General features: G+C 73.1%; 48 protein-coding genes and 2 pseudogenes (1 of these 50 running past the window's edge). 29 read left to right on the top strand and 21 right to left on the bottom strand.

The features are described 5' to 3' along the window. The 3 genes from ACFXPX_RS20880 to ACFXPX_RS20870 form a co-directional block, all read right to left on the bottom strand. A protein-coding gene (locus ACFXPX_RS20880) for a glycosyltransferase (RefSeq protein ID WP_380642707.1) crosses the window boundary here: on the bottom strand, nt 1-1,022 show its 5' portion. Its footprint begins 196 nt before the window's first position; the window shows 1,022 of its 1,218 coding nt (coding positions 1-1,022); the start codon lies at nt 1,020-1,022; its stop codon lies off the left edge, out of view. A 123-nt stretch (nt 1,023-1,145) separates the two neighbouring features. Next, nucleotides 1,146-1,958 (bottom strand): nucleotidyltransferase domain-containing protein, encoded by an 813-nt coding sequence (locus ACFXPX_RS20875; protein WP_380642705.1) that lies wholly within the window; start codon nt 1,956-1,958, stop codon nt 1,146-1,148. Between the two features lie 125 nt (nt 1,959-2,083). After that, nucleotides 2,084-3,007, bottom strand: a complete 924-nt coding sequence (locus ACFXPX_RS20870; RefSeq protein ID WP_380642703.1) for a LysR family transcriptional regulator — start codon at nt 3,005-3,007, stop codon at nt 2,084-2,086. A 182-nt stretch (nt 3,008-3,189) separates the two neighbouring features. On the opposite strand from ACFXPX_RS20870, the gene ACFXPX_RS20865 reads away from it, so the two are divergent. Further along, the gene (locus tag ACFXPX_RS20865; RefSeq protein ID WP_380642701.1) at nt 3,190-4,083 is read left to right on the top strand and encodes an NAD-dependent epimerase/dehydratase family protein; all 894 of its coding nucleotides are present in this window, start codon (nt 3,190-3,192) and stop codon (nt 4,081-4,083) included. Further along, the gene (locus ACFXPX_RS20860) at nt 4,080-4,976 is read left to right on the top strand and encodes an aldo/keto reductase (RefSeq protein ID WP_380642699.1); all 897 of its coding nucleotides are present in this window, start codon (nt 4,080-4,082) and stop codon (nt 4,974-4,976) included. Before ACFXPX_RS20865 ends, ACFXPX_RS20860 begins: the two co-directional genes overlap by 4 nt. A gap of 41 nt (nt 4,977-5,017) precedes the next feature. On the opposite strand, the gene ACFXPX_RS20855 is transcribed toward ACFXPX_RS20860, so the two are convergent. Then, nucleotides 5,018-5,407, bottom strand: a complete 390-nt coding sequence (locus tag ACFXPX_RS20855) for a VOC family protein (protein WP_375892092.1) — start codon at nt 5,405-5,407, stop codon at nt 5,018-5,020. A 108-nt stretch (nt 5,408-5,515) separates the two neighbouring features. On the opposite strand from ACFXPX_RS20855, the gene ACFXPX_RS20850 reads away from it, so the two are divergent. Continuing rightward, complete coding sequence (locus ACFXPX_RS20850) at nt 5,516-6,685, top strand: PQQ-binding-like beta-propeller repeat protein (RefSeq protein ID WP_380523109.1); 1,170 nt, start codon at nt 5,516-5,518, stop codon at nt 6,683-6,685. 8 nt (nt 6,686-6,693) lie between these two features. On the opposite strand, the gene ACFXPX_RS20845 is transcribed toward ACFXPX_RS20850, so the two are convergent. Continuing rightward, nucleotides 6,694-6,933, bottom strand: coding sequence for a hypothetical protein (locus ACFXPX_RS20845; protein ID WP_380523108.1), 240 nt, complete (start codon nt 6,931-6,933; stop codon nt 6,694-6,696). Nucleotides 6,934-7,073: 140 nt separating this feature from the next. On the opposite strand from ACFXPX_RS20845, the gene ACFXPX_RS20840 reads away from it, so the two are divergent. The 4 genes from ACFXPX_RS20840 (at nt 7,074) to ACFXPX_RS20825 (ending at nt 10,050) form a co-directional block, all read left to right on the top strand. Beyond that, nucleotides 7,074-7,772, top strand: a complete 699-nt coding sequence (locus ACFXPX_RS20840) for a glyoxalase (RefSeq protein WP_380642697.1) — start codon at nt 7,074-7,076, stop codon at nt 7,770-7,772. 123 nt (nt 7,773-7,895) lie between these two features. Beyond that, on the top strand, nt 7,896-8,585 hold the full coding sequence (locus tag ACFXPX_RS20835) for an alpha/beta fold hydrolase (RefSeq protein WP_380642695.1): 690 nt from the start codon (nt 7,896-7,898) through the stop codon (nt 8,583-8,585). Nucleotides 8,586-8,861: 276 nt separating this feature from the next. Continuing rightward, complete coding sequence (locus ACFXPX_RS20830; RefSeq protein ID WP_380587021.1) at nt 8,862-9,341, top strand: RICIN domain-containing protein; 480 nt, start codon at nt 8,862-8,864, stop codon at nt 9,339-9,341. A 229-nt stretch (nt 9,342-9,570) separates the two neighbouring features. After that, nucleotides 9,571-10,050 carry an RICIN domain-containing protein gene (locus ACFXPX_RS20825; RefSeq protein WP_380523104.1) on the top strand — a complete coding sequence of 160 codons (480 nt, stop codon included), beginning with the start codon at nt 9,571-9,573 and terminating at the stop codon, nt 10,048-10,050. Between the two features lie 55 nt (nt 10,051-10,105). On the opposite strand, the gene ACFXPX_RS20820 is transcribed toward ACFXPX_RS20825, so the two are convergent. Beyond that, nucleotides 10,106-11,098, bottom strand: a complete 993-nt coding sequence (locus ACFXPX_RS20820) for an Lrp/AsnC family transcriptional regulator (RefSeq protein WP_380642693.1) — start codon at nt 11,096-11,098, stop codon at nt 10,106-10,108. Between the two features lie 157 nt (nt 11,099-11,255). On the opposite strand from ACFXPX_RS20820, the gene ACFXPX_RS20815 reads away from it, so the two are divergent. The 3 genes from ACFXPX_RS20815 (at nt 11,256) to ACFXPX_RS20805 (ending at nt 14,643) form a co-directional block, all read left to right on the top strand. Further along, nucleotides 11,256-12,824 carry an MFS transporter gene (locus tag ACFXPX_RS20815; RefSeq protein ID WP_380642719.1) on the top strand — a complete coding sequence of 523 codons (1,569 nt, stop codon included), beginning with the start codon at nt 11,256-11,258 and terminating at the stop codon, nt 12,822-12,824. A 112-nt stretch (nt 12,825-12,936) separates the two neighbouring features. Beyond that, entirely contained in the window at nt 12,937-13,929 is a 993-nt protein-coding gene (locus tag ACFXPX_RS20810) for a HEAT repeat domain-containing protein (protein ID WP_380642691.1), read from the top strand. Between the two features lie 39 nt (nt 13,930-13,968). Beyond that, on the top strand, nt 13,969-14,643 hold the full coding sequence (locus ACFXPX_RS20805) for an O-methyltransferase (protein ID WP_380642689.1): 675 nt from the start codon (nt 13,969-13,971) through the stop codon (nt 14,641-14,643). Between the two features lie 54 nt (nt 14,644-14,697). Here ACFXPX_RS20805 and ACFXPX_RS20800 read toward each other — a convergent pair whose 3' ends face one another. From ACFXPX_RS20800 to ACFXPX_RS20780, 5 genes and pseudogenes are all read right to left on the bottom strand, one after another. Next, the gene (locus ACFXPX_RS20800) at nt 14,698-14,994 is read right to left on the bottom strand and encodes a DUF1330 domain-containing protein (RefSeq protein ID WP_375892109.1); all 297 of its coding nucleotides are present in this window, start codon (nt 14,992-14,994) and stop codon (nt 14,698-14,700) included. A 209-nt stretch (nt 14,995-15,203) separates the two neighbouring features. Continuing rightward, nucleotides 15,204-15,692: a peptidoglycan-binding protein gene (locus tag ACFXPX_RS20795; RefSeq protein WP_375892119.1), complete on the bottom strand. Its 489-nt coding sequence runs from the start codon at nt 15,690-15,692 to the stop codon at nt 15,204-15,206. 12 nt (nt 15,693-15,704) lie between these two features. After that, nucleotides 15,705-16,091, bottom strand: a pseudogene (locus ACFXPX_RS20790) (peptidoglycan-binding protein); the annotation flags it as partial. A 302-nt stretch (nt 16,092-16,393) separates the two neighbouring features. Beyond that, on the bottom strand, nt 16,394-16,903 hold the full coding sequence (locus ACFXPX_RS20785) for a YbaK/EbsC family protein (protein ID WP_380523101.1): 510 nt from the start codon (nt 16,901-16,903) through the stop codon (nt 16,394-16,396). A gap of 7 nt (nt 16,904-16,910) precedes the next feature. Further along, a complete protein-coding gene (locus ACFXPX_RS20780; RefSeq protein ID WP_380642687.1) occupies nt 16,911-18,680 on the bottom strand; it encodes a 2-isopropylmalate synthase in 1,770 nt (589 codons plus the stop codon). A gap of 290 nt (nt 18,681-18,970) precedes the next feature. Between ACFXPX_RS20780 and ACFXPX_RS20775 the strand changes: the two genes are divergently transcribed. The 7 genes from ACFXPX_RS20775 (at nt 18,971) to ACFXPX_RS20745 (ending at nt 26,426) form a co-directional block, all read left to right on the top strand. Continuing rightward, nucleotides 18,971-19,660, top strand: a complete 690-nt coding sequence (locus ACFXPX_RS20775) for a FadR/GntR family transcriptional regulator (protein WP_380523166.1) — start codon at nt 18,971-18,973, stop codon at nt 19,658-19,660. 502 nt (nt 19,661-20,162) lie between these two features. Then, complete coding sequence (locus ACFXPX_RS20770) at nt 20,163-23,060, top strand: nitrate- and nitrite sensing domain-containing protein (RefSeq protein ID WP_380642685.1); 2,898 nt, start codon at nt 20,163-20,165, stop codon at nt 23,058-23,060. Further along, nucleotides 23,060-23,506 (top strand): roadblock/LC7 domain-containing protein, encoded by a 447-nt coding sequence (locus tag ACFXPX_RS20765; protein WP_375895420.1) that lies wholly within the window; start codon nt 23,060-23,062, stop codon nt 23,504-23,506. Before ACFXPX_RS20770 ends, ACFXPX_RS20765 begins: the two co-directional genes overlap by 1 nt. Before the next feature lie 104 nt (nt 23,507-23,610). Beyond that, the gene (locus ACFXPX_RS20760) at nt 23,611-23,976 is read left to right on the top strand and encodes a DUF742 domain-containing protein (protein ID WP_375895482.1); all 366 of its coding nucleotides are present in this window, start codon (nt 23,611-23,613) and stop codon (nt 23,974-23,976) included. A 3-nt stretch (nt 23,977-23,979) separates the two neighbouring features. Further along, nucleotides 23,980-24,594 (top strand): ATP/GTP-binding protein, encoded by a 615-nt coding sequence (locus ACFXPX_RS20755; protein WP_380523097.1) that lies wholly within the window; start codon nt 23,980-23,982, stop codon nt 24,592-24,594. 47 nt (nt 24,595-24,641) lie between these two features. Next, nucleotides 24,642-25,775: an FAD-dependent monooxygenase gene (locus tag ACFXPX_RS20750; protein WP_380587038.1), complete on the top strand. Its 1,134-nt coding sequence runs from the start codon at nt 24,642-24,644 to the stop codon at nt 25,773-25,775. 231 nt (nt 25,776-26,006) lie between these two features. Further along, the gene (locus tag ACFXPX_RS20745) at nt 26,007-26,426 is read left to right on the top strand and encodes a DUF2690 domain-containing protein (RefSeq protein ID WP_380642683.1); all 420 of its coding nucleotides are present in this window, start codon (nt 26,007-26,009) and stop codon (nt 26,424-26,426) included. A 101-nt stretch (nt 26,427-26,527) separates the two neighbouring features. Here ACFXPX_RS20745 and ACFXPX_RS20740 read toward each other — a convergent pair whose 3' ends face one another. Continuing rightward, on the bottom strand, nt 26,528-27,286 hold the full coding sequence (locus ACFXPX_RS20740; RefSeq protein ID WP_380523093.1) for a serine hydrolase: 759 nt from the start codon (nt 27,284-27,286) through the stop codon (nt 26,528-26,530). A gap of 146 nt (nt 27,287-27,432) precedes the next feature. Here ACFXPX_RS20740 and ACFXPX_RS20735 point away from each other — a divergent pair, with 146 nt between their 5' ends. After that, on the top strand, nt 27,433-28,530 hold the full coding sequence (locus ACFXPX_RS20735; protein WP_380642681.1) for a trypsin-like serine peptidase: 1,098 nt from the start codon (nt 27,433-27,435) through the stop codon (nt 28,528-28,530). A gap of 72 nt (nt 28,531-28,602) precedes the next feature. Here ACFXPX_RS20735 and ACFXPX_RS20730 read toward each other — a convergent pair whose 3' ends face one another. After that, on the bottom strand, nt 28,603-29,889 hold the full coding sequence (locus tag ACFXPX_RS20730; RefSeq protein WP_380530787.1) for a thioester domain-containing protein: 1,287 nt from the start codon (nt 29,887-29,889) through the stop codon (nt 28,603-28,605). 275 nt (nt 29,890-30,164) lie between these two features. Between ACFXPX_RS20730 and ACFXPX_RS20725 the strand changes: the two genes are divergently transcribed. After that, nucleotides 30,165-31,220: a helix-turn-helix transcriptional regulator gene (locus ACFXPX_RS20725; RefSeq protein WP_380642679.1), complete on the top strand. Its 1,056-nt coding sequence runs from the start codon at nt 30,165-30,167 to the stop codon at nt 31,218-31,220. 278 nt (nt 31,221-31,498) lie between these two features. Next, on the top strand, nt 31,499-31,708 hold the full coding sequence (locus tag ACFXPX_RS20720; protein ID WP_380642717.1) for a cold-shock protein: 210 nt from the start codon (nt 31,499-31,501) through the stop codon (nt 31,706-31,708). Nucleotides 31,709-31,711: 3 nt separating this feature from the next. Here the strand turns inward: ACFXPX_RS20720 and ACFXPX_RS20715 are convergent, their stop codons facing one another. Further along, nucleotides 31,712-32,455, bottom strand: coding sequence for a helix-turn-helix domain-containing protein (locus ACFXPX_RS20715; RefSeq protein WP_380642677.1), 744 nt, complete (start codon nt 32,453-32,455; stop codon nt 31,712-31,714). A gap of 271 nt (nt 32,456-32,726) precedes the next feature. Between ACFXPX_RS20715 and ACFXPX_RS20710 the strand changes: the two genes are divergently transcribed. Next, on the top strand, nt 32,727-33,956 hold the full coding sequence (locus tag ACFXPX_RS20710) for a serine hydrolase domain-containing protein (protein WP_380642675.1): 1,230 nt from the start codon (nt 32,727-32,729) through the stop codon (nt 33,954-33,956). A gap of 84 nt (nt 33,957-34,040) precedes the next feature. On the opposite strand, the gene ACFXPX_RS20705 is transcribed toward ACFXPX_RS20710, so the two are convergent. The 3 genes from ACFXPX_RS20705 to ACFXPX_RS20695 form a co-directional block, all read right to left on the bottom strand. Then, nucleotides 34,041-35,657 carry a hypothetical protein gene (locus tag ACFXPX_RS20705; RefSeq protein ID WP_380642674.1) on the bottom strand — a complete coding sequence of 539 codons (1,617 nt, stop codon included), beginning with the start codon at nt 35,655-35,657 and terminating at the stop codon, nt 34,041-34,043. Nucleotides 35,658-35,735: 78 nt separating this feature from the next. Next, the gene (locus ACFXPX_RS20700; protein WP_380642672.1) at nt 35,736-36,575 is read right to left on the bottom strand and encodes a leucyl/phenylalanyl-tRNA--protein transferase; all 840 of its coding nucleotides are present in this window, start codon (nt 36,573-36,575) and stop codon (nt 35,736-35,738) included. Continuing rightward, complete coding sequence (locus tag ACFXPX_RS20695; RefSeq protein ID WP_380642715.1) at nt 36,572-39,796, bottom strand: amino acid adenylation domain-containing protein; 3,225 nt, start codon at nt 39,794-39,796, stop codon at nt 36,572-36,574. The genes ACFXPX_RS20700 and ACFXPX_RS20695 overlap by 4 nt, the downstream gene beginning before the upstream one ends. A gap of 255 nt (nt 39,797-40,051) precedes the next feature. Between ACFXPX_RS20695 and ACFXPX_RS20690 the strand changes: the two genes are divergently transcribed. The 6 genes from ACFXPX_RS20690 to ACFXPX_RS20665 all read left to right on the top strand — a co-directional run bounded on the left by ACFXPX_RS20690 (nt 40,052) and on the right by ACFXPX_RS20665 (nt 47,040). Further along, nucleotides 40,052-43,288, top strand: a complete 3,237-nt coding sequence (locus tag ACFXPX_RS20690) for a putative bifunctional diguanylate cyclase/phosphodiesterase (RefSeq protein ID WP_380642670.1) — start codon at nt 40,052-40,054, stop codon at nt 43,286-43,288. A gap of 312 nt (nt 43,289-43,600) precedes the next feature. Beyond that, complete coding sequence (locus ACFXPX_RS20685) at nt 43,601-44,035, top strand: hypothetical protein (RefSeq protein ID WP_380642668.1); 435 nt, start codon at nt 43,601-43,603, stop codon at nt 44,033-44,035. 80 nt (nt 44,036-44,115) lie between these two features. Next, on the top strand, nt 44,116-44,481 hold the full coding sequence (locus ACFXPX_RS20680) for a hypothetical protein (RefSeq protein ID WP_380642666.1): 366 nt from the start codon (nt 44,116-44,118) through the stop codon (nt 44,479-44,481). 1 nt (nt 44,482) lies between these two features. Beyond that, entirely contained in the window at nt 44,483-44,923 is a 441-nt protein-coding gene (locus ACFXPX_RS20675; RefSeq protein ID WP_380642664.1) for a hypothetical protein, read from the top strand. A 308-nt stretch (nt 44,924-45,231) separates the two neighbouring features. Then, nucleotides 45,232-45,594, top strand: a complete 363-nt coding sequence (locus ACFXPX_RS20670; protein ID WP_375895463.1) for a hypothetical protein — start codon at nt 45,232-45,234, stop codon at nt 45,592-45,594. A gap of 201 nt (nt 45,595-45,795) precedes the next feature. Further along, nucleotides 45,796-47,040, top strand: coding sequence for an alpha/beta hydrolase family protein (locus ACFXPX_RS20665; protein ID WP_380642662.1), 1,245 nt, complete (start codon nt 45,796-45,798; stop codon nt 47,038-47,040). Between the two features lie 88 nt (nt 47,041-47,128). On the opposite strand, the gene ACFXPX_RS20660 is transcribed toward ACFXPX_RS20665, so the two are convergent. Next, nucleotides 47,129-47,614, bottom strand: a complete 486-nt coding sequence (locus ACFXPX_RS20660; RefSeq protein ID WP_380642660.1) for a MarR family transcriptional regulator — start codon at nt 47,612-47,614, stop codon at nt 47,129-47,131. 100 nt (nt 47,615-47,714) lie between these two features. Here ACFXPX_RS20660 and ACFXPX_RS20655 point away from each other — a divergent pair, with 100 nt between their 5' ends. Next, nucleotides 47,715-48,107 (top strand): HGxxPAAW family protein, encoded by a 393-nt coding sequence (locus ACFXPX_RS20655; RefSeq protein ID WP_380642658.1) that lies wholly within the window; start codon nt 47,715-47,717, stop codon nt 48,105-48,107. 432 nt (nt 48,108-48,539) lie between these two features. On the opposite strand, the gene ACFXPX_RS20650 is transcribed toward ACFXPX_RS20655, so the two are convergent. Genes ACFXPX_RS20650 through ACFXPX_RS20640 form a run of 3 tightly spaced genes read right to left on the bottom strand, consistent with a single transcriptional unit; the run spans nt 48,540 to nt 56,787 of the window. Then, complete coding sequence (locus ACFXPX_RS20650; protein WP_380533019.1) at nt 48,540-49,004, bottom strand: hypothetical protein; 465 nt, start codon at nt 49,002-49,004, stop codon at nt 48,540-48,542. Between the two features lie 17 nt (nt 49,005-49,021). After that, the gene (locus ACFXPX_RS20645; RefSeq protein ID WP_380533022.1) at nt 49,022-49,489 is read right to left on the bottom strand and encodes a hypothetical protein; all 468 of its coding nucleotides are present in this window, start codon (nt 49,487-49,489) and stop codon (nt 49,022-49,024) included. Beyond that, entirely contained in the window at nt 49,486-56,787 is a 7,302-nt protein-coding gene (locus ACFXPX_RS20640) for a polymorphic toxin-type HINT domain-containing protein (RefSeq protein ID WP_380642656.1), read from the bottom strand. The genes ACFXPX_RS20645 and ACFXPX_RS20640 overlap by 4 nt, the downstream gene beginning before the upstream one ends. A gap of 432 nt (nt 56,788-57,219) precedes the next feature. Between ACFXPX_RS20640 and ACFXPX_RS20635 the strand changes: the two are divergent. Further along, nucleotides 57,220-57,671, top strand: a pseudogene (locus ACFXPX_RS20635) (hypothetical protein); the annotation flags it as partial.

Genomic DNA, 57,671 nt, shown 5'->3' with positions numbered 1-57,671 from the left:
TCGACCATCTGCGGGACCACCACCTGCGGGACCCCGGCCAGGGCGGCCGCGGTGGTGGTGCCCGCGCCGCCGTGGTGGACGACGGCGGCGACCCGGGGGAACAGCGCCTGCTGGTTGACCTCGCCGACGGCGAAGCAGTCGCCCCCGCCGTCGGCGAGGGCGAGCTCCGCCCAGCCCCGGGCGAGCACCGTCCGCTGCCCCAGGGCCCGCGCGGCCGTCACCGCGTCGCGCGCCGCGTCGGGCGCGCCGCGCATCGGCATGCTGCCGAAGCCCACGTACACCGGGGCCTTCCCGGCGTCCAGGAAGGCGGACAGTCCGGCGGGCAGCGGGCGGTGGTCGGGCAGCAGCCAGGCCCCCGTCTGCACGACCGTGCTCCCCGCGAACTCCGGCCACGGGCCGAGGAGTTGGTCGGTGGCCAGCCAGGGGCGGTCGGTGAGGATGTGGTCGCGCACACGGTCCACGGCGGGCAGGCCCACCGAGGCCCGGTGGGCGTTGACCGGCTCGCGGAACAGCGCGTCCATGGTGCGGATGTTCTCCTGCCACAGCTCCCGGTTGTCCGTCACCCCCGGCGGGTGCGGGTGGCCCGGGTACTCGAACGGCGGGTGGTGCGGGGAGGGCAGCATGGTCGGCTGGAGGGCGACGTACCGGAAGCGGGCGCCGACCGTCTCGGCCGCCGACCGGGCGCCGGCCACCGCCGGGAACAGCCCGGTGGCCACCACCGTGTCCCCCGGCCGGGCGGTCGCCGCGACGGCCTCGTGGAACTGCCCGACCATCGTGGCCACCCGCCGGGGGAAGTCCCCGGGAGCGGGCGGCGCCCCGTTCACGGCCGCCCGCACCGCTGCCCGCACGTCCGGTCCGACCGGGACCAGCTCGACCCCGTCGACGGCCAGCCGCCGGGCGAACTCCTCGTCCGGCGGAGCGCACACCCGCACCGGCACGCCGAGCTCCCGCAACTTCACCGCGAGTCCCGCCAGCGGCTGGACGTCACCGCGCGAACCGTAGGTGGAGAGCACCACACGCATCCTGACATTCCTCCCGTTCTCCCCAGGAACCACCCTGGAGGGGGAGATTCTGCGGCACGACCGGGGCCTTGCGGCAAGACCCCCCGTGCGCTATAGCTTGAGAGTGGCGGGAGGCGCGTGCGGTCATCCGCGCAGGACCGCCACCACCTCCCCGACCAACTGCCGCGCCCGGTCCACCGTCGTGGCCAGCGCCTCGGGCGCCTCCCCGGCGGAGCCGAGCAGTCGACGCACCCGGGCCTCGAAGTCGACGGGCACACCGTCGAGTCGACCGGCGACGGCCAGCGCGCCCTTCTCGTTCAGGCACCAGCGCCGGTCCCGCGCGTACAGCGCCTGCACCAGCACGCCGACGGCCCGGGACAGGCAGAGCGACACGTACAGCACGTCGCCCCGCCCCGCACCCTTCGCGGCCGCACCGACCAGGAACTCCGCCTCCCAGGCCCCGGCCGTCAGGGCCGCCCGCAGCGGTTCGGGATAGTCCGCGACCTGCGCCCGCAGGGTCGCCAACTCCCCTGCCGGGTCAGCGAGTACGCGACCGAGCGCGAGCTCCCCGACGTAGCAGGGCGACCAGAACCCGAGCGGGTGCCCGGCCTGCACGCCGACCTCGTAGCGGCCCGCGCGGCAGTCCGCCCACACCCGCTCGACCCGGTCGAGGTCCCGCAGGATCCAGTCCACGGCGACCCCGCCGACCCGCAGCCACGCCCCACCGTTCACCCACGGCCCCCAGCCGCCGGGCCCGGCGACCTCGACCCCGGGGCCCGCCACCTCCCCCAGGGCGGCGAGGTCCAACTCGCCCCGGTAGTAGACCCCGAGGTCCCAGTCGGACTCCGGCCGGTGTTCCCCCCGCGCCCGGCTGCCCCCGAGCATCACCCCCACCACGCCCGGAACTTCGGCCAGCCGGGCCGCCATGTGCTCGATGTGCTCGGTGATCGCCTGCATGGCGGCATTCTGGCGCGCCCACCGCCCCCGGGCCACCGCATTCCAGCCCGGCGGGCTGCGCCGTGGACGGCCCCCGCCGCCGGGAACGGCTCCCTCGGGTCGACGGGCCGCGAGGGCCCGTCGCGTCAGGACCCGCCTGATCCTCGGCCGGTCAGGTGGGCGGCCAGGTCTTCGGCCAGGCGGGCGGGGTGGCCCCGGCGGCGGCGGGCGAGGGCGAGGCCGAGGTGGCGGCGGGGGCCGGGTTCGGCGAGGGGGAGGGCGACCAGGTCGGGGTGCGGGGCGAGGCCGATCTCGGGGATGAGGGCGATGCCGATCCCGCCCCGGACGAGGGACTGGGCGAACTCGTAGTCGGTCGCGGTGCAGGAGATCCGCAGCTCGACCCCGGCCAGGGCGGCGTGGTGGGTGAGCTGGCCGGCGGACTTGCGGCAGCCCAGGATCCAGCGCTGGTCGGCGAGTTCGGCCAGGTGCGGCGGCTCGGGCCGGTCCCGGTAGCGGATCGCGGCCGGGTGCCGGACGGGCAGGACGACCCGCAGCGGGTCCGCGCCGAGCGGGGTCCAGTCCAGGCCGGAGCGGTCGCCGGGGCGGCTGGGCGGCGGCCCGTCGAGGTGGTAGGCGAGGGCGAGGTCGGCCCGGCCTTCGCGGACGGCGGGCAGGCTCTCCTCCGGCTCCGCCTCCAGGACGGTGAGTTCCACCTCGGGGTGGTCGGCGGCGAAGGCGGCGAGCGCCGCGGGCAGCAGGCGGCGGCCGCCGCTGGCGAAGGTGGCGACGGTCAGGGCGGTCCGTTCGGCGGTCAGCCGGTCGATGCGCTGCCGGGTGTCGGCGAGTTCGGCGGCGATCGCGTCGGCCGCCTCGACCAGGAGGCGGCCCGCGTCGGTGAGGGTGACACCTCGGGTGGAGCGCTCCACGACGGGCGCGCCGAGGCCGCGTTCGAGGGCGGCGACCTGCTGGGAGACGGCCGAGGGCGTGCAGTGCAGGGCCTGCGCCGCCTGGTTGAAGCTGCCGCGGCGGGCGACCTCCCGCAGTACGGCCAGCCGCTGGACGTCGATCAACAGTTCTCCTTATGACGAGGGCTCCAGGTCGACACTACTGCTGTCGCCCCGTGCGCGGCAGGCTGACCACCGAAGCCGACCCGCAGAGGGCGGGGCGGCACGGTGCGGGACAGCACGGTGCGGGACGGCACGGCATGGGACGGCACGGTACGGAACCGGGCCGGACAGAGGGGATCCGAACGATGGACGTGTGCGTGATCGGCGGGAGCCGGTACTTCGGCAGGCAGTTGATCGAGGAGCTCCGCGACGCGGGCGCGGCGGTGACGGTGGTCAACCGCGGCTCGGTCCCCGCCCCGCACGGCGTGACCCACCTGCGCGCCGACCGCAACGACGAGGCCGCGCTGAACGCCGCGCTCGGCGACCGGCGCTTCGACGCCGTCGTGGACCAGGTCTGCTACACGCCCGTCCAGGCGGCCGTCGCCGCGCGAGTCTTCGCCGACCGCACCCCGCGCTACCTGCTCACCTCCACCGTCGAGGTCTACGCCCACCTCGGCCGCCCCGGCGGCGCACCGCTGCCGGAGCAGGCGCTCGATCTGTCGGCCGAGCGGGTGGACCTGCGACTCCCCTGGTCCGAGCGGGAGTTCCGGTCGGAGAACTACGCCGAGGGCAAGCGCCAGGCGGAGGCCCTGCTCACCCGGCTGGCCCCCTTCGACCTGGTCGCCGTCCGCACCGCGCACGTCCTCGGCGGCGCCGACTTCACCGGTCGGCTGGCGCACTACGTGGAGCGGATCGGGCGCGGCCTGCCGGTGGCCGTGCACCCGTCGCCGCAGCGCGCGTCCTTCGTCCACGCGCCGGAGATCGCCCGGTTCCTGGCCTGGGCCGCGCAGGCGGACTTCACCGGCCCGGTCAACGCGGCCTCCCCGGAGGCCCTGGACGTACGGGAGTTGTCCGCCGTGGTCGGCCAGGTGGTCGGCCGGGAGCCGGAGTTGGCCGTCGCCGGTGCGGGCGGGCCGCACTCCCCGTTCTCCTTCGACCACTGCTACGCGATGGACACCGGCCGGGCGGCCCACCAGGGCTTCCGCTTCTCCCCCGTCACCGACTGGCTGCCCCAGGCCGTCAAGGAGGCCCACGCATGAGCACGCTCCCCACGACTCCCGCCACCCGCCGGATCGGCGGCCTCGGCGTCGGCGCGATCGGCCTGGGCGCGATGCCCCTGTCGGTCGAGGGCCGCCCGGCCGAGGAGCAGGCCGTCGCCACCGTGCACGCCGCCCTGGACGCGGGCGTGACGCTGATCGACACCGCCGACTCCTACCACTGGCACGCGGACGAGGTGGGCCACAACGAGCGCCTGGTCGCCCGCGCCCTGGCCACGTACGGCGGCGGCACCGACGACGTCCTGGTGGCGACCAAGGGCGGGCGGGGCCGCCCCGGGGACGGCAGTTGGACGGTCGACGGCGACCCGCGCCACCTGCACCGGGCCGCCCGGGCCTCGGCCGCGCGGCTGGGCGTCGAGGCCATCGGCCTCTACCAGCTGCACAAGCCCGACCCGGCCGTGCCCTTCGCCGACTCGGTCGGCGCGCTGCGCGAGCTGGTGGACGCGGGGACGGTACGGCTGGTCGGCATCTCCAACGTGGACTGCGCGCAGATCCGCACCGCCCGGGAGATCCTCGGCCCGCACCTGGTCTCCGTTCAGAACCGTTTCTCCCCGGCGTACACCGCCACCCGCGACACCCTCGACCTGTGCACCGCACTCGGCCTGGCCTTCCTCCCCTGGAGCCCCCTCGGCGGCATCTCCACCAGCGCCGTCGACGACCCGGGCGCCGCCGCACCGGCGACCGACACCCCGTTCCACGCCCTCGCCCGCGCCCGGGGCGTCAGCCCCCAGCAGATCTGCCTGGCCTGGCACCTCGCCCAGTCCCCCGGCGTCCTGCCGATCCCCGGCGCCCGCCGCCCCGCCTCCGTCCGCGACTCCGCCGCCGCGGCCGGGCTCGTGCTGACGGCCGAGGAACTGGCGACACTGCACCTGTAGTCGCCCGTACGACACCCGTAGTGCCGGGGTCGAACGGCGGCTCAGGCCCCCGCCTCCGTGGCGGCCCGCTCGGCGGCGCTGCGGAGCACGCAGAACTCGTTGCCCTCGGGATCCGCGAGCACCGCCCACCCGGTGCCGTCCGGCTCGCGGCGGTCGGCGACGAGGGTGGCGCCGAGCTCCAGCAGCCGTGCCACCTCCTGGTCGCGCGGGCCCTCCGGGCGCAGGCACAGGTGGAGGCGGTTCTTGGCCGTCTTCGGCTCGGGCACCTGACTGAAGTACAGCACCGGCCCCTCCGCGAGCATCACCGCCACCTCCTCGTCGCCGGGCCCGTCGTCCGGGCCGAGCGGTCGGCCCGTCACCTCACTCCAGAAGCGGGCCAGCTCATAGGCGTTCGCACAGTCGACCGCCACGTTCTGCACTACCGAGACCATGCGCCCGAGCCTCCCCGATTCCCGCGCCGGCCGCCACCGGGTTGCGCGCCGACCGCCACCGGGTTGCGCGCCGGGAACCATCCGAGCGGGTACGAAGTCCTGTACGGAGTGAATCCCGATGCAGCAGCCCAGAACCCGCCGGCCCGCCCCCAGGTCAACCAGATCAACCGCAGGCGGCTGCTGTTGAGCGCGGCGGGCGGCATCGGCGCGCTCGCCGTCGCGGGCGGTGCCCGCTGGTGGGCGGACCGGAGCGCCGAGCACGGCCCCCGGCTCTGGAGCACGACGGCCGCGAACGGGCGGCTCCTCCTGACCGACGGCCCGCAGCGGGACCTCTACGTCTCCGGGTCCGACGGCAACCTGCGCGCGCTCGACCCCCGCACCGGCGCCGTCCGCTGGAGCCGGGCGGTCGACTCGCCCGACGCCGTCTCCGCCTACCTGGGCGGCCGCCCCTCGGCGGTGGGCGACGGCGCGGTGTACACGGCCACCTCGACCGGGCTGCAGGCGTTGGACGCCGCCACCGGCGAGGTGCGCTGGCAGGTGCCGGTGCCGGAGTGGGCCGAGCTCCCCGCCGAGCAGACCCCGGTCGCCGTCGGCGGCGGCCTCGTGTTCGCGGTCCACGGGGGCGCACTGCACGCCCACGACCCGGCCACCGGCGAAACGCGCTGGAGCAAGGCGTCGGGTGCCGGGGACTTCCTGGCCGCGGACGGCGACACCGTGTACACCGGCGGGGCCGGGGCCCGCGCCTTCGACGCGCGCACCGGCGAGCAGCGCTGGGTGCAGGAGACCGTCCCCGGCGTCAACACCACCCCCGTCGTCCACCGGGGCGCCGTCCTGCTCACGTACGCCGGCGGGACCGCGACCACCACATGGGTCTGCTCGCTGGAGGCGGCCACCGGCCGGGTGCGCTGGCAGCGCATGCAGCGTGGCGCGACCAACCACCCGCTGTCGGCCGCGGACGGGACGGTCTGCTTCCTCAGCGGGACGCAGCTCGTCGGGATGGACACGGAGACCGGCGAGCCGCGTTGGACGGCCACCGTGACCCTGGGGCTGGGCCGCGGCGAGAGCTCGATGACCACCGCGAACGGCGTCGCCTACGTCGGCACCAACGACGACCGGCTGTTCGCCTTCGACCTCACCACCGGCAGCCCGCGCTGGCAGGACGCCCCGGACGACCTCCGCTCCGGCACCGGGTACACCTACGTCTCGCTGGCCGCCGCCGGCTCCACCGTCTACCGCAGCAGCCGCACCGGCCTCCAGGCCCTGGGCACCCTGACCTGAGGCCGGGCTCACCCGGCGCCACGGGCGAACCGCATCGAACACCGGCGGTGGGCCCCGTCGTCCCGGTACGTCCGCTCCACCAGCCGCCACCCCGCCGCCTCGATCCGCTCGACGTACCGCGCGAGGTTCCGTTCGGGATGCACCGGGTGCAGGCGGATGCTCCGCTCGTGCCCGGCGTCGCCCCGCTCCCAGCACCGGGCGGCATGACTGTCCACGGGGCCGAGGCCACGGGGCACGTGTCGCTCCATGCGGGCGATCGTAGGCGGGACCGGGACGTTCGAGCACCCGGCTTTCCCGTCGGCCGCCCCGGGATCCCCATAGGCGCGAAAACGCGATCTGCGGCAAGCTCGGAGCGGTGGTGCCGAGCGGACAGCGAGAGGCGGCGGGCATGACGGAAGCGACGATACGGGCCAACGAGACGACGGTGCCGGTGATGCCGTGCGTTTCGGTGGAGGAGACGCTGGAGTTCTACCGGGCGCTGGGGTTCGAGGTCACCTTCCAGCAGACCCGGCCCTACCTCTACCTGGCACTGGAGTGGAGCGGTTTCGCCCTGCACTTCGGAACACCGCCGAAGAACACCGACCCGGGCCAGGAGGAGGTGGGAGGCTGCCTGATCCTGGTCGACGATGTCGCGCCCTACCACGCCGAGTTCAGCAGAGCCCTGCGCGCCGCCTACGGGAAGGTCCCGGCCAAGGGCAGGCCGCGCATCACCCGGTTCCGGCCGGGGGCAAGCCGGTTCACCATGGTCGACCCGTCCGGGAACTCGGTCATCTTCATCCAGCGGGACGAACCCGCAGGGCTGGAGTACGGCGGCTCGAAGGAGCTCACCGGGCTGGCCAGGGCCCTCGACAACGCCCGGATCCTCAGCGAGTTCAAGAACGACGACCGCGCCGCCCTGCGGGTCCTCACCACCGCCCTGCGTAGGCACGGGCCCACCGCACCGCCCGTGGACACGGCCCGGACGCTCACCACGCTGATCGAGCTCGCCACTGCGTTGGACGAGACCGAAGGCGTCGACGGATGGCGTCAACGATTGAACGCCCTCGACCTCACCGACGCCGAACGTGGCCGGGCGGGCATGCCCTGAGGTTCCGCCGTCCGCCCGGCCGTCGTGGGAACCGATGGGCGGCCGGTGCGGGCGGGTAGCTTGTGACGGGGTCACCCGGCTCCGGAGAGCGGCGAGTTCCCGAGCAGACGGAGGTGGGGCACGGTGGCGACGTACGTACTGATCCACGGCGCGGCGGCGGACGCGTGGTACTGGGGGCCGCTGGCCGCCGAGTTGCGCGGCCGGGGCCACGAGGTGATCGCACCGGACCTGCCGTGCGGGGACGAGTCGGCCGGGCTCGGCGCGTACGCGGACGCGGTGGTCGGGGCGATCGGAGGCCGGACCGAACTCGTCGTCGTGGCGCACTCGTTCGGCGGTTTCACCGGGCCGCTGGTGTGCGCGCGGGTGCCGGTGGACCTGCTGGTCATGCTCCAGGCCCAGATCCCGGCCCCGGGCGAGACGCCGGGCGCGTGGTGGGACACCACCGGGTACGGCGGGGCCCGGCAGGAGGCCGACCGGCGGCGGGGCGTCCCCGAGGGCACCGAGGAGGACCCGGTCACCCTCTACCTGCACGACACCCCGGCGGAGCTCGCGGCCGAGCTGATGACGCATCACCAACAACCGCAAGCAGCTGCGCCGTTCGGCGACCCGTGGCCGCTGGACGCCTGGCCGCAGGTGCCGACCGAGGTCCTGCTGTCGGCCGGTGACCGGTTCTTCCCGGTGGAGTTCATGCGGCGGCTGGCCGTCGAGCGGCTCGGCATCGAGCCGGACGAGATGCCCGGCGACCACCTGCCGATGCTCGGCCACCCGGAGGAACTGGCCGAGCGCCTGGAGGCGTACCGCGCCGCGCTGTAGCGGCCCTGGCACGCGGGAGGAACGGGAAGTCGGCAGCGTCGACTTCCCACTCCTCGCGGTTCACGGGTGCGAGTTGCCGGGAGTCCGGCTATGGCCGGGTTCAGGTGGCATCGGGGGGCGGCGGCATCGGCTGACCCATCCAGGTGAAACACCGTGACCACTCGGGCCGACACCTCCCGAGCTGCGGCCGAACCGCACCGCCGCCCACCTAGCTTCGCGGCTGAGCGGGCCCGACCGAACGGGCTCGCGACTACCTAGATCTAGGAGTGAGCAGCAGTGCGCATCACCCACAAGGCCGTCGCGATCCTCGCGGCGGCCGTCTCCTTCTCCGGCCTCACCGTCCTCAACTCCGGGACCGCCACGGCCGCCGTCCCGGTCACCGCCTCCCTCCAGGTCCAGAGCGACAGCACCAACCTGGACGAGAACCTCGGCACCACCGTGCTGACCCGCGACCCCAGCTTCACGTACCAGAACTGGACCCTCACCCCGCTCGGCGACGGCAGCTTCACCATCAAGGGCACCCACTACGGCAAGTGCATCGCGAGCAACGGCCTCGGGGCGAACGTCACCCAGAAGCCCTGCAACGCGAACGACCTCGCCCAACGGTGGTACCTCGACCCGGGCCTGGACTTCACGGCCATCGCGAGCGCGAAGTACCTGGACACCGTCCTCCAGGCCAACGGCCTGGACAGGCCCGTCACCACCGAGTTGTCGCTCGGCACCACGAACCAGCAGTGGACCCCCTACTTGAAGTGACGCCCTTTCAGGTACCGGTCCGCCGCCACCCAGCGGCGGGCCGGTACCGCACCGTCGAGGTCGCCTTCCTCACCCTCGCGACCGCCACGGCTGCGCCGTCCCAGCGAAACGCCTGAACCAGTTGGCCTACCCTCATCGAGTCGTCCACAAACGACCCACCTCGCGCCCCTAGTTTCGCGGCCGGGCGAGCCCACCCCGGGCTCGCCGACCCCTCGAACTAGGAGAAGCAGTGCGCATCACCCAGAAGGCCGTCGCCACCCTCGTGGCGGCCGCCTCCCTCACCGGCGGCGCCGTCCTGAACTGCGGAACGGCCTCGGCCGCTGTCCCGGTCACCGCTTCCCTCCAGGTCCAGAGCGACTTCAACAACCTGGACGAGTACCTCGGCGGCGAGGTCTGGACCCGCGACCCCAACCTCACCTACCAGGTCTGGACCCTCACTCCGCTCGGCAACGGCACCTTCACCATCAAGGGCACCCACTACGGCAAGTGCCTCGCTGCCGCCGGCCCCGGCAAGGCCGTCACCCAGCAGAACTGCGACGCGACCAACCTCGCCCAGCGGTGGATCGTCGAACCGAGCGTGGACGCCACGGCCATCGCCAGCGTGAAGTACCTGGACTACGTCCTCCAGGCCAACGGGCAGGACCAGCGGGTGACCACCGAGCTGTCGGTCGGTTCCCAGAACCAGCAGTGGACCGCCTACGAGAAGTAGCGCAGACCGGCCCCGGCCCGCCGCGCCCACCGGCAGGCCGGCGCCGCAGCACCCGTCAGGCCAGGGCCGGGTGGATCAGCCGGCCGTGGTGGATCAGGGAGGCGGCCTGCTTGAGGCGGCGCACGCGGACGCTGATCTCGTAGCCGCGGATGCCCTCGATGCGGGCGAGGCGGGTGCTCAGGTAGCGGTAGAAGTCCGGGGTGTCCTTGCAGAACACGACGGCCATGATGTTGTGCCGGCCGCTGACGGCCCCGGCGAAGGCGACCTCGTCGTGCCGGCTGATCTCCTCGCCGATGCGGTGCAGCCCGGACAGGTCGACCTGGAGCCAGAGGGTGGCGTTGAGTTCGTAGCCGAGCCGCTCCGGCATGGTGTCGATGTCGAAGACCAGCGAGCCGGAGGACTCCAGGGCCTCCATCCGGCGGGCGACGCGGGGCTTGGACCAGCCGGTGACCTCGGCGAGGCGGGTGTGGGAGGCGCGGCCGTCCTCGGCCAGGGCGGCCAGCAGGGGGAGGTCCTCGTCGGTCGGGGTGAGCGGGGGGCCGACGGGGGCGGGACGCTCCCCGGCGAGCCGGCGGACCTGCTCCTCGGTGAGGGAGCCCTCGCCGCCGGTCCAGCCGCCCGCGCGCTCGGGGCCGAAGGGGTGGATGAGCAGGTCGACGCTCATGTCGAGGACGGAGGCCGCCTTGGGGAGCTGCCGCAGCAGGACGTCGTCGCGGCCGGTGCCGGCCGGTGAGCGGATGATGCAGTTGATCTCCGAACCGCCGGAGGCGATGCCGACGTAGGCGACGTCGGGCCTGCGGGCGAGGGAGTCGGCGAGCGGCCCCACGGCGTCGGGTCGGCAGCGCAGGCGGGCGATCCACTCGGCCCGGCCGTGGGCGGCGGCGGAGCTCAGGCCGACGACGCGCAGGACCCCGCTGCGGCGCAGCGCGGTGTAGCGGCGCGCCACGGTCTGCTCGGACACCCCGATGACCTCGGCGAGGCGGCGGAAGGGGACCCGCGGGCCGTAGTGGAGTCCGTGGATGATCGTGCGGTCCAGAGCGTCGGGCATGGCGGAATCATCACACAGTCGGCACCGGAATGGATGTTCCGGAACGTCCTCCGAGATCGTTCGGGGATCCCGAACCCGCCGGGGTGAAGCTGGTCGGCGACTCCGCACCCTCCGCACCCTCCGCACCCGAAGGACGACCTCCGTGAACTCCGCAACGATGCAAGGCCCCAGGACCGGACGGGGCGTCACCCTCGTCATGGCCTGCCTGGGCGTCTTCGTCGCCTACCTGCCCGTGACCACCGTGTCGGTCAGCCTGCCCGCGATCCAGCGGGCGCTCGGCGCCACCACGGCCCAACTGTCCTGGGTGTCGGACGCGTTCGTGCTGCCGATGGCCGCGCTGATCCTGACCACCGGCGTGGTCGGCGACGTCCACGGCCGCAAGCGGGTGTTCCAGGCGGGCATGGCGCTGTGCGCGGTGGGCGCGGCGGTCTCGCTGGGCTCCGACTCCGTCCAGGTGCTGTGGGCCGGGCAGGCCGCCTCCGGCCTCGGCGCGGCGGCGCTGCTGCCGACCACGCTGGCGCTGATCAGCCACGCGGTGCCCGACCACCGGGAGCGCGGGAGGTTCATCGGGCTGTGGGCGATGTCCCTGCTGGCCTCGCTGGCCGTGGGTCCGCTGATCGCGGGCGTGCTGCTGGACCACGTCGCCTGGCGCTGGATCTTCCTGCTGCCCGTCCCGGTGTCGCTGGTCGTGCTGGCCGTCGCCGCGTTCCTGCTGCCCGACTCGCGCGCCCCGCACGGCCGTCGGCTCGACTGGCCGGGACAGATCAGCGCGGCCGTGGCCGTCACCGCCGTGGTCTACGGCGTCATCGAGGGCGGCGCGAACGGCTTCGGCGAGCCCGCCACGGTGGCCGCCCTGGTGCTGGGTGCGCTCGCCGCGGTCGTCTTCGTCGCCGTGGAGCGGCGCAGCGCGAGTCCGATGATCGACCCCGCCCTGTTCCGCAGCCCGGCCTTCACCGCCACCTCGCTGGTCGCCATGATCAGTTTCCTGGGTCTGATCGGCTTCTTCTTCGCGCTCAGCCTGTACTTCGGCCTGGTGCAGCACCTGACCACCCTCCAGGCGGCCCTGCGGATGGTCATGGTGACCGGGGCGTCGCTGGCCGCCAGCCTGCCCGTCGGGCGCCTGATGCACCGGGTGTCCGCCCGGGTCCTGATCACCTCCGGCCTGGTCGTCACGGCGGGCTCGCTGCTGTCGCTGACGAACCTCGACGCCCACACCTCCTTCGGCTCGATCGCCTGGCGGCTGCTGCTGCTCGGGCTCGGCCTGGGCGCCGTGCTCACCCCGATGACCGCCACCGCCGTCTCCGCCGTCCCGCACCACCTGGCGGGCATGGCCGCGGCCGGCAACAACGCCTTCCGCCAGGTCGGCGGCGCCCTCGGCCCGGCCGTGCTCGGCGCCCTGCTGACCACCCGGGCCGTGGACGCCCTGCCCGGCCGGCTCACGGACGCCGGGGTACCGGCCGCGACCGCCGGCCACGTCGTCGACGTCGCCCGCGAGCAGGGCCTCGGCGCCGTCGCCGGACTGGACCTCGGCCCGGCCACCGGCCAGGCCCTGACGGCGCTCAGCGGCTCCTTCCTGGACGGCCTGCGGCTCTGCCTGGTCGTCGCGGCCTCGCTCGCCCTGCTGGCCGCCCTCGCCTGCGCCGTCCTGCTCCGCCCGGCGCCGCCCCGGACCCCGGCGCCGCGCACCGCCCCGGCCACCGACCGGGAGCCGGTGCCCGCGCCCTGACGCCGCCCGATCCCCCAGCATCACCACCTTCGCCACCGGCAGCCCTTCGGGTTGTCGGTGGCACATGTGAGGAAGGGTGTGCACCAACTGGTCTGCGGGACGGGGAACTGCTGTGGGGTGGATCGGGACCGAGACGTCGGCACCGGCCGCGAAGGGCTGGGCGGGCACGCTGCCCGAGCGTGAGGACGTGCGCCCGGTCGTGGCCGCGATACCGCGGGTGGTCAAGGACGACCTGCGCTACGACGCGGTGCCCTGGGCCCGGTTCGACCACGCCTACGGCTCGGCCCAGGACGTCCCCGCCCTGCTGGAGACCGTCCGCCTGGGTGACGCGAGGGCCTCCGAGGGAGCCCTCGCCACGCTGTGGAACCGCCTCGCCCACCAGGGCGGCACCTCCACGGCCGGCGCCCTGGCCGTCCCCTTCCTGCTGCGCGTCGCCTTCGCGCACCCCCGGCACCGCGCTTCGCTGGTGCGGCTGACGGCGTCGGTGGCCCACCGGATGCCGTGGGGCGACGGGACGCGTGGCGGCCTGCTGCGCGTCGGCCTCCCGGCGGACCGGCCCCGGTACGAGCAGGACGGCAGCCTGGCCAACCGGTCGATCGAGGCGGCCCGTTCGGCCGTGGCCGCGGACGCGGCGCTGCTGCTCCACCTGCTGGACGACCCGGACCCGGAGGTCCGCCACGCCGTCGCCCAGGCCGCAGCGGTCGTGCCGCCCCCGGCGCCCGTGGTCGCGGCCGTGCTGCACGGGCGCCTCGCCGTCGAGGAGGACCCGGCAGTGCGCGCCTCCCTCGTCCTGGCGCTCGGTCAACTCGCCTGGGAGACGCGTGATCCGGCCACCACCGCGCTCCTGCACGCCTGGTGGCGGGACGAGGCCCGCCCGCCGGAGGTCCGGGTCGGCGCCGCCCTCGCCTGGCTCTGCCTGACCGACGACCCGATACCCGCCGACCTCGACGCCTTCCTCGACACCGCCGTCACCGACGACCTGGTGGAACTCCTCGCCGCCGTCCCCTGGCTGGACGCCGTCGAGGACCTCGACGAGAGGAACGGGCTGTTGGTCTGCCTGCACCAGATGCGCCATCCTGAGGACTTCGCCTGGCTCGCCGACTGACCCGAGCGGCCGGGACCACCGCTGGGGAGGAACGACGGCATGTACGCATCCGAACAGGCCTGGCGCGAGGTCGACGCCTACTTCGTCGACACCCTCGTCCCCGAGGACGAGGCGCTGGTGCACGCCCGGCGGTCCGGCGGGGCGACGACGATGCCGCAGGCCGAGGTCGCGGCGAACCAGGGGAAGCTGCTGGCCCTGTTGTGCGGGATGAGCGGCGCCCGGCGGGTGCTGGAGTTCGGCACGCTGGCCGGGTACAGCACGATCTGGCTGGCCCGCGCCGTCGGCGGGGACGGCCACGTCACCACCCTGGAGCTGGAGCCGCAGAACGCCGCGGTCGCGGCCGACAACCTGCGCCGGGCGGGCGTCGCCGAGCGGGTCGACCTCCGCACCGGCCCCGCGCTCAAGTCGGCCGAGCAGCTGGTCGAGGCCGGCACCGAGCCGTACGACTTCGTCTTCATCGACGCCGACAAGCCCAGCAACCCGGCCTACTTGAAGGCCTCCCTGGCGCTGACCCGCCCCGGCAGCGTGATCGTCATCGACAACGTGGTGCGCAACGGCGCCGTCACGGACCCGGACAGCGACGACGACCGGGTCCGGGGCGTGCGCACCGTCCTCGCGGACATCGCCGCGGACGACCGCCTGGAGGCCACGGCGCTCCAGACGGTCGGCGCCAAGGGCTGGGACGGCTTCACCGTCGTCCGCCGGGTGCGGTAACCGGACGCGGTGCCCGGTGCGGTGCCCGACGGAGGGAGGGGTCGGGGGGCGGGGTCAGAGGGCGGGCACGATCATCGCCGTGAACGGGACGGTGGCCGCCAGGCGCTCCTCCAGCAGGCCCCGGTAGGCGTCCGACGCGTAAGCGGCGTGGGCCTGTTCGGCGTCGGCGAAGCGCAGCACCACGGTGTGGCTGCCACCGGGCGGGCGACCGCCCTCGCCCAGGTGGACCGTCCGGTCGGTGCTGGCGACCAGCTCCGCGGGGCCCAGCAGGACGGCGGCGGCGCCCTGGCGGTAGGCCTCCAGGCGCTCAGGGTCGGTGACGTCGTAGTTCAGGATGAGCAGGGCGGGCACGTCGGCTCCTCGTCAACTCTGCGAAGGGGCCGGCCCGGTGGACGGCCCGTACCCCAGTGTCCCCGTCGCGGACGGCGCCCTGCGGGCGGGGTCCGGCGGGCCGCGCCCGGGTACCAGGCCGCCCCCAACGCGACGGGGCAGGGCCACCGGAGGGTTTCCGGTGGCCCTGCCCCAGCAGGGTGCGCCGCTCAGGAAGCGCTCCGCAGGCGTCAGTTCATGAAGGTGACGTCCCAGTGGCTGCCCTCGTTGGCGAAGATGTTGCCGGAGGGGGCGGTCCACAGGTCGGCGCCGTCGCCGCGGGTGCCGCTGTGCGAGAAGTTGCCGTGGATGTAGTTGGTGATGCAGCTCGTGATGCCGAAGTCCAGCTTGTAGCCGGTGCCGTGGCTGTAGGTGCCGCTGGCGTGGCCGGCCTCGGTGCCACCGGTGATGTTCACCGCGCAGTTGCTGGCCCGCTTGAAGTTGACGGCGCCGTCGGCCGAGGCGCGGCGCAGGCCGTCGAAGGAGGTGCAGCTGCTGTTGTTGCGGTCCGAGCAGCCGCCCGAGGACGACCAGGTGATGCCGGCGGACGAGAAGATCGAGGCGGCCTGCGACTGGGTGAGCTTGTCACCGCTGCCGCCACCGGAACCGCCAGTGCTGCCGCCACCGCCGAGCAGGGCGCCCCAGGTCGCCGGGCCGACGATGCCGTCGACCGGGTTCAGGCCGGCGCTCTGCTGGAAGGCGCGCACCTTGCCGTCGGTGCCGGGGCCGAAGGCACCGTCGACGGCGAGGCCGGCGCCGTGGGCGTTCAGCTGGACCTGGAGGGCCTTGACGGCGTCGCCGTTGTCGCCGTTGCGGACCGTGACGATCAGCTTGGACCAGGTGTCGCCGCCGACGATGCCGTCGACCGGGTTCAGGCCGGCGGACTGCTGGAAGGCCTTGACCTTGCCCTCGGTGCCGGGGCCGAAGTCGCCGTCGACGCCGGTCGCGAAGCCGCGGGCGGACAGCAGGTACTGGACGGTGGTGACGTTGTCACCGCGGTCACCGCTGCGGACCAGCGGCCAGCTCGCGGCCTGGGCGGCCGGAGCGACGAGCACGGCCGCGAGCAGCGCGGCGAACATCGCGGCGACGATGGCCGAGATGCGTTTCATGACGGTTCCTCACTGACTGACTGAGCGCGGAGCGCAGGAGAGGGGATCGGCGGCGCCGGACGGCCGTCGGCCGCGACCGGCCGCCGTGGGGAGACGCTAGGAGCCGCCGACGGCGTCCCGCTAGCGCTTCCCCGTCCCTGGGACGCCGTCCGCCCCGGGACCCGTCTGCGGCCCGGGTGCCCCCGGCGTCCCGGGCGTCCCAGGGACGCGCCGCACGGCGACGGCCCACCGCCGGGACGGCGGTGGGCCGTTGCGAGCCCGGCTACCGGCCGTCAGCCGTCGGCCGCCGCGCTCGGCTCCGACGGCGGCACCACGGCCGTCGCCGCGCCGCCGGTGACCCGCAGCAGCTCCTGGTACGTCATCGGCACCACGGTGTGCGGGTGCCCGGCCGCCGCCCACAGCACCTCGTACTGCCGCAGCGCGGTGTCGACGACGGTCCGCAGCGGCGCCGGGTGCCCGGTGGGGGCGACGCCGCCGATGGCCTGGCCGGTGGCCTCGCGGACCTGGTCGGCGGAGGCCCGGGTGATCCGGCCCGCGCCCAACTCCGCCGCCAGGTGGGCGGTGTCGACCCGGTGGGCGCCGCTGGTCATCACCAGCAGGGGTTCGCCGTCGCAGGTGAACACCAGGCTGTTGGCGATCGCCCCGACCTCGCAGCCGAGGGCGGCGGCGGCCTCGGCCGCGGTGCGGGCGGAGTCGGGCAGGACGAGGATCTCACCGGTGACGCCGGCGGCCGCCAGTGCCTCGGCGACCGCGACGCTTCGTGCGGGAAGGGGTGAACTCATCGCCCCATCATGCCTTTCCGCGTCCGGAAGCCACCCCGGACGCCATCCCGGACGCCGTTCCGGACGCCGCGCGGGCGGCCGCGCGGGCGGCCGCGCGGGCGGCGGCGCTGAGCACCGCCCGTACGCCGGCCGTGAGCACCGAGGCGTCGCGTCCGACGCCCCAGACCACCGCGCCGTCGCCCGCCCGGGCCTCGACGTAGGCGATCGCGTCCGGGCTGCCCCCGACCTTGTGCTCGGTGAAGGAGAGCACCTCCACCCCCACCGCGTCCGCGACGGCGTCCACCGGCCCGGCACCGCGGCCCGGGCGGCCGTCCACCTCGGCCCGGCCGCCGTCGACCCGCCAGGCGCGGGCGGCACCGGCGTCCAGGTACTCGGCCCGGAACAGCGCGTACAGCTCCTCGCCGGTCACCTCCCGCCCGCTGTCGTCGACGGCCTCCTGGACGACCCGGGCGAACTCGATCTGCAGCCGCCGGGGCAGCTCCAGTCCGGCGGCGCTCTGCAGCAGGTAGGCGATGCCGCCCTTGCCGGACTGGCTGTTGACCCGGATCACCGCCTCGTAGTCGCGCCCGAGGTCGGCCGGGTCGATCGGCAGGTACGGCACCGACCAGGGCGCCTCCCGTTCGGGCAGGCCGAGTTCGGCGGCGGTCCGCGCGTGCCGGGCGAAGCCCTTCTTGATGGCGTCCTGGTGGGTGCCGGAGAAGGCGGTGTGCACCAGGTCCCCCGCGTAGGGGTGGCGTTCGTGCACGGGCAGCCGGTTGCAGTGTTCGACGGTGCGGCGGATCGTGTCGATGTCGGACAGGTCGAGCATCGGGTCGACGCCCTGGGTGTGCAGGTTGAGCGCCAGGGTGACCAGGTCGACGTTGCCGGTGCGCTCGCCGTTGCCGAACAGGCAGCCCTCGACCCGCTGGGCGCCGGCCAGCACGGCCAGTTCGGCGCAGGCGACGCCGGTGCCCCGGTCGTTGTGGGGGTGGACGGAGAGGATCACGCTGTCGCGCCGGACCAGGTGGCGGTCGAGGTACTCGATCTGGTCGGCGTAGACGTTGGGGGTGGCGATCTCGACGGTGGCCGGCAGGTTGTGGACCACCGGCCGGTCGGGACTCGCGTCCCACAGCTCGGTCAGGCCGTTGCAGACCTCCAGCACGTAGTCCGGTTCGGTCAGGTTGAACACCTCGGGCGAGAACTGGAACCGCAGGCCGTCCCGGTCGCCCCCGAGCCGGGCCATCCGTTCGGCGGCGGCGGTGATCAGCGCCCGCAGCTCGGCCCGGTCCTTGCCGAGGACGACGTCCCGCCACAGCGGGGCGGTGGCGGTGTAGAGGTGGACGAGGACGCGCGGCAGGCCCTCGACGGCCTCGAAGGTGCGGTCGATCAGGTCGGCCCGGGCGGCGGTGAAGACGACCACGGTGACGTCCTCCGGCACCGCCCCGGGCGTCTCGGCGAGCCGGCGCACGAACGCGAAGTCGGTGCGGCTGGCGGAGGGGTAGCCGACCTCGATCTCCTTGAAGCCCATGGCCAGGAAGAGGTCGAACATCCGCTGCTTGCGCGCCGGGTCCATCGGCTCGGCGAGCGCCTGGTTGCCGTCGCGCAGGTCGACGGGCACCCAGAGCGGGGCCCGCTCGGTCCGGCGGCCGGGCCAGCGGCGCAGCAGGGCGGGCACCTGGACCCGCTCGTGGGCGGGGCGGTAGCGGTGGGAGGGCATGGCGCCGCCGCGCTGGGGGTTCCAGGCGGGGGCGTCGGCCGGGGTGGGGCCGGCGGGGGCGTGCAGGGTCGGGAATCGCATCGGGCGTCCTCGGGGGTCCTCGACTCGGGTGCCGGAGCCGGGCAGCGGGATCGGATCATCGGGGATCGGGATCACGATCGGATCATCGGGATCGCGCCCGGATCATCGGGATCGGATCGGGATCGGATTCCCGCGCTCTGGTTCCGGGGACCGGCAGGACGGCGCCCCGCAGCGGGGTGCCGGTCAGGTCACGCCCCGCTGCGGCCACCAAGAAGGAGAGCGCTCCACGGCTGCATGCCGGGTAGGGTAACCATGACCGAAGTCCTCAGACAACCTGACAGGTGACGACGATGCCCCCGCTCCGCCCCTCCCACCTCGCCGCCCAGGCCGCCGAACTGATCGAGCGGCGGATCCGGTCGGGCGAGTGGCCGGTCGGCGGCCGGCTGCCCGGCGAGGTCGCGCTCGCCAAGGAGCTGGGCGTCGGCCGCTCCACCGTCCGGGAGGCGCTGCGCACCCTCGCCGCGGCCGGGATGGTGCGCGCCCGCCAGGGCGCCGGGGTGTTCGTAACGTCCGACCGCCCGACCGCCGGGGACTGGGCCACCCGGCTGCGGGCCGCCGAGCTGGCGCACGTCTACGAGGTGCGGACGATGGTCGAGGTGCAGGCCGCCCGACTGGCCGCCGAGCGCCGCACGGAGACCGACCTGGCCGCCGTGGACGCCGCACTGGCCGCACGCCTGGCGGCCGGCGGCGCGGACGACGCGGTCTTCGTGGACGCCGACATCGCGCTGCACACGGCGATCGTCGCCGCCGCCCACAACCCCGTCCTGGACGACCTCTTCGCCCAGTTCGCGCCGGTGCTGCGGGAGCACCTGGTGGCCCTGGTCGGACTGTTCGGTCTACGCGAGGGGGATCCGAACCAGGGGTACGACTCGCACGCGGAGCTGGTGCGGGCGCTGCACGAGGGCGATCCGGCGGCGGCGGGGCGGGTGCTGGCGGCGGAGCTGGAGTCGACGCGCTCGCGGCTGCTCAGCCCGCACTGAACCCAGCGGCGGGCGGCCCCGTTGAACCCACCGGCGGATGCTCCCCTCGAAGTCACCGGCGGGCGGCCCTCGCTGAACCCACCGGAGGGCGCGGGCCGTCTTCCGGAGGGGGCGTCACACAGTTTTCACACCGCGGCCACCCAACGGCCCGGAGTGGGGACGACACTGTGTCAGGCAGGAGCAAACCCGGCTGCTTCGGACACAGACGGTCAACGCGGGGGTGACATTGTGTCCGGCTGGTGCACAAGCACCACGCAGGTGGCACACGGGCTTTCACTCCAATCACACGATATGGCTAGTATCGCTTCGTCAAAAGCCCGTGCCCGGACGGCCCGCCCCTCACCGGCCGGCCGCCAGTCCCAAGGAGTCTGCTCTGCGCGCGCGTGCGAATCGGCGGCCCCCGACGCCGAAGACCCCCCGCAGGCGTCCACGCCTGTCCCTGCGGACGGCGCTGCTCGTCCTGGCCGTCGTCCCCAGCCTGGCCCTGGTCGCTCTCTGGGCGGTGACCAGCGGTGAGACCGTCTTCGACTTCCAGCGCCAGGCCGCCCAGGGCATGCTCGCCCAGAAGGCCGGCCAGCCGTCCAACATCGTCTACTACAACCTCCAGGAGGAGCGCCGGCTCAGCGCCGAGGCGCTCGCCCGGCCCGGCAGCAACGCCGACCAGCTGCGCCACCAGCGGCAGCTGACCGACGACGCGGTGCGCCAGTTCCAGGCGCTGTCCGGCGAGACCGCCGACAACGCCCCCGACGACGTCCGCACCGCCGTCGCCGAAGCCCGGCAGGCCATGGGCAAACTGGCCGAGGAACGGGCCGCCGTCGACAAGGGCGCCCTCGACCAGCAGGCCGTCTTCACGTACTACACCGACCTCATCGCCGTCGACCTGCGGCTGTTCACCGCGCTCAGCCACGTCGACGCGGGCGAGGTCACCTGGGTGTCCAAGACCCTGGTCAACTCCTTCTGGGCCAAGGAGATGCTGGCCCGCGAGGACGCCGTCCTGGCCCGCGGCTGGCCCACCGGCCGGCTCAGCACCGCCGACTACCAGCAGGTCCAGCAGCTGATCGGCGCCCAGGACCACCTGTTCACCGTCCAGGTCGTCCCGTACGTCCCGGACGGCGAGGCCGCCGCCTGGCACGACCTGATGAACAGCCCCGCCTGGCAGGCCAAGACCGCCGTCGAGCAGCAGCTCACCCGGCCCACCGCCGCCGAGTCCAACGGCACCGTCAAACTGCCCGCCGCCCAGGACCAGTGGCGCCAGGCCGTCGACCAGCTCAACCCCCAGCTGGTCAAGGCCATCGAGGCCCGCACCGGCGCCATCGTCGAGGTCGGCAAGGGCACCATCCTCGGCCTGCTCACCCGCGTCGTGCTGACCGCCGTGGTCGGCCTGATCACCGTCATCGCGGTGGTCATCGCCTCCTGGCGGCTCAGCCGCTCGCTGCGCCGCCGCATCAAGGAACTCCACACCCAGGCCGAGGAGATGGAGCGCACCCTGCCCGAGGTGGTCGACCGCCTCGGCCGCGGCGAACAGGTCGACACCGAGGCCGCGAGCCGCGCCGTCACCACCGGCGAGCACGGCAACGGCACCGACGAACTCGCCCGCCTCGGCCAGGCCCTCAACCTGGCCCGCTCCGCCGCCCTGGAGGCCGCCGTCCGGCAGGCCGACCAGCACCGCGGCTTCGAGCGACTGCTCCAGCGCATCGCCCGCCGCACCCAGCTGCTGATCGGGCGCCAGCTGCGCAAGCTCGACGAACTGGAGCGCAAGCACGAGGACCCGGAGGTCCTGGAGGGCCTGTTCGACCTCGACCACCTCACCGCCCGCCTGCGCCGCTACGAGGAGAACCTCGTCATCATGGCCGGCGGCCAGCCCCAGCGGCGCTGGCGCAAGCCCGTCCCGCTGCTGGACGTGCTGCGCTCCGCCCAGGGCGAGGTGCAGGACTACCGGCGGATCATGATCGACGTCGAGGGCCACCCCTGGCTCTCCGAACGGGCCGTCGGGCCGGTCGCCCACGTGCTCGCCGAGCTGATGGAGAACGCCACCACCTTCTCCAAGCCGCCCACCCCGGTCGAGGTCCGGGCCGCCATGGTCGGCCGCGGCCTCGCGGTCGAGATCGAGGACCGCGGCCTCGGCATGGACCCGGAACAGTACGACGCGGCCAACGAGCTGATGAGCCGCCCGCCGCGCACCGACGTGCTCGCCCGGGCCGACGACATCCGGCTCGGCTTCCACGTCGTCGCCCGGCTCGCCTCGCTCACCGGACTCAGGATCGAGTTCCGGCCGTCCGCCTTCGGCGGCACCAGGGTGGTCGTGCTCGTCCCCGACGAGCTGGTCATCGACGGCGACGCCGGACTCCCGGACGCCGCCCCCGTCGAACCCATCCCGCTGGTCCGGCGCTCCCGCCGGGCGGTGCGCTCCGCCTCCGACGAGGCGGCCCAGCCGGCCGTGGCGGTCGGGCCGCCGGTCGCACCGGTGGATTCCTTCGAGCAGCTGCCGGTCGGGGTCGGCGGGGTCGGCCTCGGGGCCGGCGTCGGCGCACCGGTCGCGACCGCCGCTCCGGCGCAGTGCGTCGCCCCGGCCTTCCAGGAGCCGGGGCCACTGGAAGCCCCGCTCCCGGAACCACCGTTCTCGGAAGCGGCATTCCCGGAAGCGCCGTTCTCGGAAGCGCCGTTCCCGGAGGCCCCGTTCCCGGCGCAGTCCCATCAGCAGGCGTCGCCGCAGCCGTACGAGCAGGCGCCGTCGTACGAGCAGCCGATCCAGCACAGCTCCCCCGTCGACCCGGCCCCGGCCTACGCCGCCGCACCGGCCGGGGCGCAGCCCGCCACCGGCACCGCCACCCCCGCGCCGGAGGCCCCCGCCTACCCGGACATCGCCTACGCCCGGGTCACCGAGGCCGAGGCCCCGTACGCCGACGAGCAGTACCGCCCGGCCGACCACTACCGGCTGGCCGAGCGGCGCCGGCACCGCGAGTACCCCTCCGCCGTGCCGGTGAGCCAGGTCGAGGGCGGCCAGCCGCCGCTGCCCCAGCGCGTCCGCCAGGCCAGCCTGGCCGCCGAGCTGCGGGTGCCCCCGCCGACCCGGCAGGAATGGGTCGACCCGGCGGCCGGGCTGCCCGGCGCCGGGCAGCCCGCCGCCGCCCCGTCCGAGCACCCCCAGGGCGCCGAGCGTCCCGAGTACCCCCAGGGCACCGAACGGCCCGTCCGCCGTTCCGGCGCCACCATCGGCGCCTTCCAGCGGCAGTCCCGCGCCGCCCGCTCCCAGGACAGCGGCGAACACCCGCTGCCCGCCCGCCCCACCCCGCCGGCTCCCCCCGCTCCGCCCGCCGGTCCCCCCGCCCCCGCGTCGGCGCCCTCCCCCTGGGCCCTGCCGGCCGCGGACCCCCGAACCACACGAACGGATGACCAGTGATGAACCGCACGATCGCCACCCACCAGGACCTGGACTGGCTGCTGGACGGACTCGTCGACTCGGTGCCCGGGACCCGCAACGCCGTCCTGCTCTCCGACGACGGCCTCGTGGTCAGCCACTCCCGCACCATCGAGCGCGCCGACGCCGAGCGCCTCGCCGCCGTGGCCACCGGCCAGCAGTCGCTCGCCCGGGGCGTCGGCCAGCTCTTCGACGGCGGGCCGGTACACCAGGTGATCGTCGAGCTCGCCGAGTGCTGGCTGTTCGTCATCGCCGCCGCCCAGGGCACCCACCTGGCCGTGGTCGCCTCCCAGGAGGTCGACGCCGAGGTGATGTCCGTCGCCATGCACACCCTGGTGCAGCAGGTCGGCCAGAAGCTCACCACCCCGGCCCGCGCCGAGGGCGCCCCCGCGTCCTTCGACGTCTTCGCCTCCCGGACCCGGGGCTGACCGGGGTGGGGCCGCACACCGGCGAGGAGGACCCGCGGGCCCGCGGCCGGACGCCGCACTGGAGCGAGCTGGAGGAACCGTACGCCGAGGACGAGACCGGCGTCATGGTCCGCCCGTACACCATCACCCGCGGCCGGACCGCGCCCGAGCGCGACGACCTCACCCTGATCACCGTGCTCACCACGGCCGAGGAGGAGGCCGACGCGGCCCTGGCGCGGGGCAGCCGCACCGGCGCCCGCGGCCTCCAGCCCGAACACCGGCTGATCCTCGACCGCTGCCGCCGCCCGGCCGCCGTCGCCGAGGTCGCGGCCGGCCTGGACCTCCCGGTCTCGGTCACCAAGATCCTGCTGGGCGACCTCGTCGCCCAGGGCCTGCTGAAGGCCCGGGCACCCCTCTCGGTCGCCCGCGCCGCCGGGGGCGTGGACCTCGGCCTGCTCACGGCCGTACGCGAAGGACTCCGGAGACTCTGAACCATGGCAACACCCCACTCCCCCGCACCCGTTGCCGCCTCCGCGGCCCCCGCCGCCCCCGCCGCCCCCGCCGCGGTCAAGATCCTGATCGCGGGCGGCTTCGGCGTCGGCAAGACCACCCTGGTCGGCTCGGTCAGCGAGGTCACCCCGCTGCGCACCGAGGAGTACCTGACCACGGCCAGCGTCGGCGTCGACGACCTGGACGGCGTCGACCAGAAGGACACCACCACCGTCGCCCTCGACTTCGGCCGGATCACCGTCAGCCCCGAGCTGGTGGTCTACCTGTTCGGCACGCCCGGCCAGGAGCGCTTCTGGTTCATGTGGAACGACCTGGTCAACGGCGCCCTCGGCGGCATCGTCATCGCCGACACCCGGCGGCTCGACACCAGCTTCGCCTCGATCGACTTCTTCGAGAGCCGCGGCATCCCGTTCGTGGTCGCCATCAACTGCTTCCACAGCCACAACACCCGCACCCCGGAGGAGATCCGGGCCGCCCTCGACCTCGACCCGCAGGTCCCGATGCTGATCGGCGACGTACGCGAGCGCGGCTTCGGCCGCGACCTGCTGCTCGCCCTGGTCGACCACCTGATGGACCTCGCCGCCACCCCCGTCGGCTGAGCCCGTTCGAGCCCCCGCTCGAGCCCCGTACTCTGGAGCACCCTTCCATGACCACACCCCTGCGCGTCCTCGTCCACGGCGGCGGCATCGGCGGCCTCACCCTCGCCACCGCCCTCGCCCGGCGCGGCCACCACGTCGACGTCGCCGAACTGCGCGACGGGCTGGAGGCCCTGGGCGTCGGCATCATCCAGCCGTCCAACGCCCTGCACGTGATGCGCGAGATCGGCGTGCTGGACGAGTGCCTCGCCGTCGGCTTCGAGTGGGAGGTGCTGACCATCTGCGACCCGGCCGGCACCACCCTCGCGCAGATCCCCCAGCCCCGGATGGGCGACGCCCCCTCCAACAACGGCATACCGCGCCCCGCCCTGGCCCGGGTACTGGCCGCCGCCGCCACCTCGGCCGGCGCCGAGGTCCGCTTCGGGACCACGATCTCGGAGCTCACCGACGACGGCACCGGGGTCGACGTCACCCTCACCGACGGCCACGGCGGCCGCTACGACCTGGTCGTCGGCTTCGACGGCATCGGCTCGCCGCTGCGCCGGCACCTGTACGGCGACCGGTACGCCCCCGAGTACACCGGCTTCGCCAACTGGCGCGTCACCCTGCCGCGTTCGCCCGAGGTCAAGGGCGTGGTGATGTCCGCCGGCAACCTGAAGGCCAAGGCGCTGCTCACCCCGATCAGCGAGGAACTCATGTACCTGGGCTCGGTGTTCGCCGAGGCCGAGGACTTCCGCCCGGACCCGGAGCGCGCCCACGAGCAGCTCCACGAGCGGCTGGCCGGCTTCGGCGGCCCCATCGCCGAGGCCCTCGCCCAGGTCACCGACCCGGCCGCCGTGGTCTACTCCCGGATCTCCCAGGTCACCGTCGAGGAGCCCTGGCACGTCGGCCGCGTCGTCCTCGCCGGCGACGCCGCCCACGCCTCCACCCCGCACCTCGCCCAGGGCGCCGCGATGGCCGTCGAGGACGCCCTCGTCCTCGCCGAGAGCCTCGACGCGGCGTCCGACGTCCCGGCCGCCCTCACCGCCTGGGAGGCGCGCCGCCGCCCGCGCGCCATGTGGGTGCAGTCGCTGTCCCGCGCCGTCCTCAAGCAGGAGACCGGCACGCCGACCACCCCGGAGGAGGACGAGCTGCTCAAGATCGGCATCCCGGGCGCCGCGCACGTCCTCGTCAAGCCGTACTGAGCCGGTCGCCTCGCGTCGTGACCCCGTGCCCTGCCGGAACCGTCCGGCGGGGCGCGGCCGTTCGCGCTCCTCGGCCGCTGTCCCGGGTCCTGTCCTCGGACTCGGTTCCCGGGTGCGATCCCTGGACGGGGACGGGACGTCCCGGAGATCCCAAGGCGTAGCGGGACACCGGGTCCGGGCCGGATAGTCGGGCCCCGTACGGATCCAGCACCCGAGGACGAGGAACACACGATGCGCCCCATCACCCGCAAGGCAGCGATGATCGGCTCGACCCTGGCCCTGGCCCTGTCCGGCATCGCGCTCGGCTCGGCCCCCGCCTCGGCCGCGACCATCTGCTACGCGGCCAGCTGCACCGGCCTGGACCCGGCGAGCACCGTCTGCCAGAACGACGCCACCACGCTGCTGACCGCCGACACCGGCGTCGAACTGCGCTACAGCCGCACCTGCCGCGCCGTCTGGGCCCGGATGAAGGGCACCAGCGCGGGCCACAAGTACGTCGTCCACAACACCAACAACGAGGAGCGGACCGTCACCGCCGGCAGCTCGGGCGGGACGGTCTACACCGCGATGGTCAACGACGCCGACATCTACGCCTACGCCGCCGACTACCGGCCCGACGGCACCATGGCCTCCTCCACCCTCTGGTCCTGACCCGACCCGACCCGCGCGCCGCGGTCCCCCTGACGGGGACCGCGGCTGGGACTACCGGATCGTCGCCGCCTGGAGCCCGGACGGCACGTCGATGCCCGCGATCAGCGGGTGATCTCCTTGCGCCGCTGCCAGACCGCCCGCGAGATCCGGGCCAGCAGGCGGGCCGCCGGGTCGGTGCGGTCGGTGCCGTCGGCGAGCGGGCCGGTGTAGCAGACGGCGATCAGGTACGGCGGGCAGTCGTACGGGTGGACCAGGCCGACGCAGTGCCGGGCGCCGGGCACCCAGCCGTTCTTGAACGCGATCCGGGTGCCCGGCGGGACACCGGCCGCGAGGTCGACCCGGTAGTCGTTGCGTTCCAGCAGCGCCAGCAACTCCGGCTCGTCGGCGAGCGAGTGCAGCAGGCGGACCAGGTCACGGGCGCTCACCCGGTTGTGCACGCCCGCCGCGCGCGCCGCGTAGTCCTCGATCCCGCGCGGGCTGGAGCTGCGGGTGGCCCCCGCCCGGCGCCACACCTCGGCCACCGTCCGCTGGTCGGTGCGGGCCAGGCAGAGGTTGGTGGCCAGGTTGGAGGAGTGGGTGATCATCCGCTCGGCCAGCAGCCGCAGCGGCACGTGGGTGCCCAGCAGTTCCCAGGGCAGCGGATCGCTGTCCCAGTCGGGATCGTTGCCGAACTCCCCGCCGACGACGGACTCGAAGCGGTTCACCACCGGCACCTCGGCGTCGAGGTCCACCCCGCCGCGGGCCAGCGCCGCCAGGACCGCGACCTTCATCGTGCTCGCGGCGTCGTGCAGTTCGTCCGGCGCGCGCAGCAGGACCGGCTCCGCGTCGCCCGCCCAAGGGGCCACCACCACAGACAGCATGGAGGAAGAGTAGGGGATGTCCGCCCCGGAACCGGTGACCGCCGATACACGAACGAGACGCTCTCCGGCGGAACCTGACGTGATCGATGGACGGATGAGACGCTCCCCGGACGTGAACCTGACCTCCCGTTCCTACAGTGCCGTCCATGTCACCCACACATGACCGGACCAGGAACCGGACACGCACTCACCTCGCCCTGACGACCCCCGTGTTGGCCGCCGGGCTCGCGCTGGCCGCACCCGCCGCAGCCGACCCGGTGGACGGCGCGACGGCCGACCCGGCGACCGGCGCCGCCACGAGCCGGGTCGCCGTCCACCCGTCGGCGGTCACGGCCGCGCAGCAGCAGGCCGTCCTGGCGTACTGGACCCCGGAACGGATGGCCGCCCTGAACCAGCCGTCCTCCGGCAACCCGCCCAGGAGCGGCCCGGACGGCGGCCCGTGGACCGGGTCCGACACCCTGAGCAGAACAGTGGGCAGGCTCTTCTTCACCAACCACGGTGAGGACGAGAGCTGCACCGCGACCGTCGTGAACAGCGCGAACCGCAGCACCGTCGTCACGGCGGCGCACTGCGTCAACAGCACCGACCTCCTCGGTGACAACAACGAGTGGCTGTCGAACGAGATGTTCGTCCCCGGCTACCACGACGGCCTCGCCCCGTACGGCAAGTTCGTCGCCCGGGCCGGGATCGCCGACACCACCTGGCTGCTCGACGACCAGCAGAACGGCCTGCGGTTCGACGCCTACGACCAGGCGTTCCTGGTCCTGAACCGCAACGCCGAGGGCCGGCGCGTCCAGGACGCCGTCGGCGCCGCACAGCGGATCGGCTTTGACCGGCCGGGCAACGCCACAGTCCACCAGTTCGGCTATCCGCGGGAGTCCTCGGGCGATCCCGCGCGCTCGGGCCTGCCCGAGTTCACCGGGGCCAGGCTCGCCCACTGCACCGGGCAGACCCTCGAGTACCCCGGCACCAAGGACCACCCGGAGCCCCGGGGCCTGTGGGGCGCCCCCTGCGTCATGGGCGGCGGCTCCAGCGGCGGTCCCCGCATCGCCGACTTCGACCCGTCCGCCGGGATCGGCACCGTGGTGGGCGACAACACCCAGGCGGGCTTCTTCGACTCCTCGGGCCAGGTCTGCGAGCGCGGCACCCCCTCGTGCACCCGGCACCTGGTCGGCCCGCAGTTCACCTCCGCGATCACCAAACCGCTGTACCAGGCCGCCCAGGGCGCCCAGGCCGACGGCTGAGCCGTACGGGAGGACAGCGGACTGGAGTGGGAAGTCGGACCGGCCGACTTCCCACTCCGGGGCGCCCCGCGCTCAGGCGCCGTTACGGCGGCGCCGACGGCGCTCGTGGAGCAGGACCAGCCCACCGCCGACCAGGAGCAGCCCGATACCGGCCGCGGCCGCGAACCCGACGCCGTCCCCGGCCCCGGTGGAGGCGAGTGCCCCCCCAGGGGTCGCCGAGGGGCTCCCGCTCGGGGCCGGGCTCCGGCTCGGGCCCGACGTGGCACTCGGACCGGACGTCGCACTCGGGCTCGCGCTCGGGCTCGGGCCGGACGTCGTGGTCGGTGTTGCCGTCGGGCTCGCCGAGTCGCTCGGGGTCGTGGTCGGGGACGGCGAGGAGGTGGGCACCGGCGAGGACGTGGGCGAGGGCGAGGAGGTGGCCGCGGTCCAACTCACCGCCGCTCGCGTGATGGTGTGAACTTTGTTGAGGCCTGCGAGGATCACGGGCTCGCTGTCCGGGCTGACGACCACCAGGCCCGCCCGGGCCGGCACCAGCCCCGCCACGCTGACGGTTCCGCTGCCCGGCTTCGCGCCCGCCGGGACCTTCACGAAGAGCGGGTCACCGTTCCCGGCCGGGCGGATCAACGCGCCGTCGCCGTCCGAGAGGACGTTTCCCGCCCGGTCGGTGAGCACGACACCGGCCGCGACCGCTGCCGGGTCGAGGAGCCCGGCAGCCTGATCGCCGGTGGTGGTGACCGTGATCGGCCCGAGCAGCGACCCGGCGCTCCCGGTCACCGTGCCGGGAACGAGGGCCAGCGGAGCGGCCGGTTCCTCGACATCGACGGCGTGCGAGACGAGGTAGTCGACGAGCCTGTCGGGCACGGGGCTGTTCACGACCCCCTTGACGTTGTTGGTGAGGCGCCAGATGGCGGCCTGGGTCGCCACGGCTGCCTGCGACGCCGTGAGCTCGCCCTGCACGAGTTTCCCGAGCTCACCGGCGGTGACCGACGGGTACCCGTGCTGCATGATCCAACTGACCTTCCCGGCCCGGCCCTTCAACGTCGGCACGTCGGACGTCCGACCCACCTCGTACGGCGAACCGAGTTTCATCGTGCCCCGGGCGTCGAGGGAGTAGCCGAACACGACGGTCGGAGGATCCAAGGTCCTCAGCTCCATCAGGCCTCCTTCGGCCCCGTCCCCCTCGCTGTCGCCGAAGGACACGAACTCACCACGGCCGACGAGCTTGCTGGCCGACACGTGCGCGGGGTGAACAGCGGGCCCGTCCGCACCGGCGGCCTCCGTCGGCGCGAGCCCCCCGACCGCCAGCACTCCGGTCGCGAGCACGGCGGCCGCCGCACGAACTGCGTGCTTCCACTTCACTGCTGGTTCTTCTCCTGTGTGAGTTCCGGGGCCCGCTCTATGCACCCATAGGCCCGGCCTATGGCCCGGCGGCCCACCCGACCGGCATCCGCAACCACGGCGAGCGGTCCCGGGCCTGCCCCTGCGGACACGAACGAACCTAGCGGCGCCCGGCCCGGCCGACGCCCGGTTCCGACCGGCACTGCCTGCACCACTCGGCTGCAACTTCCTGCGACCCCCGGGACGTTGGTCCCGCCCGATCGGGGCGGAGGTCCCTGGGGAGCCCCCGGCGACTGTTGGACGCTCTCTCCTGCGGCGCCCCGACCCGGGCCGCCGTCTCCGCTCCGACGATCTCCGAGGGCACCCGCGTGGAAGGCAACGCACTGGCAGTACTGGGCGTCAGCGCCCGGGAGGAGTCGGTCTACCGGCTGCTCCTGCGCTCCCCCGGCATCGGAATCGCCGCGATCGCCCTCGCCTGCGGACTCGACCACGACGCCGCCCGGGCCGCCGTGACCGGGCTCCGCGAGCTCGGCCTGGCGACCGCCGTGCGCGGCCGACCCGCCTTCGACGGCGTCGACCCGCAGGCCGCCGTCGAACGGCTGGCCCGGCGCCGGCTCGACGGGCTCCAGGACGAGATCCGGCGGGTCGTCTCCGCTCGCCACCTGGTGGACGGCCTGCTGGAGGACCAGCGGGCGGGGAGGCAGCGGGCGGGGCGGCAGGGGGCGAGCGGCGAGCTCCGGTACGTCGAGGGCATCGACCAAGTGATCGCCTGCGTCGACGAGTTGTCGTTCTTCGCCCGCGAGGAACGGCTCACCACCCACCCGGGGCCGATCATCTCCGCCGCCCTCGACGCCGTCCGGGCCTCCGACCTCAAGTACCTGCGGCGCGGCCTGCGGATGCGGACCATCCTGCACGCCAGCGCCCTCGACAGCCACCGGATCAGCCGCTTCGCGACCGAACTGGCCGAACAGGGCGCCGAGGTCCGCGGCACCGCCGCACCGCTGGAACGGATGGTGGTCTTCGACCGCCGCACCGCCCTGGTGGCCACCGACCCGCAGGACATCACCCGGGGCGCCCTGGTCATCCGCCAACCGGGGCTGCTGTCCCACCTGTTGGCCCTGTTCGAGCGCCGCTGGTCGCAGTCCTGCGGCATCGGGGAGCGGCTGCCGAGCGTGGTCGAGCGGGAGGTGCTGCGGACCATGGCCCGGGTCGACAAGGACGAGGCCGGCGCCCGCGCCCTGGACATGTCGCTGCGGACCTACCGCGGCCACGTCGCCGCACTGATGCGCCGCCTGGACGCCCCGAACCGCTTCCAGGCCGCGCTGGCCGCCCGGAACCGGAACTGGATCTGACCGTACGTACGGCTACTCGGCGCACAGCCGCCGGGCAGCGGACCGCAGCGCGCCCGACCATGGCCGCGGAGCCGGTCGGACCCGGCCTCGGCTCCCCGGACCCCCGGACCGGACCCCGGACCCCGGACCCCGACAGGAGACCTGCGATGACCCGTCCCACCCCTCGTGCCCGCACGGCAGCCCTGGTGTGCGTTCCCCTGCTCGCCCTCGGCACCCTGCTGGCGGCCGCCGCCCCGGGATGGGCGGCGGCCGCGCCGTCCGCCCGGAGCCAGCGCGCCCTGGTCAACCTCGGCACCGTGAAGTGGTTCAGCACCGAGAAGGGGTACGGCTTCATCACGCCGGACGTCCCCGGCCCGGACATCTTCGTCCACTACTCGTCCGTTGTCGGCAGCGGCTTCCTGAGCCTGAGAGAGGGCGAGCGGGTCGAGTACCAGGTGGTACAGGGCCCCAAGGGTCCGCAGGCCGTCGACGTCATCCCGTTCGGCTGAGGATCACCGGAGCGGGAAGTCGGCGGGGCCGACTTCCCACTCCTCCCCCCGTCGCCCGTTCCAGCGCTCCAGCACCAGGTGCAGGGCCTCGCTCATCAGCAGCAGGAACTCCGCGGAGGCGTCGAAGCGGGCACCCGCCGGGGTGGCCGGACCGAGGACCTCCGCCCCGCGCCGCGTCGCCGCGATCAGTTCCTCGTTCATCCGCAGCGCGGCGAGGGCGGAGCGGAGCCAGATGTCGTCGCCCATGACGTAGCGCTCGCGGCGTTCGCCGGGTGTGCGCTCGCGCCGGACCATCCCCTGCTGTTCGAGGAAGTTGACGGCGGAGGAGACGGAGGCCGGGCTGACCCGGAGGCGGCCGACCAGCTCCGCGGCGGTGGCGGCACCGGAGTCGGCGACGCACAGACAGGCCAGCACGCGGGCCGCCATCCTGGGCAGCCCCTGCCGTTCGAGCAGCGCGGTGAAGAACTCCTCGAACTCCCGGAGCTGCCGGGGATCGCGCCCGTCACCGTCGTCGGGAGCCGCCGGCTCCGGCGGACGCTCCGGCCTCCGGCGGCGCGCGCGGTCCCGGGTGGACTCCTGCGCCTGGTCGGCCCGGTAGTCCTCGGGACCGCCGTTGCGGGTGACCTCCCGCAGGACGGTCGAGGCCGGGCGCCCGAGCCGTCGCCCGATCCCGCCGTAGCCGAGGCCTTCGGCCAGCCCCTCGGCGATGGTCCGGCGCTCCTCGTCGGTGAGCCTGCCTCCGGGCATCAGCTGCCGCTCCTTCCCGTCCGTCCGCACACTCCGCGCACTCCGCGCGGTTCCGCTCCGCAGTATGCGTTCACCGCCACCCCATTGCAATGCCCACTCCCGTCATCCATTGCATTCAGCGCCATAACCATTGCAATGAAAGCCCTCACTTCCCAGCACTTGCAGCCAATCTTGCCACTCCAACATCGTTGACGATTTTCTGAACGCAATGTAGCTTCGACATTGTTCAGCAATCACCGAACGCTCATGCAGGGGGAGATCCACCATGGTCATGGCCAGGAGCAACAGCGGCTTCTCGGAAGCGGGACTGCGCCGGGTGCACGACGTGCTGGCGCGCCACGTGGACTCCGGCCGGATCCCGGGGGTCGTCGCCCTCGTGAGCCGGGGCGGGGAGGCGCACGTCGAAGCGCTCGGGACGATGGAGCACGGCGGGGGCGCCCCGATGCGCCGGGACACGGTCTTCCGGATGGCCTCGACGTCCAAGCCGGTCTCGGTGGCGGCCGCGGTGGCCCTGCTCGACACCTGTGAACTGCGGCTGGACGACCTGGTGGAGCAGTGGCTGCCGGAGCTCGCCGACCGGCGGGTGCTCAAGCGACCCGACGGCCCGCTGGACGACACGGTCGCGGCCAAGCGGCCGATCACCGTGCGCGACGTGCTGACCAGCACCTTCGGGCTCGGCATGGATCTGACCGCGCTGGGCACGCCGATCATGAACGCGGTCTTCGAGCAGGGGCTCACGCCCGATCTGCCGGTGCCGATGCCCGAGCCCGACGAGTGGCTGCGCCGCCTCGGCACGCTCCCGCTGATGCACCAGCCCGGCGAGGGCTGGCAGTACCACATCGCCAGTGACCTGCTCGGTGTGCTCGTCGCCCGGGTCACGGGGCGTCCGTTCGAGGAGGTGCTGCGCGAACGCGTCCTCGACCCGCTGGGCATGTCGGACACCGGGTTCCACGTGCCGGCCGACAAGCTCGACCGGCTGCCCCCGCTCTACGCCCCCGACCCGCGGAGCGGGGAGTTCACCGTCTGGGACGAGCCCGCGGACGGACGGTGGAGCAGCCCTCCGGCGTTCCCGGGCGGCGGTGGCGGCCTGGCCTCCACCGCCGACGACTACCACGCCTACTTCCGGATGCTGCTGAACCACGGGATGCACGGGAGCGAGCGGGTCCTGTCCCGTCCGGCGGTCGAGCTGATGACCACCAACCGCCTCTCCCCCGAGCAGACCGCCGCCCGGACCGCACTGGCCCGCGACAACGTCCACCTGTCGTACGGCCAGGGGCAGCACGGCGGTTGGGGCTTCGGGATGGCGGTGCGCAGCTACCGCAGCGACTACGCGCCGGTCGGCCAGTTCGGCTGGGACGGCGGCAGCGGCACCTCGACGTACGCCGACCCGGAGAACGGGGTCGTCGGCCTCCTCCTCACCCAGGTCGGGATGTCCGTACCGCACTCGGCGCGGCTGATCCACGACTTCTGGACGACGGTCTACCAGGCCGTCGAGGACTGACGCACCGACACCGGTGCCCGTGTGCAGGAGGAGTGGGAGGTCGGACCCGCCGACTTCCCACTCCTCAACGTGTTCCGGGCGGGCTCAGCTACTGCTGGGCTTCGGGGCCGGGAGGGTGGCCGAGCCGGTCAGCAGGGGCCACTCCTTGTGGAACGGCGGGAAGGGCAGGCTCTTCTCGAAGAGCGGGGTGCCGAAGATCTTGAGGTGGGCGGTCAGCGCGCCGTTCAGGTCGACGCCGCCGACCAGGGCCCAACTGCCCTTCACCTCGGGCCCCTTGCCGGGGAGGTCGACGGCGAGGGAGCCGTCGGCCTTGGCGCTGAGGTAGGGGGCGACAGCGGCCTGGACACCGACGGTGTCGTAGAGGCCGACGCTGGCCTCGACGCCGAGGGCCGCGCGGACGGACGCCTTGCCGTTGAGGCGGACGTGCACCGGGGACACCTTGGTGTCGGCGCTGGTGACCGGGGTCCAGCCCTTGCCGCCGGTGTAGTCGGCGCGCACGGCCCAGGTGCCGGTGGCGTCCTGCTCGGTCTCCAGGTGGACCTGGCCGTCGGCGCTGACCTCCAGGTAGCAGGTGAGGCCGAGGTTGACGACGACGGGCAGGCCCGCGACGGTCAGCACCGGGCTGGCCTGCAGCTTGGCGAAGGGGACCCGGATCGGGGCCGCGCCGGTGTTGCGGGCGACGTCGCCGGTGACCTTCCAGTGCGCCTGGGCGCCCAGGTCGAAGCCGATCGAGGCGGTGCGCGGGCTGGTGGCCTGCGCGCCGTGGTAGGCGAAGTGGACGGCCGGGTGCAGCTGGAGGGAGCCGGAGGCGTCCAGGCTCGCGCCCTCGGGCAGCGGGACGGGGGCCTTGACGTCGATCCCCAGGGTGCCGGAGGCGTCGGCCTTCACGCCGTTGCCGTCGATGCCGGCGGTGGCCTTGAGGTCCTTGACCAGCGGGGTCACCTGGATGCCGTGCACGTCGATCGGCACCTGGCCGTCCGCCTCGGTGCCACCGAGGAGTTCGGTGAGGGTGGCGGGCCGGGTGGTGAGGTTGACGGTGTTGCCCGCTCCCGGGGTGGCGCCGGTGACGGCGACCAGGGCGCCCTGCGGGGCGGCGGCGGTGGGCGGGCTGGCGAGCAGCTGGCCGGGCTGCACGGCGGCGGCCGCGGCGGCGGTGGTGGCGGCGGTGGTCGTTGCGGTGCCCGACGGGGTCGCGCTCGTGCTCGGCGCAGGAGTCGGTACGGCACTCGACGAAGCGCTCGGCGAAGCGCTCGACGGGGTGCTCGGCGAGGTGCTCGGGGCCGCGCTCGCGCCACCGGCGGTGAGCACGGCCGTGCCCTTCCCCGGGTCGTACGCGGTGAGCTGGAGGGCCTTGGTCGCGGCCGTGACCGCGCCGCCGTCCTTGCCCGGGGTGCCGATGGCGGCCTGCTGGTCGCCGGCCGGCGCCACCGTGACGTTGCCGGTGCCGGAGCCGGCGGTCGGTGTCGGACGGGCGGAGGCGGCACCGGCCCGGGCGCGGGGCGCGCCGGAGCCGGGGGCGCCGCCCGCCGGGCCGCCCCCGGCGGTGGTGGCGCCGGTGTCGGCGGTGCTGGTGGCGGCGGCCGGTTCGACGGCGGCCTGCGGGGTGCTGCCGGAGCCGGTGGGCCCGCACGCGGCCGTTCCGGCGAGGATGAGGGTGAGCAGGGCTGCGGGCGCGGCCCGGCCTATCGAGGGTTTGAACACGCGGCGTCATGTTACTGACGAGGAATAAGTTTGTCGAAGACAGGCCAACGAAATCCCCCGGCACCCTGAAACCGCAGGTCAGACCAGCCGCGCGACAGGCAGTCGACCGTCCGGCAGTGTACCCGCCGCGAGGCCCCCGACCGCCGCGGCGAGCTCCCCGAGATAGCGGGAGCGCCCGGTCGGCTCGGCCCCGAGGCTGCGCACGTACGGCCCGTCCCACTGGGCGTCGAGCAGCCGCCCGCCCGCGGCGCCGAACCGGGCCCCGAGGTCGGCGACGGCGATCCGGGCGGCGTCCGGGCGGCGGTGGAACATCGAGTCCAGGCTGAGCGCCGCCCCGACGGCCACCCCGAAGACCCCGCCGATCAGCTCCTCGCCCTCCCACACCTCGACGCTGTGCGCCGCGCCGAGCCGGTGCAGCTCGACCAGCACGGACCGTAACTCCTCGGTGAGCCAGGCGGGTTGGCGCCCCTCGGCGCAGGCCGCGAGGACCGCGCCGAAGGCCCGGTCCGCAGTCGTCCACCACTCCGGGACACCACTCGCACCGCCCGCGCCGCCCGCGCCGCCCGCACCGCCCTCGCCGTCCGCGCCGCCCGCGGCGCGCAGCCGCCGGGCGAGCCGGCGGGGCAGCCTGACGGCGCCGGGCCGCAGCACCGGCCTCGGGTCGGGTGACCACCACGCCAGCGCGTACGGGTCCTCCCCGCCGGGCAGCAGGGCCACCTCACCGGCCTCGACGGCGTCCCCGTGCAGCGCCTCGTTGTAGGCGGCCCCGTAGTCGTCGGCGGCGGGCAGCGGGAACAGTCCGCGCCGGTAGGCCGACAGCAGCGTCTGCGGCCCGAGCACCCCGCCGAAGGCCACCGGCCCCTCCGTCGGCGCGCGGTGGAGGTCGAGGGCGTCGAAGTCCGGCACCGTCCGGGTCACAGGAACCCCTCGTCGGTCAGCCGCGCCAGGTAGTGGTCCAGCAACCCGGCGTCCACGTCCGGCAGTTCGATGCCGCTGCCGTCCAGGGCGGCTTCCGTGTTGAGCCGGTCGAAGCGGGGGAACACCGGCTGGAAGTACAGCTCGCTGATGGACAGCCGGGAGCCCGGCGCCCGGTCGACGAACAGCGGCACGAACGGCGTGACGGGGTGGGTCGGGTGTCCGGCGGCGAACCGGACCAGCCGTTGCACCCAGTGCCGGTACGGGAGTTCGGCGATCCGGTGGCCGCGCGCCCGGAGCCGGTCGGCGAGTTCGGGGAGCCCGGCCGGGTTCGGCGAGGTGAGGTGGTAGACCTCGCCGTCGGCGGGCGCGTGCGCGGCGATGTGGGCGACCGCCCGGGCGAAGCGGTCGGCCGGCACGAAGTCCAGCGGCAGTCGGACGTCCGGGCAACTGCCGCTGTCGGCGAAGTACTTTATCAGCGCGCAGAGTTCGGTTCCGGTGTTCATCACCCCGGTGGCGAGGTCCCCGGTGACGTCGTTGGTGCGCAGCACGGTGACCGGCAGTCCGCTCGCGGCCGCGTTGTGCAGCAGCTGTTCGGCGACCCACTTGCTCTCCACGTAGCCCACGCCGAGCCGTTCGGGGTGGGCCAGCGGCGTGCGCTCGGTGACCTCGCGGACGCCGGCCGCGCCGAACCCGGCCAGCACGGCGAGGGTGGAGAGGTAGTGCACGGGCACGCCCCGGCTGTGTCCGGCGAGCCGGACCACCTCCCGGGTGCCGTCGACGTTGGGCGCGCGCAGCTGGTGGTACGGGTAGAGGAAGTTGACCAGCCCGCCGAGGTGGTACACCGCGTCCAGGTGGCGGGCCAGCCAGTCGAACTGAGGCTCCGTCAGGCCGAGTCGCTCGGCGGCCAGGTCGCCGACCAGCGGAACCACCCGGGCGTCCGCCAGGTCGTGCCGCAGGAACCGCTGCTGGGTGGCGCGTAGCCGTTCCAAGGCGTGTTCCTGGTCCGGCGCGCGGACCAGGCAGTGGATCCGCGCCCCGGTGGTGGCGAGCAGTTCGTGCAGCAGGTGGGCGCCGCAGAAGCCGGTCGCTCCGGTGAGCAGGATCTCGGCGGGTTCGGCCCGGGAGGGCGCGGGGCTCCAGGACTGGCCGACGGGGTGGGTGAGCCGGGCCTCGGCCTGCCAGTCGACGGCGGCCTCCCCCGGGGCGGTGCCGCTGCGGGCGGCCTGGAGGGCGGCGGTGAAGTCGCGCAGCACGGGCGAGCGCAGCAGCGCCCGGGTGAGGGTGCGGACGTGGCCGACGTCCAGGCCGAACATCATCCGGGCCCGGGCGAGCATCTCCATGGCGAGCAGCGAGGTGCCGCCGAGGGCGAAGAAGTCGTCGTCGGGGCGGACGAGTTCGGCGCCGAGCAGTTCCGCCCAGAGGTGGCCGACGGCGGCCTCGACGGCGCTCGGCTCCCCCTCGCCCGCTCGGCCCGGGACCGGTTCGCCCGGGACCGGTTCGCCTGCGGACACGGCCGGCACGTCGGCCCGGACCGGGGCCTGCGGCAGCGCGCGCCGGTCGATCTTCCCCGCCGCCGTGAGCGGCATGGCCTCCAGTGCGACGTACTCCGCCGGGACGAGGTACTCCGGCAGCCGCTCCGCGAGGAACGCCCGCAGCCCCTCCGGCCGCTCCGCCCGGTCACCGAGCGTGTAGTACGCGACGAGCAGGCGGCTGCCGTCCGGAGCGCTGCCGTCGGCCGCGACCCGGGCCTGCCGCACCGCCGGGTGGCCGGCCAGCACCGCCTCGATCTCGGCCGGGTCGACCCGGTGGCCGCGCACCTTCACCTGGTCGTCGAAGCGCCCGAGGAGTTCCAGCTGCCCGTCGGCACGCCAGCGCCCGGCGTCGCCGGTGCGGTACATCCGCTCGCCGGGCAGCGGCGCGTACGGGTCGGGCGGGAACGATTCGGCGGTGAGCCCGGCCTGCCCCCAGTAGCCGCGGGCCAGGCCCGGCCCGCCCAGGTGGATCTCCCCCCGCTCGCCGGGCCGTACCGGGCGCAGCCGCCCGTCCAGCACGTGCACCCGCACCCCCGGCAGCGGGCGGCCGATCGGCACGTGGGCGGCCGGGGAGTCCAGCAGCCCGGGGGTGAGTTCGCAGTGCAGGGAGGTGACGGCCGCCTCCGTCACGCCGTAGGCGTTGAGCAGCCGTACGCCCGGCAGCCGCTCCGCGCAGGCCAGGCAGTCGTCGGCGTGCACCACGTCCCCGCCGACCACCACCAGCCGCAGCCCGGCCGGGGCCGGTCCGCCGGGCGGCAGCAGGTCGAGCACGTGGTGCCAGTACGCGGGTGTGAAGTCGGCGACCGCCAGGCCGAGCCCGGGCAGCCGGCGGACCAGTTCGGTCGGCGCCCAGGTGTCGCGGCCGCCGAGCACCACCGTCGCCCCGGCGAGCAGCGCCGAGAACACCTGCTCCAGCGCGGTGTCGGCGCCGAGTGCGGCCAGCTGGAGCACCCGCTCGCCGGGGGCGAGGTCGTAGGCGCCGACCACCCGGTCGAGGGTGAACAGCAGTGAACGGTGGGTGACCGGGACGCCCTTGGGCCGGCCGGTGGTGCCGGAGGTGTAGATCAGGTAGGCGAGGTCGTCGGGGGTGGCGAGGTCGGTGGCGCCGTGCTCCGCCCCGGCCGGCACCGGACCGCCGATGTCCACCCCCACCCGCTCCACCCCGTCGAACCCGTGCCCGTCCGTGACCGCCACCCGCGCCCCCGAGTCCGCCACCAGCCCCGCGAGCCGCCGCTGCGGGTGCGCCGGGTCCAGCGGCAGGAAGGCCCCGCCCGCCTTGAGCACCCCCAGCCAGGCCACCACCAGCTCCACCCCGCGCCCCAGGCAGACCGGCACCACCTGCTCCGGCCCCACCCCCCGGGCCCGCAGCTCGGCCGCCAGCCGGTCACTGTGCGCGTCCAGCGCGCGGTAGCTCAGCGTGCCCTCCTCGCTCACCACGGCGACCGCCGACGGGTCGTGCGCGGCCCGGGTGCGGAACAGTCCGTGCACGGTGTCCGCGAAGCCGGCCCGGGCACCGGCGGCGCCGCGCCGCGGCGCGGCCGACCCGTTCCGCTCCACCCAGGCCCGGCACTGCTCCCGCCCGTCCGGCCCGTACACCTGGCGCCACCCGTCGGGCAGGGTCAAGTCCCCCGGCCAGAGCGCGTACTGGCCGTCGTCGTTCCGTACCACGGCGTGACGCCCGGACCTCACATCCGCGCGTACGCCCCGTGCGCTGTCGACTGCGTCGTCCACCGGCTTGACCTCGTGCTGAAGCGGCAGAATGCTGGGAGGTGCGACATTTCCGACTATACGCACTCAGGGGACTCCTACAACGTCCGTCGCACAGCCCGCCGGACGCCTCTCCCCCGTGGGCCGACCGGCCCCGGAGGGCCGTCCGCAAGACCCGCCCTCGCCCGAACTCCCCCGCCCGACCGGCGGGGTGGTGTCGCGGAGGAGGTAGCCTCGTTGACTCGCCGGCGACAACGCCTGATGGTCTGTTACCTGCTCTGGATGGTGCTGTTCACCGGCATCTACTTCGCCGACCCCGGGCTGCGGATCATCTGGTGGACGGGCATGGGCCTCGGCGGCGTCGCCGCCGTGGTGGTCGGCGTCCGGCTCAACCGACCCCGCCACCCGACGTCCTGGTACGTCCTGGCACTGGCCAACCTCAGCTTCACCACCGGCGAGGCGGTCCAGGCCCTGCAGCTCGACATCCTGCACCTGAACAACCCGTTCCCGTCCGTCGCCGACGGCTTCTACCTGGCCGAGTTCCTGCTCTACGCGGTCGGCCTGGTCGGCTTCATCCGCTGGCGCACCGCCCGCCAGGACCGCGCCGGCCTGCTGGACGCCCTGATCATCACCCTCGGCCTGGCCCTGCTGGTCTGGATCTACCTGATCCTCCCGTACGCCCGGAACCCGGACCTCAGCTGGATCCAGAAGGCCGTCTCGATCGCCTACCCGCTCGGCGACGTGGTCGTCCTCGCCCTGCTGCTACGGCTGTTGACCCCGCGCGGCGGCAACTCCCGCTCGCTGCAACTGCTCACCGTCGGCGCCCTGGGCCTGCTCACCTCCGACATCCTCTACGGGCTGATCCAGCTGCACGGCACCTGGCGGATCGGCACCGGGGTCGAACTCGGCTGGGCCGCCTTCTACACCGCCTGGGGCGCGGCCGCCCTGCACCCCTCGATGGTCGAGCTGACCCGGCCCGTCCCCACCCAGCAGCCGGACCTCTCCGCCGGCCGGCTCACCCTGCTGACCCTCGCCTCGCTGATCGCTCCCGGCATGCTGATCATCGAGTCCCTGGCCGGGAACACCAGCAACGCGGGCGTGATCGGCGCCTTCTCCGCCCTGCTCTACCTGCTGGTGCTGGCCCGGCTGGCCGTGGTGGTGGTCGCCCGCCGCGAGGCGGTGGCCCGGGAGCGGACGCTGCGCGAGGCGGGCGCGCGGCTGACCGCCGCCGTCACCGTGGCGGAGGTCGCCGACGCCGTCCAGTCCGCCGCCGCGACCCTGATGCCCGCCGAGCGGGGGCACGTCGCCCTGCTCGCGGTCACCGAATCGGGGGTGCTGCACGTCCGCCGGGCCGGCAACCACAAGGACGACCGCCGGGACGCCGCCTCGCCGACCACCGGGCACGACCGGGACGACCGGGACGACCGGCGTGACCACGACGACCGGGACGACCACGACGACCGGGCCAACCAGCGCGACCACGACGAGCACGGCGAAGCCCTCGCCCGCCTCGCCGCCCACCGCGAGACCCGCCTGCTACCCGTCGGCTCCGACGACCTCCCCGCCCACCTCGGCGGCATGCCCGCCGCCCTGGTCAGCCCGCTGATGCTGGCCGAACGCCCCTCCGGAGACCCGCTCATCGGCGCCCTGGTCGTCACCGGCACCGAGCAGGAACTGACCAGCCTCTGGGGCTCGCTGGAGATCCTCGCCGCCCAGGCCGCCCTGGCCGTGGAGCGCGTGGTGCTGAGCCAGGAGGTCACCCACCGCAACAGCGAGCTGTACTTCCGCGCCCTGGTGCAGAACGCCAGCGACGTCATCCTGATCCTGGACGCCGACGACGGCATCCGCTACGCCTCCTCCTCCGCGGAGCGCGTCCTGGGCCACCCCGACCTGAACGGCACCCGGCTGACCGACCTCGTCCCGCCCGAGGACAGCCGGGAGGTCGGCGGCGCGCTGGCCCGGATGCGCGGCTCCGCCGAGCCGCCCCGCGGTGACCAGCCGCGCGAGCACTGGCGGCTGCTGCGCCAGGACCGCACCCCGATCGAGGCCGAGGTCCGCTACACCGACCTGCGCGACGACCCGACCGTCGGCGGCCTGGTGCTCACCCTGCGCGACGTCACCGAGCAGCGCCAGATGGAGCGCGAGCTGACCCACCGGGCCTTCCACGACTCGCTGACCGGCCTCGCCAACCGGGTGCTGTTCCAGGACCGGGTCGGCCACGCGCTCTCCCGCGGCGAGCGCAGCGGCGCCGTCACCGGGGTGCTGTTCATCGACCTGGACGACTTCAAGGTGGTCAACGACACCCAGGGCCACGCGGTCGGCGACGAACTGCTGGTCGCCGTCTCGCTGCGGGTCTCCACCGCGCTGCGCAGCTCCGACACCGCGGCCCGGCTCGGCGGCGACGAGTTCGCCGTCCTGGTCGAGGACGCGTCGTGCCCGAGCGACGTGGACACCATCGCGGCCGGCGTGCTCGCGGTGTTCACCGAACCGTTCAAGCTCAGCGCCGGCGCCGTCCGGGTCAGCGCCAGCATCGGGGTGTCCACCACCGAGGACAGCGTGGACTCCGCCGAGCTGCTGGCCCACGCCGACCTCGCGCTCTACTCGGCGAAGGCGGCCGGCCGCCGCCAGTGGTGCCACTACCGGCCCGCTCTGCAGACCGGGATGGTGGAGCGGCACGAGATGAACGAGAACCTGGACTCCGCCATCGCCGAATCGGCCTTCCAGCTGTACTACCAGCCGATCGTCGACCTGCGCACGGGCGACCTGGTGGCCTTCGAGGCCCTCGTCCGCTGGCCGCACGACCAGCGCGGCATGGTGCTGCCCGACGAGTTCATCGCCCTCGCCGAGGAGAGCGGCCAGATCGTCCCGCTCGGTGCCTGGGTCCTCGAACGCGCCGCCGAGGAGGCCGCCGCCTGGCACTCCGCGAGCTCCGCCGCCCGCTCCGCCACCGGCCGCCCCCCGCTGCGCGTCAACGTCAACGTCTCCGCCCGCCAGTTCCGCGACGCCGGCTTCGTCGACGTGGTCCGGCACGCCCTGGACACCTCCGGCATCGACCCGCGCACCCTCGTCCTGGAACTCACCGAATCCGTCCTGATGCGCCGCGACGACCGGCTGCGCGCCGACATGGCCGTCCTCGGCGACCTCGGCATCGGCCTCGCCATCGACGACTTCGGCACCGGCTACTCCTCGCTCTCCTACCTGCGGGAGTTCCCGATCTCCCTGCTGAAGATCGACAAGTCCTTCATCGACGGGCTCGGCCTCTCCGCCCAGCAGTACGCCCTGGTCGAGGGCATCACCCGGATCGCCGACACCCTCGGCGTCCAGGTCATCGCCGAGGGCATCGAACACCCCGACCAACGCGACCTGCTCGCCGCCATGGGCTGCCCCCTGGGCCAGGGCTACCTCTTCGCCCACCCCATGGACGGCGCCCAGGCCCGCGCCCTGGTCCGGCGCACCACCTTCGAGCCGGCCTGAGGCCCGTCAGCAGGGCGGTGCCGTCCGGCGGCCGACAGCCGTTTCCCCCTTTTCTCGACAAACCATCACCAATCAGCGCTCCGGCCGAGCGATCCGTTACGGAATCTTCATCCCAGCCGGCCATGGACGGCCCGCCGGGAATGAGAGATTGTCATTCGAACTTGGAGAAGTCTTTACCAACCACGGCCATCCCTTGAGAGAGTCCTGATGTCACGACACCCTCGGGCGCACCTCCGGGTCGCACCCGCCCCCGAGGAGTCGACGGCCGAACCCGGAAGGCGCGCCGGCGCACAACGTGACGGGGGTAACACCATGCAGAAACGGCGCAGTCCCTGGGCAGTCGCCTACTTCCTGATCGGGATCGTGTGCGCCCTGGTCGCGATCTCCACGGCCGCGTTCGCCAACCGGGTCGACGACCTGATCCCGATCGTCCTCACCGGAGTTCCCGCGCTGTTCCTGACAGTTCGTGCTCCGATGTACGGGGTTTCCTTCGGGCCGAAGGGACTGAAGTACTCGGGACTGCTCCGGGCACGGTCGTACGAATGGTCCGAGATCGAGAGGGTGGAATGCGCCACGCTCCCGGGCACGCTCCTCTCCTCCGACCTCCCCGCACTGGTGCTCGTCGGCGGAAAGTCCGACCAACTGCCGATGCTGGCCGGTTACGGCTCGGGATCGACGGTGAACAGGCGGGTGGAAGCCCTGGTCGCCGACATCGAGAAGGTTCGGGCCGCCGCGCACGAGGCCTGAGACGGTGCTCGCCCACTGCCATCACCGAACTCGCCGAGATTCCGGAGAACTTCCGGACCGTGCCATGCGAAACTGGCGCAATGGAGCACCTGGTGGAATTCAAGGTCGCGATCGAGAACCGTAGCGACCGGCGCACGGAAATGATGCTCGAACCCGAGGGCAGCGACTTCTGGATGGAGCCCGGCGACACGTTCGTCGTGCACAGCAAGGAGCCGCCCACCGCCGAATTCCCCTTCACCGTCCAGGTGACGAACGACGGCATATCGGTCTGGGCCGCCCACGGCTGGGTGTCCACCCCGGGCGGCGAGGATCTCGACACCGGGCACAACAAGCCCGATGACGCCCATCCGGAACTGAAACGGTACGCGGACGACGACCGGGCCCGGGAAGATTTCTTCCGAAGGCTGTTCTCCCGCCGCCGGAACGCACACGAACGAGGAAACTGACGTGCACGCCCGATTCATCGGCCTGGACTCCTGGTCCCCGCCACTGCACACCATCGAGCTCCAGGCCGGCAGCCGGTACCTGGACCTCCACAACGACACCGCGCTGCTGGGATTCCGGCTGGGCGGGCACCCGAAGCTCACCCTCACCGTCGACTTCCGGCACGACCGGCACGGGCCGTTCGCGCTGGAGTTCCGGGATGTCGGCGAACTGCGCATGGAACAGGACTCGGTCAGTTCCGACGGCTGGGTCGGCATACCCGACGTCGAGCCCGAGGGCATCGACATGATCGAGTACTACGAGTACGGCCGCGAGCTGCCGCCGGTCTTCGAGATCCTCTCGCTCAACTTCCGCCTCAGGTTCCGGGCCTGGGAGGTCGCGTACATCACCGAAAGCGGGGACGGCGCCGGCACGGCCGGACCCCAGCAGCAGCACCACAGCTGAAGGACATCATGGAATTCATCGCTTCCGCCCTCCTGGCCATCGGCCGGGGGCTCGTCACCCTCCTCGGCTGGGTCGCGACCATCGACGGCATCCGGGGCTTCATCGAGGACGTCAAGAAGCAGAAGTGACCCGGCCCCCGCCCCAACGAGTCGACACCTCCCAATGAAACCTGACCGCTGTGCACGCCAACTCGCCGACATTCCGGGGGAGTTCACTCTCACGAGTGATTGTCGAAGCTCCGCACACTGACCGACACTCGAAGCATCCGGAGAGCTCGTGGGGGCTCTCCCGGCGCAAGGAGTGACGCCATGACCGCAGTCGAATCCTCCGCCTCCGAGATCCCGCAGATCGCGGGCCACTCGCAGCCCACCGGCCACGGCCAGGACCTCGCGGCGATCGGCGGCAACGTCGGCACCGTGAACCGGGCCTGGTGGACCTGGACCCCCTCGCACGGGACGTTCAACCTCCAGCTGTCCTGGAACGTCATCGGGATCGACTCCACCGTCGTGATCACCGCCTCCGAGATCGACTCCAACGGGAACCGCTTCGTGGGCGCCGCCGCCTTCCAGGTGTCGAGCATCGCCCCCGGCAACGGGATCGTGACCTTCAAGATCGACATCGCCTGGGGCAGTTCGCTGCCGATGCGCACCGACGTCGTGGTCCTCAACTGAGCTTCCCCGCACGGCGGAAGAGCTGATCGACACCCCGAAGCCCGGGCGCACGGAGACCCACCGTGCGCCCGGGCTCCGGCACGTTCCGGCCTCGCCCGCGCATCAGCCCGGGGATGTAAACCCGTGGACCAATGCGCCCTGCCCGGAGATCAACCGGCGGGCTGATGCCGCTCCCCCGCGCCCCGTGACAGCGTCCTCCGCATGGACACCACGCCGTTCACCGGCCCCACCGGACTGACCCGCCGTCGCATGCTGGGCACCGCGCTGGCCCTGGGCGCCGCCGCCCCGCTCGGTCTGGCCTCCACCGCCCGGGCCGATGCCCCCACCACTCCGGGCGGCCCGACCCCGGGCAGCCCGACGCCCGGCCGGCTCACCCTGCCCGCGCCCACCGGCCCGCACCGCATCGGCACGGTCGCCCTGCACCTGCGCGACACCTCCCGGCCGGACCCGTTCGCCGGCCCCGGCCGGTACCGCGAGCTGATGGCCAGCGTCTGGTACCCCGCCCGAGCGGCCGAGGAACTCCCGCTCGCCCCCTGGCTGAGCGACGGCGCCCTCAAGGCGTTCCTGGACGACGCCGGCTACAAGGTCCCGCTCAGCGCCGCCCCGCTCACCGCCGCCCGCCAGGGCGCACCCGTCCACCGCCCGGGCCACCGCGCCGGCCACCGGCTGCCCGTCGTCGTCTACTCGCACGGCGCCCACGCCCACCGGGCCGTCAACACCGTCATCGTCCAGGAACTCGCCAGCCACGGCTACGTCGTGGTCACCGTCGACCACACCTGGGACGCGTTCACCGAGTTCCCCGACGGCCGGGTGCTCACCCCGTGGATCGAGGGCGCCCCCAGGATCGGCCCGAACGACTGCGCCGCCGACGCCCGCTTCGTCCTGGACTGCATCGAGGAACTCGCCGCCGGGCGCAACCCCGACGTCGACGGGAAGGCACTTCCCGAGGGCCTCCTCGGCGCCCCCGACCCGCTCGACGTCGGCATGTTCGGCTGGTCCAAGGGGGGTTCGGCCACCGCCGCCGTCCTCATGGCCGACCGCCGCGTCCGGGCCGGCCTGGCCATCGACGGTCCGATGGCGGCGATCACCGTCACCGACCTGGACCGGCCGTTCATGATGATCACCGCCGAGTTCGGCCGCGACCGGAACCCGGACGCCGTCACCTTCTGGAACCACCTGCGCGGCTGGCACCTCAACATCCAGGCCGACGGCGTCCGCCACAACTCCTACGAGGACGCGGCCGTCCTGATGCCCCAACTCGGCGCGCTGCTCGGCATCCCCGTCGAGCAGATCCAGCAGATGGTCGGCACCCTCCCCGCCGACCGCTCCACCCGCATCCAGCAGTCCTACCCGCTCGCCTTCTTCGACGCCCACCTCCGCCACCGCCGCAGCGCCCTCCTCGACGGGCCCTCGCCGACGTTCCCGGAGGTCAGGTTCCTCCCCTGACGAGCAGGACGGGCGGCCGCCACGGGGGTGCGGCCGCCCACCGGGGACCGGGACCACCGGACCGGGACCACCGGGCCGGGATGCCGTACTACGGCGTCCCGGCCCGGATCTCGTCCAGGGACTCCGCGAGCACGCCCCGCGCCCGGGTGAACCAGTCGGCGATCACCGCGGTCTCCTCCGGCGTGTAGTCGGCGAACAGCGCGCCGATCCGCTCGTAGAACGGTCCGTAGACCTGGAGGATGCGCTGCTGCGCGTCGTCCGCCATCACCACCCGCACCCGCCGGCGGTCGCCGGGGTCGGCCTCCCGGCTCGCGTACCCGGCCTTCTCCAGCCGGTTGAGGACGCCGGTCACGGCCCCGGTGGTCAGCTGGGCGCGCTCGGCGAGGTCGCCGGCGGCCAGGGACTCACCGGCCAGGGCGGCCTCGATGACGAAGCCGAGGCAGGTCAGGTCGGTCACGTTGAGCCCGAGCCGGGCGGCGATGTCCTGCTGGCCGAACTGGGCCAACGCGATCATCCGGTCCATCGCGTACAGCGCCTGCTCGGGCGTCGCCCGGGGGCGCGGCTTGCCCTTCACCCAGGATCTCCTTAGCATCTAAGTTACTTATCTCGTGAGATAAACGGACCGGTACCGGCCGTCCACCGCCACCCGTCCATCTCACACCACAGGAGGATCCATGAGCGCCCACGGTGACCACGACATGGGACACACCGTCGCCGGCTGGACCGGCTCCGCCCTCGCCACCGCGGGCTTCGCCGTCGCCGGCACGGCCCTCGTCCTCGGCTCGCCCCCCGGGCTCTGGGCCGGCGCAGCCCTCACCGCCCTCGGCGCACTCGCCGCCTGGCTGCTCCACCTCGCCGGCTGGGGCAAACCCACCGGCCCGCGCCCACCCCACCTCCGCCACTGGCGCACCCCCGACCCCACCGCCCGCAACGGCGGCCACCCCCACTGCCTCGGCTGCCGCCTCGCCCGCCGCCACCCCCACCCGGCCACCACCGGGACACCCACCCCCGGGACACCCACCCCCGCACCCGGCCGCCCCCGGGCCCGCGCCAACGCCAGCGCCTGAGCTTCGACCGCACCGGGCCGCCGGAAGCGCGGCCGACCAGGCGGCTCTTCCCGGGGCGGTCCGGGATATCCCGAGGACGACAGGACGGTGGCGAAACGGCGGTTCGGGGCCGGCAAGTTGCGGCGTCGATCCCCCTCACCCCACCGGAGAACCCCATGCGTTCCGTCGCCCGCAAGGCCGCCACGATCGGCGCCACGCCGGCCGCACCCCGTCAGGCCGGACCGCCTGGGCATGGGAGAGGATCACGACCCCTGGTGAGGCCGTGGCGATCCAGAACCACCCGGACCAGGAGAGTGACCACTCCACTGTCACGTACTCCGGTGACCCCACCGAGAACGAGTGCCCCGCCCGGACTTCCGGGCGGGGCACCGCTGTTGTTCTCGCGAGCAGACCCGTGAACTGCGGGTCAGACGCAGGCCGGCACGAGTGCCGCTACGAACGTCGCCCGCGTCGACTACTCGACGTCTCGACCGACCAGGTCGAGCCCGGCCCCACCGTCAGGATGTCTCCGGCCGGCATCCACAGCATCCAGTGGTCAGCCGGATCATCGACGTCTCGCTGTGAGTAGATCGGGAACACATGGAGCTCGATGCCGTCGAACTCGAACACCGTCTCCAGTGCTGGAGGCCGGATGGTCACGGTCATCAGCCGACGATCTTCGAGCAGCGCTACCGCGGGGACGAGCACGGACCGCGGATCCTCCGAACCCGCGATCACGCGACCTCCGCCCTCCAACCTCCAGGCGGCCATCGAAACCCACAGGTGCCACTCACCGAAGACCGACCCGTTTCCGTAGGGCTCGACCGGGCTACCGAAGTCCATCGCCAGGTTGCTACCGAGCAGGAGTCGAACAGCCCACGCCTGCCTTCCCAGGACCGGCCGGATCAGCTCCTCCATCGCCTCCACGCCCCCGCTCACCGGACTGCCCGCCGGACGGACCACGAACTCCCGGGCCCGGCACAGAGCAGGTAGCCGGACGGAAGGTGAAGGTTCCAGTAGATCGAATCCTCGTTGTCCACGACCGAGAAAGCAGGGAAGACCCGCAGTTCGACATCCGTGAATCTGAATGTCGTGTCCAGGCTGGGCGAAAGAACCTCGGCAGCGACGAGGCGTTGACCCCCGAGGGTCGCGATCGAACTCGACAGGAAGTCCGGGGAGTCCTGCGAGGCCGCCACGATCGACTCACGACTGTCGAGACGCCACGCGACGCTGTAGATGCCGAGTCGGCAACCACGGGTCGAGACACCAGGGTCGAAATCCACGCGCAGCGATCCAGTCTGCGACAGCCGGGCTTCACGGACGCGATGCCCGACCAGGGGCACGACAGCGTTCCGCAGCTTCGCGATGTCCTGGCTTTCCTCGATCTTGGAGTACTGGCTCACGGGCAACCATCACTCCCGTCACCGAGCTCACTCCGCGCGATGTCGATGATGTCCTCCTTCGCCATGTTGCCGTTACCGTCCATGCCAGACTTCATGGTGTTGTGGATGCGCTTGGCCTCGTCCTTGTCGGTCACGCCCCCCTGCTTCATCGCCCACTTTCCAGTCCTGTTGTGACTGGTGTTGTCTCCGTGCTTGCCCTTCTCGAAGTTGGATTCGCCTTCCCAGCGGTCGTACTCGGAATACGGCTCCGGCTCATCGTCTCCGGTGTGCCACCACGGGGCGTCGCCATCGTTGTTGTGCACCAGGACCGGCGCCGCTCCGGCCAGCACATAGTACGTGTGGGTGTCGGCGATGGTGAGGTCATAGGCGACCTGTGGTGCCGTCCTGTAGTTCCTCACGGTCCGGACGATGAGTTTCCGACCATCGGCTGTCAGGACCTCGTGGCCGGGGCGGAGCTCCGAGGCGTCGGTCCAGAGATGTGCGGTCTCGTCCCAGAACGGGTGGTGCTGGGTGCTGGTGAGGTTCTCCACCTTCGCGAACGCGCTGCTGGAGTCCGCAGCCTGCAGGGTCAGGTCTGTGAACCTGCTGTCGTCAGGCGTCCGGATACTGCGGGTCACCGGCTTGGACTCGGTCTTGCCGGTCGTCGGGTCTGTGGCTCGGACCTCGTCACCGGTCTCGATGTCCTCGATCGCCTTGGTCGAACCATCCGCCATGACGACCTTGGTACCGGGCAGGAAGCTGTGCGTGGCTCCCCGGACAAGCGCCAGGGGGCACTTGGCTCCCGCCTTCTCCTCGGCCTTCTCCAGATCCTTTGCCGCGGCCACCCCCGCCTTCTCGGCCTTCTCGGCCTTTCCGGCCGCGCCCACTGCGCGTCCGCCGGGGATCAGGCCCACGAGGCCCTCGGCGGCGTCCAGGTAGTGGCCGTCCTTGATGTCCATGCCGGCGCCCACGACGGTGCCGAGGGCGTTCAGGCCCGGAATGTAGGTCGTGGCGTCGGCAGCCTCGCGGACGTTGCCCCAGAGCGTTCCGCCCCTGGTGATGAGGAAGTAGTGCGGGCTGACGATGTTCGGGTACTTCTTGGTGCCCGAATCCGAGCTCCAGTACTCCTCCGTCCAGGCGCCGTGGCCTTCCGGCTTGAACGTCTCCGTGATGATGTCCCCGTGAGCGGTCTCGCAGGTGCCGAAGCCGCCGCACACGCCCTCGGGGCGGAGACCACTCGGGTCGCTCAGGTTGGTGGGGTCGTTGGTGCTGTAGGCGTAGCCGTTCCACTGTTGGGGGTTGGCCGGGTCGATGACGGGGTCGGGGTTGAGGAAGCGGCCGGTGCCGGGCTGGTATTGGCGGGCGCCCAGGTTGGTGAAGCCGGTCGCGTCGTCCTTGAGGCCGCCGACGTAACCCTTGTCGCCGGCCCAGGCGTTGCCGCTGCCGGAGCCGCGGAGGACGCCGAAGGGGTCGGTCCACCGGCGGTTCACGTTGGTGGTCGCTGAGTCGATGGACAGGGTGCCGCTGTTGTGGTGGTCGGAGAACTGGTACGTCAGCGCGTTCGCGCCCTGGCGGACGAGGGTGACGCCGCCGGGGAGGGCGTAGTAGCGGGTGCCCGTGCTGGCCTTGGAGCCGGTGTCGTAGGTGAGCTCGTCGCCGGCGCCGAGGTTGACGGTGACCTTGCCGGGGTTGCGGCGGACCAGCTGGTTGCCGTCCGCGTCGTAGACGTAGGAGGTGGTGGCGCCGCCCTGCTTGAGGGTGGCGAGCTTGCCCTCGACGTCCCAGGTCAGGTCCGCGCCGTTGGCGGCGTCCACCGCGTTCCAGGTGTGGGAGTCCCACTTCGGTGCCCAGCCGGGTGCGTACACCATGAACTTGCCGTCGTCCTGGACGACCGCGAAGTACTTGCTGTTCGGACCGACCCACGACTGCGAGGACCACAGCGGAACCCGCTGGGGGTCGTAGACCACGAAGTTGCCGTCGTCCTGCATCGTCGCCCACGCACCCGCATGACCACCGGTACCGGTCGACCACACCACCACACCGCTGCGCAGCGAGGTCAGCACCAGGTTGCCGTCGGTCTGCATGGTGAGCTGCACGCTGCTGGAGCGCACCGACTCGCCCGGGTTGAGCACGAAGCCCGCGCCCAGGGTCTTGTTCGCACCCGGGTTGGCGATCTTCGTCGTGTTGCCCGCCGCGTCGTACTGGTAACTCCCCGGCGTGCTGCCGTTGTTCGGGAACGTCGACTTCACGGCCGACGGCGCGTGCGGACCACCCGCACCCGTTCCCGTGTTGCGGCTCCCCGCGGCAGGCACGTCCTGACCGATGGTCAGGTCCTTGGACTGGTCGCCGGTCGGGTTGTGCATGACCAGCTTGGTCCGGTTGCCGACCGCGTCGTAGGTGTAGTCCTGCCAGTACGGCGCACTACCGCCCACGGTGGTGGTACCCGCCGTCGAAGCCCCGCTGGTGGGCGTCGCGTTGGCGCAGGCACCCTGCCCGGCGAGGGACGGGGTGGGCTGGTTGAGCCGCCCGGTGTCCGACCACGCGGTCGTGAGACGCCCCAGGTAGTCGTAGGTGAAGCACTGCAGGTCGGTCCGGTCCGGGCTGTTGTCCGGGATCGTGCGCACCGCCGTGATCCGACCGGCCGGGTTGTAGGCGTAGGTGGTGTTCTGGACGGTGCCGGTGGTGGCCGTCTGCTTGTCCACGTACTGGGTCAGCAGGCGTCCGGTCGACTCGTCGTAGGTGTTCGTCGAGACGACCTGGGTCCCCCAAGGGTTCATCGTGTCACGGACGTTGCGCCCATACGCGTCCCAGTCCGCCTGCCGCAGGTACGTGTACCCCGAGCCGCTCACATCGTTGAGCTGCCCGAACTCCTCGTAGTTGTAAGTGACCGCCTCCTGTGCCAGATCACCCGCCGCGGCACGCGTCTCCGACACCAGCGAACCACTCACCGGGTTGAAGGCGGCGGCATAGTCGAAACTCACCTGGCCACTGCCGCCGATCTCGCTGCCGGGGATCGACACGGTCGACTTCGTCGCCCGGTACGCCACGTCGTACTCGTTCACCGACTTGGTGTACGCCGAACCACCCGCCCCGCCCACGTACCGGGTCGAGGAGCTCAACTGCCCCTTCGCCACGGTGTCGTACGCGTAGCCGGTCAGCTGGTTCGCCGGAGTGACCGAACCGTTGAACGTCCCGGTCTTACGACCCAGCAGGTCGTACGTGATCGCGACCGTCTGACCACGCGCGTCCGTCGTCGACGCCAACCGCCCCGCACCGTCGTAGGCCTGGGTCAGGACGCCGGTGTCCGGGTCGTCGGCCTTCACCTGGCGACCGCGCTGGTCGTACGTGTAGCTCCAGGTGTTCCCCGCCGCGTCCACCCGACTGGCGGGCTTTCCGGCCGGGGTGAAGGTGTAGTTGGTGACGTCCGCGTCGCCCGGGTTCCCGGTCGCCGCCGCCGTCCGGTACTGCCACAACTGGACGGTGTGCCCGCGGGCGTCGGTGACCGTGCTGGTGGGCGTGGCTCCGGCCGGCGGCGTGACGTCCACCCGGTCAGCGCCGGGGTACGCCGTCGTGGTGGTGCTCTGGGGCTTGCCCAGCGCGACGAACTGCGTGCTCACCGCACGCCCCTGGCCGTCGAACTGCACCACGCTCTGGTTCGGGACCATCGCGCCGTCCGGGATCCACCGGGTCGTGTTCGGCTTGTTGGTGTCCTCGTAGTAGGCGTTGTAGGCGCGGCCCACCCGCCCCTGGGAGTCGTAGAACGTGTCGGCGACGATCCGGCCCTGGTAGGCGGAGATCGCCGGGTCGGTCTGGGTCTGGATCAGCCGGGCCGAGCCGTCCAGGATCTGCGTGGACGTGCCGTACGCCGTGCCGCCCGGCCGCAGGGCCTTGGTCGTGACGGTGGAGGGCGCGCTGGTGCCGTTCACCGCGTAGTCGTACGTGAAGTTGGCTCCGGCCCCGGTGTCCCGGCCCGGCAGCCAGACCGCCTTCAAGCGCCCCAGACCGTCGTACGCCTTGGTCGTGGTGCGACCGTTGGCATCGGCCGAGGTGAGCGCCATGGCGCGGGCGGGGTTGAGCGTGACGGTGCTGGTACGGGCGGTGCCCGCGTCCGGCGCGCCGGCCGGGGCCGGGGTACCGGTGACCACCTTGTTCGGCAGCTCACCCGGGTTCGCCGAGCTGTACGCGGTCGTGGTGACCGCGCCGTTCGGGTTGGCACTGTCGGTGACCGTCGGATCCGTCACCGAGGCGATCCGGCCGTACTGGTCGTACGTGCTCGTGCTCGTGGTGACGTACTGCGCCACGCCGTTGGCGTCGTAGCCGTCCAGCACCTGGGTCCCGGTCACGTCCGCCTTCGTGCCGGCGCTGCCGAAGCCCTGGCCGTCGAAGAGCGTGCGGGTGTCGGACACCGTGGTGGCCGACGTCGGGCCGGCCGTGCAGGCGTTGACGCCGGAGACGACGAGCACGTCGGAGACCAGTGCGGTCATCTGCGGGTTGCCACCGGTCGCGTAGGTCTGGCGGGTGCAGACGTCCGGGGTGCCGTCCGCGGTGCTCAGCGAGCTGGTGACCCGGTTGTTGTTGACCGGGTCGGTGCTCGTCACCGTCGTGGTGGTGCGGGTGCCGGTCGTGGTGACCGCCGTCGCGGCCTTGGTGGCCTTGGTGGATCCGTACCGAGCCACGAGATTCGGCAGGCCGCTGCGGGCGTGCGTGGCCGTGGCGGACGGGTTCTCGTAGGTGTCGACCTCGTAGCCGAGCGGCGAGCCCGCGTCGGCGGAGGCGTCCGCGTAGGTGTCGGTCTCCAGGGTCCGGCCGGACAGCCAGTCGGAGTCGGGCCGACTGCCACTCTTCACTCCCGCGACGGAGGCGCCCTTGGGCTTGCCGTCGGCCTTGAGGTCGCCGTCCATGCCCTGGTAGTAGCTGGTCGTCGACTTGGCCTGCGGCCCGTCCTTGCCCGAACCCTTCACCGCGGTCACGCTCGCGAAACCGCGGAACTGGTCCCAGGTCCGGTAGTCGGACTCGACCAGCGGGCTGTCGTTGCGGTGCCAGGCCGCCGGGCCATAGGCGTAGGAGGTGGTCATCGGGACCGAGCCGGAGACCAGCTTGCCGTTCGGGTCCACGGTCACCGTGTCGACCGGGTAGCGCAGGAACCAGTCGTCCACCGTGGACTGCACCTGACCGTCGAACCACTTCACGTTGAAGCACGGCAGGGTGTCACCGTCGGCCGAGGCGGGCATCCGCCCCGCCGTGCGCGAGCACTGCTCCTGCTTGTACGAGACGACGATGCTGCCACCGGTCTCCGTCGTGATCACCGCCATGCGCGGCCGGTTGTAGCGCGGACGCGCCGGCACCAGGCCGTCCACCCGGTTGGGCAGCAGCTGATCCGTGAAGGTCACCACCGGAAGCACCTGCTCGGCCTGCCCGTTGGCAGTGTCCTTTCCGGTGTGCTTCACCGACTGCAGCCAGGCGATCGGCGCGTTCTCCGTCGCGTTCTGCGGCGTCTTGAACACATGGGTGAAGTCGTAACGGTCCACCGGACGGTAGGAGCCGCCCGAACGGATGGACGTGGTCGCGGCGTTGAGCCACTTCGTCGACCAGAAGCTGGGCCCGTAGTTGGCGCAGGTGTCGTTCTGCGCGCACTGCTTGTCCATCGGCACGTCCGGCCAGTTGGCGGCGTTCGCCGCCGTACGCTGCGCCGGATCGCACGCCGCCGCGTCCGACACGCACCGCTCACCCGAGTCGAAGTCGACCCGCGCCGCCGCCTGGTACGAACCGCCCGCACCCAACTGGTCCGACAGCAACTGCCCGTAGGTGATCGCGGCCAGCACCCCGCCACGCGTGTACGCGGTGTTCGTACCCTTACCCGCGTTCTGCGCGCCACCGCGCGCGTACCAGTTGGTCTCGGGCGTGTACGCGTACGTGGTCAGATTCCCGTGCGCGTCGACCACGTAGTCGAGGTTCCAACGCCACGCGCTCTGGCACCACGAACCCTTGCCCTTGGAGCCGTCGTAGCACGGGTCGCCCGGGTTCGGCGAGTACACCGGAACCGTCCACGCCGACTTGCTCTCCGGACCCGCCTTGCTCGGCGAACCGTCCGCCGCCGGAAGCTGGTTGAGCCCGAAGTAGTACACCGTCCCCGAGGTGTCCGTCACCTTCAGATAGGAACCGTTCCAGGTGCCGTTGTTGGCGCCGGTCAGGAACTCGACCTTCGTCCCGTCGTCACCCTTGAGCCGCCACTTGCACCGCGACTGCTCGTCCGCCGCCGACCCGGCGACACACGACGAGTCCTCCGGCACCAGCTCACCCGAGTGACCACCCAACGACAACGTCAGGTTCGGACCACCCCAGCACTGATCGCCCGAACCCGGAATACCCGCCTTGTCACAGCCCCGGTAGGAGCGCTCGACGAAGCCGACGTTCACGTCCCAGCCGTCGCCGATCCAGGAGGCCTGGGCGTTCGTCGACGCCGTCTTCCCGTCCACCGACGCCGAGTCGTACTCCAGGGAGAACGCCGGCGGGTTCCCGATCAGGGCCGGGGGGAGCTGGATCGGGTAGCTGTACGTGAACGACCCCGATGCACTCCCAGCCGCCCAGCTCTGGCTCGACGAGAGAGGTGTGGCGCTGTACGTGCCGGTTCCGCTCGACGGCGCGGCGTCCAGCGCCAGCAGTACCTTCGGTGTGGACTCCGCGACGCCGGCCGACTGCGACTCGGCCCGCTGCCGGGCCGTCGTGGCCTTCGCGGCCGGCAGGTCGACGTCCGCGACCAGCCGCTTCGACTTCTCGTCGTAGTGCGACGCCACCGGCGTCCTGACCCGGCAACCGTCGGCGTCCGGCGTGCTGAGCGCACACTCCGGCAGCGCCACCAGCCGTGCCCGGTTCCCGAAGTCCCCGCCGTAGCCCAGGGTGTGCGGATCGATTCCGACCCGCACCTTGTCGCTGTCCCCCGCCTCGTCGCGCGAGAGGGCGACCAGGGTGCCCGTCACACCGGCGGCGGTCGCGGCCGCGCGGTCGGCGACCCGCACCTGCACCTGCCCTGCGGGAGCGGCCCCCTTCGACGCGACCGGTGCCAGCCAGACCGGGAGGTCGCCCGCCTGCTTGGCCCCGCCCTCGTCCAGGCCCACCACCGCGGTGCCGGACTTCGGCTGCGGCGTGGACTTCGGCGGCACCCAGTCCGGCGAACCGGTCGGCGGGGTGGACGACTTCGGCGTATCCGCCTTCCCGGGCACGGAGGCGGTGCGCGGCAGCGGCGTGTTCGGCGGCGACCACACCTGGCCCTTGTCCCCGGAGGCGGCCACTGCGAGGGCCGGCACCACGGGCGACAGCATCGAACTCAGGATCGCCAACGAACTCACGACGGCCACCCGGGATCTTGCCCTGACCGGCGGCGGCCCCTCCCGGCCGGCTGTTCGCCGTAGGTGGAAGCGGATTCTGTTCTTCAACATCATGATCCCCCAGCTGAGTTGTCACGTACGACATGGCGCGGACAAGCAACTCCGGCAGGAGGATAGGGCGCTAACGATCCAGCGGTCGAGCGGCTTGAGGATCTCCTGAGGGCGTGATTCACATCACGCTGAACGAAATCGGTGGACGGTCCGTCAAAGCGGGCATCAGTTTTGCTTATGTGATTGACGACCAATCAGTAATGCGGCAGCTTGCTGAAATACCTCTGCGGACGATCCGAATGTCCGCAGCCGGACATACCCACCTCTCCTCGAAAGGGCTTCACCATGCCCGCTCCGTCCGGAGCCTCCTTCGGCATGCGCAGAACCGGGCATCCGCCCCGGCGTTCCCACGCCGTCGCGGTCGCCCTCGTACTCGCACTGACCTCCGTCGGGCCGATCGCGCCACTGGCCTTCGCCGCCGACACCCCCGCCACCCCCGCGGCCTCCACCGACCGGACCCCGGGCGCGATCCCCAAGGACCTGGCCGACCGGATAGCCGCCGGCGACGCCAAGTTCGCCGGCCAGAAGCCCCCACTCGCCTCCGACCAAGCCATCGCCGAAGCCAAACGCACCGGCAAACCCGTCCCCGTACCGGAACTGACCGACGAGTACAGCGAAACCGTCGCCACCCCCACCGGCCACCTCTCCCGCACCCAGCACGCCGAACCCCAGCGCGTGAAGCACGACAACACCTGGGCCACCCTCGACGCCACCCTCGTCCCCGACGACCACGGCGGCTACCGACCCAGGACCGCCGTCGCCGACGT

The sequence above is a fragment of the Kitasatospora sp. NPDC059146 genome, assembly GCF_042786665.1.
GTDB lineage: Bacteria > Actinomycetota > Actinomycetes > Streptomycetales > Streptomycetaceae > Kitasatospora.
Note: the sequence above shows the minus strand (reverse complement) of the source record. Positions and strands in the feature narration are given on the sequence as shown.

Coding starts and splice junctions, on each gene's coding strand:
- ACFXPX_RS20875 (WP_380642705.1), bottom strand. CDS start 1,958: ATGCAGGCGATCACCGAGCACATCGAGCACATGGCGGCCCGGCTGGCC.
- ACFXPX_RS20865 (WP_380642701.1), top strand. CDS start 3,190: ATGGACGTGTGCGTGATCGGCGGGAGCCGGTACTTCGGCAGGCAGTTG.
- ACFXPX_RS20860 (WP_380642699.1), top strand. CDS start 4,080: ATGAGCACGCTCCCCACGACTCCCGCCACCCGCCGGATCGGCGGCCTC.
- ACFXPX_RS20855 (WP_375892092.1), bottom strand. CDS start 5,407: ATGGTCTCGGTAGTGCAGAACGTGGCGGTCGACTGTGCGAACGCCTAT.
- ACFXPX_RS20845 (WP_380523108.1), bottom strand. CDS start 6,933: ATGGAGCGACACGTGCCCCGTGGCCTCGGCCCCGTGGACAGTCATGCC.
- ACFXPX_RS20840 (WP_380642697.1), top strand. CDS start 7,074: ATGACGGAAGCGACGATACGGGCCAACGAGACGACGGTGCCGGTGATG.
- ACFXPX_RS20820 (WP_380642693.1), bottom strand. CDS start 11,098: ATGCCCGACGCTCTGGACCGCACGATCATCCACGGACTCCACTACGGC.
- ACFXPX_RS20815 (WP_380642719.1), top strand. CDS start 11,256: ATGCAAGGCCCCAGGACCGGACGGGGCGTCACCCTCGTCATGGCCTGC.
- ACFXPX_RS20805 (WP_380642689.1), top strand. CDS start 13,969: ATGTACGCATCCGAACAGGCCTGGCGCGAGGTCGACGCCTACTTCGTC.
- ACFXPX_RS20785 (WP_380523101.1), bottom strand. CDS start 16,903: ATGAGTTCACCCCTTCCCGCACGAAGCGTCGCGGTCGCCGAGGCACTG.
- ACFXPX_RS20780 (WP_380642687.1), bottom strand. CDS start 18,680: ATGCGATTCCCGACCCTGCACGCCCCCGCCGGCCCCACCCCGGCCGAC.
- ACFXPX_RS20775 (WP_380523166.1), top strand. CDS start 18,971: ATGCCCCCGCTCCGCCCCTCCCACCTCGCCGCCCAGGCCGCCGAACTG.
- ACFXPX_RS20765 (WP_375895420.1), top strand. CDS start 23,060: ATGAACCGCACGATCGCCACCCACCAGGACCTGGACTGGCTGCTGGAC.
- ACFXPX_RS20760 (WP_375895482.1), top strand. CDS start 23,611: ATGGTCCGCCCGTACACCATCACCCGCGGCCGGACCGCGCCCGAGCGC.
- ACFXPX_RS20755 (WP_380523097.1), top strand. CDS start 23,980: ATGGCAACACCCCACTCCCCCGCACCCGTTGCCGCCTCCGCGGCCCCC.
- ACFXPX_RS20750 (WP_380587038.1), top strand. CDS start 24,642: ATGACCACACCCCTGCGCGTCCTCGTCCACGGCGGCGGCATCGGCGGC.
- ACFXPX_RS20745 (WP_380642683.1), top strand. CDS start 26,007: ATGCGCCCCATCACCCGCAAGGCAGCGATGATCGGCTCGACCCTGGCC.
- ACFXPX_RS20740 (WP_380523093.1), bottom strand. CDS start 27,286: ATGCTGTCTGTGGTGGTGGCCCCTTGGGCGGGCGACGCGGAGCCGGTC.
- ACFXPX_RS20735 (WP_380642681.1), top strand. CDS start 27,433: ATGTCACCCACACATGACCGGACCAGGAACCGGACACGCACTCACCTC.
- ACFXPX_RS20715 (WP_380642677.1), bottom strand. CDS start 32,455: ATGCCCGGAGGCAGGCTCACCGACGAGGAGCGCCGGACCATCGCCGAG.
- ACFXPX_RS20710 (WP_380642675.1), top strand. CDS start 32,727: ATGGCCAGGAGCAACAGCGGCTTCTCGGAAGCGGGACTGCGCCGGGTG.
- ACFXPX_RS20685 (WP_380642668.1), top strand. CDS start 43,601: ATGCAGAAACGGCGCAGTCCCTGGGCAGTCGCCTACTTCCTGATCGGG.
- ACFXPX_RS20680 (WP_380642666.1), top strand. CDS start 44,116: ATGGAGCACCTGGTGGAATTCAAGGTCGCGATCGAGAACCGTAGCGAC.
- ACFXPX_RS20670 (WP_375895463.1), top strand. CDS start 45,232: ATGACCGCAGTCGAATCCTCCGCCTCCGAGATCCCGCAGATCGCGGGC.
- ACFXPX_RS20665 (WP_380642662.1), top strand. CDS start 45,796: ATGGACACCACGCCGTTCACCGGCCCCACCGGACTGACCCGCCGTCGC.
- ACFXPX_RS20655 (WP_380642658.1), top strand. CDS start 47,715: ATGAGCGCCCACGGTGACCACGACATGGGACACACCGTCGCCGGCTGG.
- ACFXPX_RS20650 (WP_380533019.1), bottom strand. CDS start 49,004: ATGGAGGAGCTGATCCGGCCGGTCCTGGGAAGGCAGGCGTGGGCTGTT.
- ACFXPX_RS20640 (WP_380642656.1), bottom strand. CDS start 56,787: ATGCTGTCGCCCGTGGTGCCGGCCCTCGCAGTGGCCGCCTCCGGGGAC.